The following is a 53,342-nucleotide window of genomic DNA, read 5'->3' as shown; positions in this document are numbered from 1 at the left end:
GACGAGATTCGCGAGGGCCTGTTCGTCTCGCTGCGCATTGCCGCGGGCACCGCCACCGGCGCCGTCCTGCTGGGCACGCTGGCCGCCTTCGCGCTGGAGCGTTTCCCCCGTTTCCGAGGGCGCACGGCCTTTGCTGGCATGGTCAGCGCGCCGCTGGTGATGCCCGAGGTCATCGTGGGGTTGTCGCTGCTGCTGATGCTGGTGTCGGCGCAGCGCGTGTTCGGTTTCCCGGAGCGAGGGCTCACAACCATCTGGCTCGGGCACATGCTGGTCGGCATGGCCTATGCCACGGTGGTGATCGGCGCCCGCCTGCGCGACCTCAACCCGCAGTACGAGGAGGCGGCCCAAGACCTGGGCGCGCGCCCGCTGCAGGTTTTCTTCCTCGTGACGCTGCCGATGATCGCGGAGTCGCTGCTGGCGGCCTGGCTGCTGAGCTTCACGCTCTCGCTCGACGACGTGGTGATGTCGGCCTTCCTGTCCGGGCCCGGCTCGACCACCCTGCCGCTCGTGATTTTCTCGCGCGCCCGGCTGGGGCTCGACCCGACGGTCAATGCCCTGGCCACGGTGGTGATCGTGCTGGCCGCGATCTTCGTGGTGGCCTCCAGCTACCTGATCGCCGCGCGGGAGCGGCGCCGGTACAGAGAGGGGCAGGCAGCTCTGGGCGGGGGCTAGGGCCTCGCGCCTATAATCGAGGGTTTTGCGAGCGGCGGCTGCGCCGCTTTTTTCACCCCCAATCTCCATGCCCATCTACGCCTACAAGTGCAGCGCCTGCGGCTTTGCCAAAGACGCTTTGCAGAAGATGTCCGACGCGCCCCTCACGGTGTGTCCGGCGTGCGGCGCGAGCGCGTTCGAAAAGCAGGTCACTGCCGCCGGCTTCCAGCTCAAGGGCTCGGGCTGGTACGTGACCGATTTCCGTGAGGGCGGCGGCAAGAAGTCCGAGCCCTCCACGGCGCCCGCGTCCAGCAGCGGCGGCAACTCCGCCGAGTCTTCTTCGCCCGCCGCCGCCCCGAGCCCCGCTCCGGCGCCCGCCGCACCGGCCCCCGCGCCGGCTGCGGCCAGCAGCGACTGATCGATTCCGACCGCCATGCTCGCCCTGCGCAAATGGTTGCTGTCCGGCCTGCTGGTCATCGTGCCGCTGGTCATCACGCTCGGCGTGCTGAACTGGATCATCGGCACGCTCGACCAGACGCTGTGGCTGCTGCCCGCGCAGTGGCAGACCTGGCTCAGCGACCACAAGGTGCGCGGCCTGGGCGTCCTGCTCACGCTGGCCATCCTGCTGGTGGTGGGTGCCACGGCCAGCAACTTCGTCGGCAAGCGCCTGCTCGGCTGGGGCGACGCCGTGGTGCGCCGCATCCCGGTGGTGCGCTCCATTTACTCCAGCGTCAAGCAGGTGTCGGACACGCTGTTCTCCGAGAACGGCAATGCCTTCCGCACGGCGGTGCTGGTGGAGTGGCCGCGCGAAGGCGTGTGGACCATCGCCTTCGTGACCGGCGCGCCCGGCAACGAAGTCGCTGAACACCTCGGCGAGGGGGAATTCCTCAGCGTCTACGTGCCGACCACGCCCAACCCGACGGGCGGCTACTTCGTGATGCTCAAGCGCAGCGACTGCATCGAACTGAAGATGAGCGTGGACGAAGCGCTCAAGTACATCGTCTCGATGGGGGTGGTCGTTCCAGGCGGCCCCGCCACGGTGGCGGTGAAGTCTTCCAACTCATAAAAACGAACGCGCCCATAAGGCGCCGGAACAGATTCCTATGGCCATGCGTACTCACTATTGCGGTCTCGTGACCGAAGCCCTGCTGGGCCAGACCGTCACCCTGTGCGGTTGGGTCAACCGCCGCCGCGACCACGGTGGCGTGATCTTCATCGACGTGCGCGACCGCGAAGGCTACGTGCAGGTGGTGTGCGACCCCGACCGCGCCTCGACCTTCGCCGTCGCCGAGAACCTGCGCAACGAGTTCTGCGTGCAGATCACCGGCCTGGTGCGCGCGCGCCCCGAAGGCACGACCAACGACCAGCTCAAGAGCGGCAAGATCGAAGTGCTGTGCCATGAACTGAAGGTGCTGAACCCCTCGGTCACGCCCCCGTTCCTACTGGACGACGACAACCTGTCGGAAACCACCCGCCTCACGCACCGCGTGCTCGACCTGCGCCGCCCGGCCATGCAGCGCAACATGATGCTGCGCTACAAGGTGACGATGGAAACGCGCAAGTTCCTCGACGCCAACGGCTTCATCGACATCGAGACGCCGATGCTGGGCAAGTCCACGCCCGAAGGCGCGCGCGACTACCTCGTGCCCAGCCGCGTGCACGACGGCAGCTTCTTCGCGCTGCCGCAGTCGCCGCAGCTCTTCAAGCAGCTGCTGATGGTGGCCGGCTATGACCGCTACTACCAGATCGTGAAGTGCTTCCGCGACGAAGACCTGCGCGCCGACCGTCAGCCCGAATTCACGCAGATCGACATCGAGACCTCGTTCCTCGCCGAAGAGGAAATCCGCGAGATGTTCGAAGGCATGGTCCGCACCATGTTCCGCAACGCCGCAGGCATCGACCTGCCGGTGTTCCCGACCATGTCGTACGGCGACGCGATGTTCAAGTACGGCTCGGACAAGCCCGACCTGCGCGTGAAGCTCGAGTTCACCGAACTCACCGAGCTGATGAAGCGTGTGGAATTCAAGGTGTTCTCGAACGCCGCCACCATGAAGGGCGGCCGTGTGGTCGCGCTGCGCGTGCCGGGCGGCGGCGCCGAAGGCGGCCTGTCGCGCGGTGAAATCGATGCGTACCAGGAATTCGTGAAGATCTACGGCGCCAAGGGCCTGGCCTACATCAAGGTCAACGACGCAGCCGCCGGCCGCGAAGGCCTGCAGAGCCCGATCGTGAAGAACCTCGACGACAGTTCGTTGGCCGAGATCATCGCCCGAACGGGCGCGCGCAACGGCGACATCCTGTTCTTTGGTGCCGACAAGGAAAAGGTCGTCAACGACGCCATCGGCGCGCTGCGCGTGAAGATCGGCCACAGCGCCTTCGGCAAGAAGGCCGGCTTGTTCGACGACCGCTGGGCGCCGCTCTGGGTGGTCGACTTCCCGATGTTCGAGTTCGACGAGGAAGGCCAGCGCTGGAGCGCCGTGCACCATCCGTTTACCGCACCGAAGGACGGCCATGAAGACCTCATGGACACCGCACCCGAGAAGTGCATTGCCAAGGCCTACGACATGGTGCTCAACGGCATCGAGATGGGCGGCGGCTCGGTGCGTATCCACCGCGAGGAAGTGCAGAGCAAGGTGTTCCGCGCGCTGAAGATCAGCGCGGAAGATGCGCAGCTCAAGTTCGGCTTCCTGCTCGATGCGCTGCAGTACGGCGCGCCGCCGCACGGCGGCATCGCCATCGGCCTGGACCGCCTCGTCATGCTCATGACCGGCGCCGAGTCGATCCGCGACGTGATCGCCTTCCCCAAGACCCAGCGCGCACAAGACCTGCTGACGCAGGCACCGAGCCCGGTCGACGAGAAGCAGCTGCGCGAGCTGCACATCAAGCTGCGCAATACGCCCCAGGCGGCCTGAGTACACGGCTTGGCACCGGCGGAGGTGATTGGCTAAAATGGCTAATCACTCCCCGGAGCCAGCCATGCAAGTCACCGCCACCGAAGCCAAGAACCGATTCGGCTACTACCTCGGTCAAGCCGAGCGCGAGCCGGTGCGGGTTTTAAAGAATGATCGCGTAGCAGCCGTGATCGTTTCGGCAGCACGTTTCGCTGAACTTGAAGCGCTTGAGCCGAAGAAGTCAATGGCTCAACGCAAGCGCGAGTTCAACGCGGAATACAAAGACTGGATCGCCGCGCAGAACGAGTTGGTCGAGAAGCACGGGCTTTGGTGTGAGGGCATGGTGGCGTGGCAGGATGTACCTTGAATGGCGCAGTTCGACGTCTACGAGAATCCGCGGCTCGAGGCACGCCGGACGGTCCCATACGTTCTCGACGTGCAGAGTGGGTTGCTCGATCATTTGTCTACGCGCTTGGTTATTCCCGTGTTTCGCGTCGGCGCGCGCCAGGCGCCAGTGAACTTGTGTCCGACGCTTGAAATCGCCGGCGAGACTTTGTCCCTCATGCCGCATTTGGCGGCCCCTGTGTTGGCCAGACTTCTCAAGAAACCGGTCGCCTCGCTCGCTTCTCGATCCGGTGAAGTAACGGCCGCAATGGATGCGGTGCTCAGTGGCTTCTGACGCACGCCCTTTCAAGATTCCCGAGTCGGTCCTGGTCGTGATCCACACGCCCACGCTCGACGTCTTGCTCATCCGCCGCGCCGACGCCGAGCCCGCGTTCTGGCAATCGGTGACCGGCAGCAAGGACGAAGCCGACGAGCCGCTCGCGCTCACGGCCGCGCGCGAAGTGGCCGAGGAAACCGGCATCCAGTGCGGTGACGGCACGCCGCTCGCGGCGCAGCTGGTCGACTGGGGCCTCACCAACATCTACGACATCTACCCCCGCTGGCGCGCCCGTTATGCCCCGGGCGTGACGCACAACACCGAGCACCTGTTCGGCCTCTGCGTACCCGATCGCCTGACGCCCACGCTCGATCCGCGCGAACACACCGACTGGCGCTGGCTGCCGTACCGCGAAGCGGCCGACGCCTGCTTTTCCCCATCGAACGCCGAAGCCATCCTGTTGCTGCCAGAATTTGCGCGATGAACCAGCCGGCAGCAACAGCAGTGCAGAACCTCCGGGTCGCGACCTACAACATCCACAAGGGTGTGCAGGGCATCGGGCCCGCGCGGCGGCTCGAAATCCACAACCTGGGCCATGCCATCGAGCAGCTCGACGCCGACATCGTCTGCCTGCAGGAAGTGCGCAAGATGAACCGGCAGGCCGCCACACGCTTTGCGCACTGGCCCGAGCTGCCGCAGGCCGACTTCCTCGCGCCCGAGGGCTACACCGCCGTCTACGAGACCAATGCCATCACGCGCCACGGCGAGCATGGCAACGCGCTGCTCACGCGCTGGCCGGTGCTGCGTACCAGCCACCAGGACATCTCCGACCACCGCTTCGAGCAGCGCGGGCTGCTGCACGTGGTGATCGACGTCGAGGGCCGCCGGGTGCACGCCATCGTGGTGCACCTGGGGCTCATCAGGGGCAGCCGGGTGCGGCAGGTCGCGCGCCTGCGCGAGTTCATCGACCGCGAGGTGCCGCCCGACGAGGCCGTGGTGGTCGCGGGAGACTTCAACGACTGGGGTGCTCGCATGCGCTACGCCATGAACGCCATGGGCCTGCGCGACACCAGCGACCTGCGCGGTGCGCGCACGCTCACTTACCCCTCGCGCCTGCCGGTGGCGCAGCTCGACTTTGTCTACGGGCGCAGGTTGACTCCACAGGCCTGCACGGTGCCGCGCGGGCCGATCTGGGCCCGCATGTCCGACCACCTGCCGCTGGTGGTCGATTTCGCGCTGGGCTGAGCTCGCCCCCAGGCTTCGCGCGCTGCGTGTCGCTTCTCCTACCCCTGCCGGGGGCAACACCTGCGGCCCGGCGAAGCCGGTTCCGCGGTGTTCCCCCCTCTGGAGTGCTGAAAAAGGGTTCACTGATACCATGCGCGGATGCTGAGGAAAACCGACGTCGACCCGCGCCCCGATCGAAACGACGATGACGAGGGCACGCCCGTCTCCGTGAAGATCCGCGAGCGCATTACCGCAGCGCGCAAGCGCTTCAACGCCAACGACAACATCGCCGAGTTCATCGAGCCCGGCGAGCTGGAGACCTTGCTCGACGAGGTCGAGGTCAAGATGAAGGGCGTGCTCGAAAGCCTGGTCATCGACGTGGAGAACGACCACAACACCGACAACACGGCGCGCCGCGTCGCCAAGATGTACCTGAACGAGGTGTTCAAGGGCCGCTACGTGGCGCCGCCATCGCTCACCGAGTTTCCCAACGCCGAGCACCTGAATGAGCTGATGATCGTCGGTCCGATCACCGTGCGCAGCGCCTGCTCGCACCACTTCTGTCCGATCATCGGCAAGCTGTGGATCGGCGTGATGCCCAATGAGCACACCAACGTGATCGGCCTGTCGAAGTACGCCCGCCTGGCCGAGTGGGTCATGGGCCGTCCGCAGATCCAGGAAGAAGCGGTGGTGCAGCTGGCCGACCTGATCCAGGAAAAGACGCAGCCCGACGGCCTTGCCCTCGTCATGGAAGCCGAGCATTTCTGCATGGCCTGGCGCGGCGTGAAGGAAATGGACAGCAAGATGATCAACTCCGTGATGCGCGGCGTGTTCCTGAAAGACCCGAGCCTGCGCCGCGAATTCCTTTCCCTCCTTCCCCGAAAGGGCTGAGCCATGCTGGTCCGACTTCTCTACGCCAGCCGCGCCGTCGACACCAGCCCCGAGGCCATCGAGGCGATCCTTGCGCAATCGCGCTCGCACAACACGACCTGCGGCATCACCGGCATCCTCTGCTACGGCGCGGGCACCTTCCTGCAGGCCATCGAAGGTGGCCGCATGGCCATCAGCGAGCTGTACGGCCACATCCAGCGCGACGCGCGCCACAAGGACGTGGTGCTGCTGCATTACGAAGAAATTTCTGAGCGCCGTTTCGGCGGCTGGACGATGGGGCAGGTCAACCTGTCGAAGCTCAATGCCTCGACGCTGCTGAAGTACTCCGAGAAGCCCGAGCTCAACCCCTACGCGGTGTCGGGTAAGGTTTCGCTGGCGCTGCTCGAAGAACTGATGGCCACCGCTGCCATCGTCGGGCGCCACTAACCCCGGAGTGCCACTCTCCGCATTCGCCCTGATCCTGCTCGCCGGGGTCATTCATGCCAGCTGGAACATCGCTGCCAAGAAGGCGAACGGCGATGCGCGCTTCGCGTTCCAGAGCGGCGTGTTCATGGCCCTCGTGTGGGCACCTGTCGGCATCGTGCTCGGTTGGCGTGTGGTTCCGGCCTGGGGCTTGCGCGAATGGGGCTTCGTCGCGCTGAGCGGCGTGCTGCACGTCTTCTACTACGTGATCCTGCTGCGGGGCTACCGCAAGTCCGACCTTACGGTGGTCTATCCGCTGGCGCGCGGTTCGGGCCCGCTGCTGTCGTCGCTGGTCGCGATCCTGTTTCTCGGTGAGACGATCAGCCTGGTCGGCGTGGCAGGCATCTTCGGCGTGGTGCTGGGCGTGTTCCTCGTGGCGGGTGGCCCGCGCTTGTGGCACAAGGAGCATGACGCGGCGCAGCGCGAGCGTGTGCACAAAGGCATTCGCTACGGCGTCCTGACCGGCGCCTTCATCGCGGCCTATACGGTGGCCGACAGCTATGCGGTCAAGTTCCTCGCGATGTCGCCGATCCTGCTCGACTACATGAGCAATTTCGTGCGGCTCGTGCTGCTGCTGCCCGCCGCGCTGCAGGACCGCGCGACCACCGCGCTCATGTGGCGCGCGCAATGGAAGTACGCGCTGCTGGTGGCGGCAATCAGCCCGGTGTCTTATGTGCTTGTGCTGTACGCGGTGCAGCAGGCGCCGATCTCGCACGTCGCGCCAGCGCGCGAGGTGTCGATGCTGTTCGCCGCGCTGATCGGCGGCCACCTGCTGCGCGAAGGCGACCGGCTCTTGCGACTGCTGGGCGCGCTGTTCATCGCCGCTGGCGTCGTGGCGCTCGCGATGGGCTGAGGCCATGGTGCTGTTCGGCTGCGATTTTTCCAGCGCACCGACGGCACGCAAGCCGATCGTGGTGGCTGCCGGTGAACTCGCCGATGGCAATCGTGTCGTGCTGACTGGCCTGCAGCGTTTCCCGACGCTCGAGGCATGGGGCGAATGGCTGTGCGCCACGCCGGCCTGGACTGGCGGCTTCGATTTTCCATTCAGCCTGCCGCGCGAACTCGTCGAGCATCTGGGATGGCCGGTGCAATGGAAGCAGTTGATGGCCCACTACGCCAGCCTGAGCCGCGCCGAAATCCGCGAGACCTTCGCCGCGTTCTGTGCGGCGCGTCCCGTCGGTGGCAAGTTCGCGCACCGTGCGACCGATGGGCCCGCAGGTTCCAGCCCGTCGATGAAATGGGTCAATCCGCCGGTGGCCTACATGCTTCACGCAGGCGTGCCGCGCCTGCTGGCGGCCGGTGCACGCATTCCCGGCCTGCACGCCGGCCCTGGCGCGGATCGCATTGCGCTGGAGGCCTATCCCGGCCTGCTGGCACGCGAGCTGATCGGGCGCCGCAGCTACAAGAGCGACGAGCTGCCGAAGCAGACGCCCGAACGGCTCGCCGCACGCACCGACGTGCTCGCCGCGCTCGAAGCCGGCACCACGCGCCTCTGCCTGCGGCTTGGCGTCACCGCGCCGCAGCGCGCCGAACTGCTGGCCGATGCCCGCGGCGACGACATCGACGCGGTGCTGTGCCTTCTGCAGGCGGCCTGGGCCCTGCAGCGCGCGCAAAGCCCCTGGCCCGGCCACGGCCTGCCGCGGGACTTCGATCCGCTTGAAGGATGGATCGTCACCGCCTGAGCCTCGTTGTCCTACACCGCTTCGGGCTTCCGTCGGCGTTCGCGGTGGTCGGCCGAAGCCTAGATTGAAATCGGCGGGTCGTTCCGGCCCGCACATTTCATCACCGACCAGGAAGGAAACGACATGAACAAGGACCAGTTGGCGGGCCGCGCAGAAGAAGCCAAGGGCAAGCTGAAGGAGGTGGCCGGCAAGGCTGTCGGCAGCCAAAAGCTCGAAAGCAAGGGCATTGCCGAACAGGCCGCAGGCAAGGTGCAGAAGACCTACGGCGACGTCAAGGAGCGGGCCAAGGACGCCATCAAATCGGGTGCCAACAAGCTGTGACGCCTATTTCCCGTGCGCGATCGAGCCACGGACAGGAGGATTTCCACATGAACGAACACACTACCCCCATCACCATGCCGCATTCGCGCGCGTGGCTGGCCGTGCTCGCGGCCGGCTTTGCGTTGACGCTGGCCGGCTGCGACAAATCAGACAACCGCACGGCCGGCGAGAAGCTCGACAGTGCAGTGGCCAAGACCGAGAAGGCGGCCGATACCGCGGCGGCCAAGACCGGCGAGGCCGTCAGGGATGCCAAGGCCAAGGCCGAGTCGTCCGGCACCACGGCCGAGGTGAAGGAAGGCATGGCCAATGCCAAGGAGGCTGCCAAAAACGCCGGTGCCGCGATGAGTGCGACGATGGACGATGCCGCCATCACGGCCTCCGTGTCCGCAGGCCTGGCCAAGGACCCGGACCTCAGCGCGATCAAGATCGACGTCGACACGAAGGGCGGCGCGGTGAGCCTGAAGGGCCCCGCCCCCACCGCTGCTGCCAAGGCACGCGCCGAGGAGATCGCCAAGGGTGTGCAAGGCGTGACATCGGTGAACAACCAGCTCGAAGTGAAGGGCTGATCGCCACCGTGCGCCAGGCGCAAAAAAATGTAGCCCGGTCACTGCCGGGCTTTTTCTTTGGCGAGAGCCGTCCAGGCCCCCGGCGCAATGGCTCACTGCCTCAATGGCCGAGCCAGTCCTTCAGTTCGTCGGCATGCTCTTCTTCATCGGAGAGGATGTCTTCGAGCATGCGGCGCGTGGTCGGGTCCTTGTCGCCGATCAGCGCAATCATCTGGCGGTACGACTCCACCGCGATGCGCTCCGCGATCAGATTGGCCCGCACCATCGATTGCAGGTCGGTCGATTCGTCGTAGTCCGCATGGCTGCGTTCCAGCAGGTGGGAGGGCGCGAAGTCGGGCTCGCCGCCCAGTTGCACGATGCGCTCGGCAATGCGGTCGGCGTGCGCCGATTCTTCGTTGGCATGCACCAGGAACTCGTCGGCAATCGCGGGCGAATCGACGCCGTTGGCGGTGAAGTAGTGGCGTTTGTAGCGCAGCACACAGACCAACTCGGTGGCGAGTGCGTCGTTCAGCAGCTTGACGACGTCGTCGCGCCACGGGCCATAGCTGGGCGTGACCGCGCCTTCATCCAGGCTGTTTCGGGCGGCGTCCAGGCCGCTCTGATTCAGCTGCAGGTGCTTGTGTTCGGCCGCCTTGGAGGATGGGGAAACATCGACTTTCATGGAGGGTCCTTTCGTGGGGGGCTTGTGGTCTTGCGCATCAACGTGTTGACGAGGTCGGCCACGTCGGATGTCTTCAGTACCGCTGCAAGCACGGCCGTGGTCGACAGCAGGCGCCACGGCTTCACGAGCACCAGCACCGCGCCTGTGGCCGCGGCCGCGGCCATCAGCTTGGCCGGCTCCTTGCGAGCGTAGTGTTCGAGCAGCGGGCGGGCCAGTTGGCCGACCGCGTGCGCCGGATGCCGGCGCCACCAGCGCTCCACCACGCCGCGGCCCATCGAGAGCCACACGTTGTTTCGTCCGCGCCGCGGGTTTTGCGAGAGGCGATTGCGTCGCGGCGCAGCGGCCGATGTGTCGTCGAACGCGTATTCCAATTCGTCCCCGGGCTCGCGGTCACGTTCCGCCCGGAGTTGTGTGTCGTCGTTCGCGGCGTCCGCATCGCCGTTCAGCTGCCGCACCAGCGCGCGGCGCGAGAGGACCAGGCGCTGCTGCGGGGTGAGGGGGGAACGTTCATTGCTGGTCATGGGCAGCTCCGGCGTCGCGTAAGGCCTGCAGGTCGGCGCCGAGCTGCGAGCGCAGATCGTCAAAACCGTAGCTCGGAACGGACTTCGTCGCGTACCACGTGCAGATGGCCGCTATCACCAGCGCCACGCCCGGCACGGCCACGAGCACCCAGTGAAAGCTGCCGTGCATCACGCCCAGCAGCACGGCTACGCCCGTCAGCCCAAGGGTCAGTGCACCGCAGGCCGCAGCCAGCACGCCCGCAACAATGCGGGCGACGAGCCCGCGCCCCGCTTGCGCGGATTCCTGGCGCACGAGGGCGGCGTAGTTGGCAAGGTGTTCAGCGACCAGTTCCGGATGCCCGAGCACCGTGGAGAAAATCGGATGAAGCATGGTGCCGGGATGGGTGGAGCGAAAAAAGTCGGCGGATCAGTAATCGTCCCGGCTGCGGCGGCTGGCCAACACGATGAGCGCCGTGATTGCAGCGCCGGCGGCCGCGGCCAGAAGCACCGAGCGCACCGGCTGGTCGGAGATGTAGCGCCCCGTGACGTCGGCAGCCTGTTCGAATCGGCGCTGCGCACGTGCGCTGGTGGTGGACGCGGCGTCCAGCCCGCGCTGAACGGCCTGCTGCACGCGAGCTGCCAATTGCTCGACGGCGGGTTCGGCGTCGCGTTGCAGATCGCGGACCTTTTCGCCCGCCGCATTCACCGCGTTCTGTGCATAGGCGCGGGTCGTTTCGACCGCTTCGCGTGCGGTCTGGCGCGCGTCGTCGGCGAGTTGCGAGGGAGTCTTGGTCGTCGTGTTCATGTGAAAGTCCTTTCCGGAAAAATGAAATGCGCAAGCCTGTTGATCGTAACGACGCTACTTGCGTCGTAGCAAGCCGGCAAGGAAGCTCGCAATCGCGAGGATCGCGAAGATCACGAAAAGGATCTTGGCAATGCCCACCGCACTGGCGGCGATGCCACCGAACCCGAACAGGGCCGCGATCAACGCGATGACCAGGAACACTACGGCGTAATGCAACATGCGGAACTCCTTCGAGGCTGTCCTCGTTGTGTTGTAAGCGGCGCATGCCGGACCCCGAGGAGGTACCGGATGGCACAGGAGCAACCTTAAGTGGGGCACGGCCGCAGACCTGTCAGCGGCCGGGGGCGGGGTGCGTAGGAGATGGCCGAGTCGCCCCGCGCCGATGTGTGAAGGAGTACCGCCATCCCGGCCCCTCAGGCCGGCTTGACGACGGGCAGCATGGCGCTCAGGCGCGTGCCCCTGCCCGGCGTCGACGACACCGTGAGCTTGCCGCGCGCCGCCTCCACCCGGTGCCGCATGCCTGCGAGGCCGTGCGTCGATGGCCGCATGCGATGCGTGTCGAAGCCCTTGCCGTTGTCCGCCACTTCCACGATCACGTGGTTTTCGTAGTTCTTCAGCACGATGGTGGCCTCGCTGGCCTCGGCGTATTTGCCGATGTTGGTGAGGCTCTCCTGCACCATGCGGTAGATGGTGAGTTGGCGCGACTCATCCATGGTCACCGGCTCTAGCGCCATCTCGATCTGCAGGCCCGAGCGCTCCCCGAATTCGCGCCCCAGGATCTCCAGCGACGCGACCAGCCCGAGATTGGAGAGCGACGACGGCCGCAGGTCTTCGATGATGCGGCGCTTGAGCGCGATGCCGCTGTTGAGCAGCTCGGTCAGATGCTGCAGCCGCTGGGTGGCGTCGGGCGCGTCCGTCAGCCGCGACTTCAGCCGCGCCACGTCCAGCTTGGCGGCGGTGAGCAGCGAGCCCAGTTCGTCGTGCAGCTCGCGCGCGAGGTAGCCGCGCTCGGTTTCGCGCACGTCCTGCAGGTGGGTGGCCAGTTCGGCCAGCGAGGCGGTGCGTTCGAGCACTTCGTCTTCCAGCGCATTGCGCTCGCGCTGCAGGGCCTCCTGCTGGCGCTCGCCGATGGAGCGCAGCGCATGGGTCTGGCGCAGGTACAGGAAGAAGGCGATCAGCGCAGCCAGCGCCACGAAGGCGGTGCCGATGCGCGCCAGCCGAAGCGAGCGCAGCACCTGCTGCTGGCTCCGCTGCAGGGTGTTGTTGCTGGACTTCACCAGTTCGCCCGCTGTCGTGCGGATGGCATCCATCTCCTCGCGGCCGACATCGGTGGTGATGACGAATTTCCAGGCGTCGTCCTTGCCGTCCTGGCGCAGCCGCACGCTCATGTCCATCTCGGCCACCTTGCGCAGCACGTGCTTCGACAGCTCGGCCAGCTGGGTGAGTTCGGCCGGTCTGGCGGCGTACAGCCGGCGCAGCGTGGCGAGATGGCCGTCGACCTGCTTGACCGCGTCGTCGTAGGGCTTTCGGTAGCTGGCCTCGCCGGTCAGCAGGTACCCTCGCTGGCCGGTTTCGGCATCCAGCATGTTCTGCAGGATCTGGTTCAGCGTGCCGCGCACCTGCTGCGCCTCGTCGATGTCGGCCAGGGCTCGGCTCGACTGCCGGTAGCCGGCCTCGTTGATGCCGACAAGAGCCAGCGCAGCCAGCGCTGCGAGCAGCAGGCTCACGGCCATTCGTGGAGGGGCTAGCCAGTGCATGAAACTTTCAAGGCAGCTTGACGCGCAAGTTCGTGAATAATTGATAACAATCAGGGACCGGTATGTTGCGACCCGCCTGCCCGCAACACAACGACGAAAGTAACAGATGATCAAAATCGGAATTGTGGACGACCACGCCATCGTGCGATCGGGCCTCCGGCAGTTCTTCTCCGAGCACGTGGACCTGCGCGTGGCGGGTGAGGCAGCCAGCGGGCGCGAGGCCATCGAACTGGTGCGCACCACGGAGCTCGACGTGCTGGTCATGGACCTTTCGATGCCGGGTCAAAGCGGCATCGACGCGCTTGCCATGATCCGCGCCAAGGCGCCGGACGTGGGCATCCTGATCCTCAGCGGCTATCCCGAAGAGCACTACGCGATGAACCTGATCCGCCAGGGCGCGAGCGGCTACCTGAACAAGGAGTGCGATCCCATCGAGATCGTCAACGCCATCCGCACCATCTCGCTGGGCCGGCGCTATATCACGCCCGCCGTGGCCGAACTGCTGGCCCGCCAGCTCGACCGCAAGGACGACGCCGCGCCGCACGAGCAGCTCTCGGAGCGCGAATTCCAGGTGTTCCTGAAGCTCGCCAAGGGCGAGACCGCCGGCGACATCGCCAAGACGCTGTCGCTGTCGGTGAAGACCGTGAGCACCTACCGCACGCGCCTGATGGAGAAGATGAACCTCTCCTCCAACAGCGACCTCACGTACTACGCGCTGAAGAACAAGCTGATCGACTGAGATCGGCTGGCGAGCGGGGAAGGGGCCCCATGCGGCGGCTCCTTCTTCAACCTGTGCCGGACGAGGAATACAGCGCCTTGGCCTGCCCGATGCAGAAGTCGACCAGCGCGTCGATTTCGTTCGATTTGTCGAACACCGCATCGACCCCGAACTCGGCGCAGCGCCGCCGGATGTCGGGCGTCGCATAGTTGCTGAGAACCACCACCTTCTGCACGGGCCTGCGCGACTGGCAAGCCTGGAGCACCCCCAGTCCGCTCCCTTGCTTGAGAAAGAGGTCGACGATGACGAGGTCCCACTCGCCGTCGTGGCCGAGCAGCCACGCGCGGGCGCCGCTTTCGGTCTCGGCAAAGCCGACCACCGTGGTGCAGGTGAGTTCTTCCAGCGTACCAATGAGGTTTTCACGGATCGTGAGGTTGTCTTCGACGACGTAGGTCTGCAATCTGGAATCCATGCCGAACCGCGCTTCCTCTGAGGTTGGCAGGCGCACTCGCGGCGCCTAGCTGTACCAACGCCTGCATATCGAGTTTGCGGCGCTTCTGTCGCCCGATCATGCAAGCTTCGGCGGGCGGCTGTTGTAGGCGGGTTCCGACGCGTAGACCCGGCCAAGTCTGCAACGCACCTTCGTAGGCGACGCCTCACGGTTTTTGCGGCCCGCCGCCGACCCGGACGACGCGATGCCCGGAGTGACAATGACCCATGGCAACGATGATCCTTCGCAACCGGCCCCTCTGGCAGAAGCTGCTCGCATTCGTCGTGCTGCTGTTCGCAGCGCTGGTCATCGTGCTCGTCTTCTTTCCGTGGGACATGCTGCGCGGACCGGTCAACCGCTATGTCAGCGAGCAAACGGGGCGCAAGTTCGAGATCACGCGACGGCTCGACGTGGGTCTTGGCTGGGGGCAGGCAACGGTCAAGCTCGACGGCATCGAGTTCGCCAACCCCTCTTGGGCGCGCGACCCCTACTTGGTCAAGGCGGACCGCGCCGAGTTCGACATCCGCGTCTGGCCGCTGATCGCCAGCAAGGTCGTCATTCCGCGGCTGTTGCTGTTCTCGCCGACGCTCGGGTTGCAGATGGAGCCGGACGGGCGCCGAACCTGGGCGCTCGGCAAGGACACCTCCGACCCCGGCACGGTGCCTGACATCGGCCTCATCCAGGTCGATACCGGCGTGGTCGACTTCCTTGCCAAGCACCTGGGCGTCGACCTGCATGCCGACCTGAGCTATGACAGCAGCCGCGGCGAAATGCCGCTCAATTACCGCATCAAGGGCCGATACAAGGGCCAGCCGCTGACGGCCAGCGGACGCACCGGCAACGTGCTGCAGATCAACGCCGCGGGGGCACCGCCGTTCCCGATGGAAATCAATGCGGCCGCCGGCCAGACCCAGTTGAAGGCTGCGGGCACCGTGGCCGGGTTGTCGGGGCTCGACGGCATCGACGCGAAGTTCGAGATCAAGGGCCAGACACTGGGCGCCCTGTACCCACTGCTGGGCATCGCGCTGCCGCAGACCTCGCCCTATGCCCTGAGCGGCAAGCTGGGCAAGCGCGGCAAGCTGTGGGAAGCCACCGGCCTCAAAGGCAGGCTGGGGCTGTCCGACATCGCCGGCGACATGCGCTTCGACCAGGCCGGCCAGCTGCCGTACCTGGCGGGCGAACTGCGTTCGCGCGTGATGGACATGGACGACCTCGGCCCGCTGATCGGCCTGCAGCCCACGGCGCGCACTGCCAACGCCGTGGAAGGCGTCGCCCCGCCCCCGACCATCACGCAGGTCAGGCGCCCGGGCGGCAAGGTGCTACCCGCGGCCCCGCTCGACTTCGAGCGCGTGCGCGCGATGAACGCCGACGTAAAGTACACGGCGGACCGCATCCGCAACGTACGCGACATGCCGCTCGAGCGCGGCAGCGTGCAGGTCAAGCTGGCCAACGGCGTGCTCACGCTCGATCCGCTCGACCTCGGCATGGCTGGCGGCAGGCTCGCCGGCGCGATCCGCATCGATGCCTCGAAGAACCCCGCGGATATCCGCGCCTCGCTCGACGTGCGGGCGATGAAGCTCGCTCGCCTGTTCCCCAAGCTCGAAACCACCGGCAACAGCGTGGGGCGGCTGGACGGGCGCATCAACCTGTCGGGCTCGGGCAGCACCGTGGCCAACTGGCTCGGGGGCGTGTCGGGCGACGTGGCGGTCATGTCGGGGCGCGGCCAGTTTGGCAACCTGCTGCCGGTGTTCGCGACGCTGGTGGGCGGCGACATCATCAAGTTCGTGCTGCGCGGCGACCGCAACGTCGAATTGCGTTGCGCGGCATTGGCCTTCGACGTGAACAAGGGGCTGATGACGGGGCGCACGATGATGGTGGACACGACCAACGCCGTTTTCACCGCCACCGGCCAGGCCAACCTAGCAACCGAGGGGTTGGACTTCGTGGTCCACCCGGAGCCCAAGAGCAAGAACATCCTGTCGATCCGCACGCCGCTGGTGTTGAATGGCACCTTCGGAGCGCCGAAGGGCGGCCTGCAGGTGGGGCCGCTGGCGGAACGGGGTCTGGCCGCGCTGGCGCTGGGCGCTGTCAATCCACTGCTGGCGCTGGCCGCGACCATCGAAAGCGGCCCTGGCGAGGATTCAGATTGCAAGAGTGTGCTGGCCCAGGCGAACACCCCCGCGGCTGGGGCGCCCGCCAAGGGTGCCGCCCGCGCGAAGGGCGCAAAGCAGCCCTAGGCGGGAAGGGCGGGGCGCTGCGCGCAGACGCTGCAGTGCGGGTCGCGCGCCACGCGCAGCGTGTCGAAAGAGGTGCTGCGCCCGTCGAACATCAGCAGCCTGCCCGCCAGCGACGGGCCGATGCCGGCCAGCAGCTTCAGCGCTTCGCTGGCCTGCAGCGTGCCGATGGTCCCGACCACGGGGCCGAACACACCCAGCACGGCGCAGCGCGTTTCCTCGAAGGCCGCATCGGGCGGGAACAGGCAGGCGTAGCAGGGCGAGGCAGCGTCGCGGGTGTCGTAGACGCTCAACTGCCCGTCGAAGCGGATCGCCGCACCGGCCACCAGCGGCTTGCCATGGGCCACGCAGGCGCGGTTGACGGCATGCCGCGTGGCGAAGTTGTCGCAGCAGTCGACGACCACGTCGGCTTCGGCGACCAGGCGCGACAGCAGCGCCTCGTCTGCGCGCAGGGCGTGGGTTTCGATGGCGATGTCGGGGTTGATGTCGCGCATGGCCCGTGCGGCTGATTCGACCTTGGCGAGGCCGACGCGCGCGTGGGTGTGAGCGACCTGGCGCTGGAGATTGGTGAGATCGACTTCGTCGTCGTCGACCAGCGCGATGTGGCCGACGCCTGCTGCCGCAAGGTACAGGGCAACCGGCGAGCCCAGCCCGCCGACGCCTATGACAAGAACTCGCCCGGCACTGACGCGCGTCTGCCCGTCGATGCCGAACTCCTCCAGAAGGATGTGGCGCGAGTAGCGCAGCAGATCGCTATCTTCCATGCGCCGCCCGGCTCAGTTCTCTTTCTTTTCTTCCTTGTTGTCGATGATGACCTGCGTCTTGCTCACGAGCACCGGCTGGCCCTTCAGGCGGTTGAGCGCCTGCACCAGCGGGAAGTCCTTGTCGGTGCCGAATTCAGGCACCTTGCGGTCCTGCGGTGGCTTCTTGGCTTCTTCCTCGAGGCGCTTGCGGGCTTCGTCGCGGGCCTTTTCGCGTTCCGGGTCCTTGACTTCGGGGCCCTGGCCGCTCGCCAGGTGCTTCTCGAGGTCGGCTTCGCGCATGCGCAGGGCGGCAAACGGGCTGCCTTCGGCGCTTTCGTCGATCAGCACGTTGGGCACGATGCCCTTGGCCTGGATCGAGGTGCCGCTCGGCGTGTAGTAGCGCGCCGTGGTGATCTTCAGGCCGGTGTCGGGGCCCAGTGGGCGCACCGTCTGCACGGAGCCCTTGCCGAAGGTCTGGCTGCCCATGACGGTCGCGCGCTTGTGATCCTGCAGCGCGCCGGCCACGATTTCGCTGGCCGAGGCCGAGCCTTCGTTCACCAGCACCACCAGCGGCACGGTCTTGAGCGCGGCCGGCAGGCTGCGCAGCGGGTCGCTGCCGGAGCGGCGCTGGTAGAACTCCGGCGCCGCCTTGTAGACCGACTTGCTTTCGGCCAACTGGCCGTCGGTGGTGACCACCGTGACGTTCTCGGGCAGGAAGGCCGACGACACCGCCACCGCCGCGTCGAGCAGGCCGCCCGGGTCGTTGCGCAGGTCGAGCACCAGGCCCTTGAGGTTCGGGTCTTCCTTGTACATCTCGTCGATCTTCTTCACGAAGTCGTCGACGGTGCGTTCCTGGAACTGCGAAAGGCGGATCCAGCCGTAGCCGGGCTCCATGATCTTGCCGCGGACCGATTGCGTGCGGATTTCCTCGCGCGTGATCGTGACCGGGAAGGTGCGGCTCTCGTCCTTGCGGAAGATGGTCAGCAGCACCTTGGTGTTGGCTTCGCCGCGCATGCGCTTGACCGCCTCGTTCAGCGACAGGCCGCGCACGGCGGTGTCGTCGATCTTGGTGATCAGGTCATTGGGCTTCAGGCCCGCGCGGAAGGCCGGGGAGCCTTCGATGGGCGAAACGACCTTGATCAGGCCGTCTTCCTGCGAAATCTCGATGCCCACGCCGACGAAGCGGCCGGTGGTGCCTTCGCGGAATTCCTTGAAGGACTTCTTGTCGAAGTACTGGGAATGCGGGTCGAGGCCCGCGACCATGCCCGAAATGGCGTCGGAGATGAGCTTTTTCTCATCGACCGGCTCGACGTAGTCGCTCTTGACCATGCCGAAGACGGCAGCAAGCTGCTGCAGTTCCTCGAGCGGCAGCGGCGCAAGCGATCCGCGTGCGACGGTCTGCAACGAGACGGTGGTCAGGACGCCGGCAACGGCGCCGGCGGCGACCCAGCCGGTGATCTTCAGTTTCTGGCCCATCATGAGTGGTTGTCCTTGTCGGCGGCTGTCAAACCAATATACACAGCTTGGAAGCAAATTGCCTGCCGGGGTTCCACGTAGGGCCCGGCAGAATGGGGTTTCTTCAGCCTTTGCCCTGCGAGGCCACCGCGGCGGCGGCCTTTTCGGCGGCTGCGGCATCGCCGAGGTAGTAGTGGCGCATGGGCTTGAGGTCGTCGTCGAGCTCGTAGACCAGCGGGATGCCGTTCGGGATGTTCAGGCCGACGATGCCGTCGTCCGAGATGCCGTCGAGGTATTTCACCAGGGCCCGGATCGAGTTGCCGTGGGCCGCGACGACCAGGCGGCGCCCCGTGCGGATGGCCGGCGCCATCGATTCGTTCCAGAACGGCAGCACGCGCGCCACCGTGTCCTTCAGGCACTCGGTCAGCGGGATCTGCTCGGGCGACAGCTTGGCGTAGCGCACGTCGCTGCGCTCGCTGCGCGGGTCGTCGGCTTCCAGCGGCGGGGGTGGCGTGTTGTAGCTGCGGCGCCAGACCAGCACCTGCTCGTCGCCGTACTTCTTGGCGGTTTCGGCCTTGTTCAGGCCCTGCAGGCCGCCATAGTGGCGCTCGTTCAGCCGCCAGGAATGCACCACGGGCAGCCAGGTGCGGTCGAGTTCGTCGAGCGTGTGCCACAGGGTGCGGGTGGCGCGCTTGAGCACGCTCGTGTAGGCGACGTCGAAGTCGTAACCTTCTGCCTTGAGCAGCCGGCCGGCCTGCTTGGCCTGCTCAACGCCGGTTTCCGTCAGGTCGACGTCGGTCCATCCGGTGAAGCGGTTTTCGAGATTCCAGGTCGATTCGCCGTGACGGATCAATACCAGTTTATGCATGTGGGAGGCCTTTGGCTGCGCTTGCGAAACCTCGCATTCTAAAATCCCCGGTTTGCCATTCAAGGAACCCCCGTGAAATTGATCGAATTCGTCACCGCGAACTGGATGCTGATCCTGATCGCGCTCAGCTCCGGCGCCATGCTGGCCTGGCCGCTGGTACGGGGCGCGGGCGGCGGAACGCTCACGGCCCAGGGCGCCGTGCAGCTCATCAACCGCGAGCGCGCGGTGCTGGTCGACGTGCGCGAGCCGGAAGAATTCGCCACCGGCCACATGATCGGCGCCAAGAACGTGCCCCTGAACCAGCTCGAGGAAAAGCTGACGGGTGCGGTCAAGAACAAGACCGTGCCGCTGCTGCTGGTATGCGCCACCGGCACCCGTGCCCAGCGTGCCGTGGCCATGGCCAGGAAGCTGGGCTACGAGCAGGCCCAAGCCGTGGCCGGCGGACTCAAAGCCTGGAAAGACGCTAACCTGCCGGTTGAAAAAGCCTGAGGCTTCCCAAGGTAGAGAGCATGCAAGCCGTCAAGATGTACACCACCGCCGTCTGCCCATACTGCATTCGTGCGAAGCAGATCCTGAAGTCCAAGGGGGTCGAGCAGATCGAGGAGATCCGCATCGACACCGACCCGCAGGCCCGCAACACCATGATGGAGATCACCCAGCGACGCACGGTGCCGCAGATCTTCATCGGCGAGACGCATGTCGGCGGCTGCGACGACCTGGTGGCCCTCGACGGCCGCGGTGGTCTCTTGCCCCTGCTGCAAGGCGCCTGAAACACAAAGCAACCGGCGCCACGGAAGTGCTCCGGCCGTCGGGCGATAATCGCCCGCTCATTCATCTGCAGCCCGCTGCGGGAACCTCTCCCCGGCGGGCATTGTTTTGATCCTCGAAAGTTCAGCCATGGCCGACCAGCAAGCCCAAGATCCCGTGTTCCAGATCCAGCGCGTCTACCTCAAGGACCTGTCGCTCGAACAACCCAATTCGCCCGCGATCCTGCTGGAACAGGAACAGCCCACGGTCGACATCCAGCTCGGCGTGGACGCCCAGCCCGTGACCGACGGCATCTTCGAGATCACCGTGTCGGCCACCGTGCAGACCAAGATCGGCGACAAGACCGTGTTCCTGGTCGAGGCCAAGCAGGCCGGCATCTTCGAGATCCGCAACCTTCCGGAAGACCAGATGGGCGCGATCCTGGGCATCGCCTGCCCGCAGATCGTCTACCCGTACCTGCGCGGCAATGTGGCCGACGTGATCCAGCGCGGCGGTTTCCCGCCCGTGCACCTCGCCGAGATCAACTTCCAGGCGATGTACGAACAGCAGCAGGCGCAGGCCGCCGGCCAAGCCGCGCCGACCCTCGCGCAGTAAACCGGCACAAACGCCGCCAACGCCGATGAAGATCTGCGTTCATGGCGCCGGTGCCTGGGGCACGGCCGTCGCCGTCAACGCGGCGGCCCGCCACGAGGTCACGCTCTGGGCGCGCGATGCCGCCCAGGCCGACGCCATGTCGGCTGCGCGCGAAAACACCCGCTACCTGCCTGGGCTGGCCCTGCCGGCCTCGCTCGCCGTGCGCGCGGGCGACATCGTCCAGGCGCAGGCCGGCGCCGACCTCGTCATCGTGGCCACGCCCATGGCCGCCCTGCGCGAACAGCTCGTCGCACTGCGCGGCACCACCGCAGCGGTGGCGTGGCTGTGCAAGGGCGTCGAGCCCGCGCTCGACACCTCACCCGCATCCTTCGGCCTGCTGGCCCACGAAATATGGGCGCAAGTTGCTCCTGATTTGAGAGCGGGCGTGCTCAGCGGCCCGAGCTTTGCGCAGGAAGTCGCCGAAGGCCGGCCGACCGCGCTGGTGGCTGCCAGCCCGCATGCCGCCGTGCGCGACACGCTGGTCGACGCCTTCCACGGACCCGCGCTGCGCGTCTACGCCAACGAGGACATCGTGGGCGTGGAAGTGGGCGGCGCGGTCAAGAACGTGCTGGCCATCGCCACCGGGCTGTGCGACGGCCTTGCACTGGGGCTCAACGCCCGCGCGGCGCTGATCACCCGCGGCCTCGCCGAAATGACGCGCTTCGGCCTGGCACTGGGCGCCCGCGCCGAGACCTTCATGGGCCTCTCGGGCCTGGGCGACCTCGTGCTGACCTCCACCGGCGACCTGTCGCGCAACCGCAAGGTCGGCCTGCTGCTGGCCCAGGGTCGCACGCTGGCGCAAGCCGTCGATTCGCTGGGCCATGTGGCCGAAGGCGTGTATTGCGCACGCACCGTGGTGCAGCGCGCGCGCGGCCTCGGTGTCGAGATGCCGATCGCCGAAGGCGTGGTCGCCTTGCTCGACGGCCGGGTGGGCCCGCAGGAGGCCGTCGCCTCTCTGGTCGGCCGCGACCCGGTGCCGGAATCCGTCCAGCCCGGTGCTGCGGCTTCCCCTCGTCAATCCTCCTAAAAAACGCAGAGACAAAGAGCCATGAGCCTTCGCTTTGATTTTTCAGCGTCGGCCGTGGCCGCGCTGGCCCTGTCCGATGCCGCCCGCGCATTGCAGGAAGACGTTGCCGACGGCGACCTCACCGCGTCGCTGGTCGACCCCGTCCGCACTGCCCGCGCCCGCGTGCTGGCGCGCGAAGCTGCCGTCGTGTGCGGCGCGCCCTGGGTCGAGGCCACGCTGCGGCAGCTCGACCCCGGCGTGCGCATCCACTGGCTCTGCGCCGAAGGCGAGCGTTGCGCGGCCGACCAGCCCGTGCTCGAGATCGAAGGCGCCGCCCGTGCGCTGCTGACGGCCGAGCGCACCGCGCTCAACTTCCTGCAGCTGCTGAGCGCGGTCGCCACCAAGACCGCCTTGTATGCCGACGCCGTGCGCGGCACGCGCGCCCGCATCGTCGACACCCGCAAGACGATTCCGGGCCTGCGCCTCGCGCAGAAATACGCGGTGCGCACCGGCGGCGGCCTGAACCACCGCATCGGCCTGTACGACGCGGTGCTCATCAAGGAAAACCACATCGCCGCAGCAGGCGGCGTGGCGGCCGCGCTGCGCGCCGTGGCACCGGTGGCTGCACAGGCCGCCTTCGTCGAAGTCGAGGTCGAAACGCTGGCCCAACTGCATGAGGCGCTGGAAGCCGGCGCGCGCATGGTGCTGCTCGACAACATGGACCTGCCCACGCTGCGCGAGGCCGTGCGCATCAACGACGAAGCGGGCGAAGGCCGCAAGGCCGTGCTGGAGATATCCGGCGGCGTCACGCTGGACGGTCTGCGCGCCCTGGCCGAGACCGGTGTCGACCGCATCTCGGTGGGCGCGTTGACCAAGGATGTCAAAGCCATCGACTACTCGATGCGTTTCCAGGAAGGCTGATCCGCCCATGTCGTCTCCGGTCATCGACATCGACTACGAACAGCCCGCGCCGCAGGGCTCGGTCTGCGACACGCGCCACGCCTGGGCCCGCGTGCCGGCCGAGCCTTCACCCCACGAGCGCATCGCGCTGAAGGAGCACATCCGCCGCCTGCTGCGCGAACGCAACGCGGTGATGGTGTCGCACTTCTACGTGCATCCCGACCTGCAGGACTTGGCCGAGGAAACCGGCGGCATCGTGAGCGATTCGCTCGAAATGGCACGCTTCGGCCGCGACCATGCCGCGCAGACGCTGGTGGTGTCCGGCGTGCGCTTCATGGGCGAGACCTCGAAGATCCTGTCGCCCGAGAAGCGCGTGCTGATGCCCGACCTCGACGCGAACTGCTCGCTCGACCTGGGCTGCCCGGTCGACGAATTCAGCGCCTTCTGCGACCAGCACCCCGAGCGCACCGTGGTTGTCTACGCCAACACCAGCGCGGCCGTGAAGGCGCGCGCCGACTGGCTCGTCACCTCGAGTTGCGCGCTCGACGTGGTGAGCGCCCTGCACGCGGCGGGGCAGAAGATCCTCTGGGGCCCCGACCGCCACTTGGGCGACTACATCCAGCGCCAGACCGGCGCGGACATGGTCAGCTGGAACGGCGCCTGCATCGTGCATGACGAATTCAAGGCGCTGGAGCTCGAACTGCTCATGAAGGAGCACCCGAAGGCGAAGGTGCTGGTGCACCCCGAGTCGCCGTCGGACGTGATCGCGCTGGCGGATGCGGTGGGTTCCACCTCGGCCATCCTGAACGCGGCGCAGCGCATGGACGCCAGCGAATTCATCGTCGCCACCGACACCGGCATGCTGCACAAGCTGCGCACGCTGAACCCCGGCAAGACCTTCATCGAAGCACCCACGGCCGGCAACGGCGGCACCTGCAAGAGCTGCGCGCACTGCCCTTGGATGGCGATGAACGGGCTGGTGGAGCTGGCGAATGCGTTGGAGACGGGGGCGGGCGAGATCCACGTCGATCCGAAGTTGGGTCTGCGGGCGCGGGTGCCGATCGATCGGATGTTGGCGTTTACGGCCGGGCTGAAGAACGGGCAGGCACCGGGCAGCTTGGTTACCGGCATCGGCGCGGCTTGACGTGTTGTTCCCTCTCCCTCTGGGAGAGGGAGCAAAACCTAGAAGTCCACCGTGCAGCTGTCACCCATCGCCTCGCGCCACACCCGCACACGGGCCAGCGACGGCCGCAGGTCCGGCAGCGCATCCGCGATGAACACGCACAGGTTTTCCAGCGTCGGCGGATGCAGCCCCGGCACGTCGTCCAGCAGGTGATGGTCGAGTTGCTCGCGCACGTCTTCCAGCCGGCGGCGCAGCAGCCCCAGGTCGATCACCATCCCTGTCACGGGATCGCGTTCCCCCGCGAGCCAGACCTCCGCGTGGTACGTGTGGCCGTGGATACGGCGGCTGCCTTCGATTTCGATCTCGCGCTTCAGCGTGTGGGCGGCGTCGAAGAAAAAGCGTTGGCTGATGGTGAAGCGCATCGTCAAAAGAAACTCGGGGAAAAAGGCCGCCGCCTCAGCGGATGCCGGTGATCTTGTGCGTCTGAACGCTGAGCCGCCACACGGGCTGCTTCATGCATTCGGCAATGCAAAGCTCAGTGTTCGCGACCCGGTCGGGCCCGTCCATCGGCTGCAGGAAGCGGTGCGTGAACTCGCCCGCGTGCGCCATCGTGTCCAGGTCGAATTCCGTCTGCGGCCACACCAGCTTCAGCTCCTGCCCGCGCTGCTGCACCCACGGCGCACCGGCCTTGGGGCTGATGCACAGCCAGTCGATGCCCTCGGGTGCCTCGACGGTGCCGTTGCTCTCGACCGCGATGCGGAAGCGCCGCGCGTGCAGCGCATCGACCAGCGCCGTATCGACCTGCAGCAGCGGCTCGCCGCCGGTCAGCACCACGAGGCGATGCTCGGCGTCGTTCGCCGGCCATTGCGCGGCGATGGTGTCGGCGAGCTGGTCGACATGCTTGAACTTGCCGCCCAGCGTGCCGTCGGTGCCCACGAAGTCGGTGTCGCAGAAACGGCAGATGGCCGAGGCTCGATCTTCCTCGCGGCCCGTCCACAGGTTGCAGCCCGCAAAGCGGCAGAACACGGCCGGCGTGCCGGCCTGGCCACCTTCGCCCTGCAGGGTGTAGAAGATTTCCTTGACGCTGTAGGTCATAAGGCGGAGGGAGCCTCGATCTCCAGGTTGTCGATCAGTCGCGTGGTGCCCAGGCGCGCAGCGGCCAGCGCCACGAGCGGCTCACCGACGGCCGGTGCCTGCAGGTCGGCGCGGCGCCGCAGCACCAGATAGTCCGGCTGCCAGCCGCGCTGCGCGAGCGTTTGCATGGCCCGCGCCTCGATTGCGGCCAGGTCGCGCTCGCCCGCGCGCACCGCCTCGGCCATGGCCTGCAGCGTCTTCGACAGCTGCACCGCCTCCGCGCGCTCGTCCTTGCTCAGGTAGCCGTTGCGCGACGACAGTGCGAGCCCGTCGTCGGCGCGGAAGGTCTCGCCGCCCTCGATCTCGATGGGCAGCGCGAACTGCCGCACCATGTGGCGGATCATCATCAGTTGCTGGTAGTCCTTCTTGCCGAACACGGCCACCCGCGGCTGCACGCAGGTGAAGAGCTTCATCACCACCGTGCACACGCCGATGAAGAAACCGGGGCGGAAGTGCCCTTCGAGGATGTCGGCCAGCGCCGGGTCGGGGTGCACCTTGCAGGTCTGCGGCTCGGGGTAGAGCGCTTTTTCGTCGGGCGCGAACAGCACGTCGCAGCCGGCGGCGCTCAGCTTCTCGCAGTCGCTGTCCCAGGTGCGCGGATAGGTGTCGAAGTCTTCGTGCGGCAGGAACTGCAGGCGGTTCACGAAGATGCTCGCCACCGTCACGTCGCCCAGCGGTTTCGCCTGCTTCACCAGGGCCAGGTGGCCATCGTGCAGGTTGCCCATGGTGGGAACGAAGGCGGGGCGCTTGAAGGCGGCGAGGTGGTCGCGCAGTTCGGCGATGGTGTGTGCGATGTACATGATCGGTTCCTTACCAGGCGTGAAGTCGGTCGTCGGGGAAGCTGCCGTCCTTGACGGCCTGCACGTAGGCCTTGAGCGCGGGCAGCACGCCCGGCGCATCGGCCATGAAGTTGCGCACGAACTTCGGCATCTTGCCGAGGTTGATGCCCAGCATGTCGTGCAACACCAGCACCTGCCCGGCGGTGGCCTTGCCGGCGCCGATGCCGATGGTGGCGCAATGCGTCAGCTCGGCCGTGAGCTCGGCGGCCAGCGCGGCCGGCACCATTTCCAGCACCAGCATCGCGGCGCCTGCGTCCTGCAGCGCATGGGCCTGCTGCTTGAGCAGTGCGCCGGCGGCGTCGCCCTTGCCCTGCACGCGGTAGCCGCCCAGCGCATGCACGGTCTGCGGCGTCAGGCCCAGGTGCGCGCACACCGGAATGCCGCGCTCGACCAGGAAGCGAACGGTCTCGGTCGTCCAGCCGCCGCCTTCGAGCTTGACCATGTGCGCGCCGGCCTGCATCAGCACTGTGGCGCTGCGCAGCGCCTGTTCGCGCGACTCTTGATAGCTGCCGAAAGGCAGGTCGGCAATCAGCCAGGCCGTGCCCTGCACGCGGTGCAGGCCGCGCGAGACGCTGTCGGTGTGATAGCGCATGGTGTCCAGGCTCACGCCCACCGTGCTGTTCAGGCCCTGGCAGACCATGCCGAGCGAATCGCCGACCAGCAGGCAGTCGATGCCCGCCGCATCGGCCATGGCCGCGAAGGTGGCGTCGTAGGCCGTGAGCATCGCGATCTTCTCGCCGCGCGCATGCATGTCGGCCAGGCGCGGCAGGCTCACGGGCTTGCGCGAGGCGAGCGGGGAGGCCGGCGGCAGCGTGCCGTAGGGCGAGGACGGTGGCGCCTCGGGTGTGGGGGGTGTGGTGTTCGACATGGTTGGGTTTCTCCCTGCGGGCGTCGGTGGCCGGGCATCCTTGAGTGAAGAAGACAACGAAGCGGGTGGGTCGATCAGTCGGCCGGCGGCACCAGCACCGTCGGCGCGGTGGGCTCGGCGAGCGAAGGATAGTCGCGGCTGAAATGCAGGCCCCGGCTCTCGTGGCGGGCCTGCGCGGAACGCACGATCAGCTCGGCCACCTGCACCAGGTTGCGCAGTTCGAGCAGGTCGCGCGTGACGTGGAAGTTCGCGTAGAACTCCTGGATCTCGGCCTGCAGCAGCGCGATGCGATGGCTCGCGCGCTCCAGGCGCTTGTTGGTGCGCACGATGCCGACGTAGTCCCACATGAAGCGTCGCAGTTCGTCCCAGTTGTGCGAGATGACCACGGCTTCGTCGGCATCGGTGACGCGGCTCTCGTCCCAGGCGGGCAGCTCGGCGCGTTCGCGCGCCGGAGCCGCGGCAATGGCGCCGGCCGCGGCGCGCGCGAACACCATGCACTCGACCAGCGAGTTGCTGGCCAGCCGGTTGGCGCCGTGCAGGCCGGTGCAGGCGGTCTCGCCGATGGCGTAGAGGCCCGGCACGTCGGTGCGCCCGCTCAGGTCGCCGAGCACGCCGCCGCAGGTGTAGTGCGCGGCCGGCACTACCGGAATCGGTTCGCGCGTGATGTCGATGCCCAGCTCCAGGCAGCGCGCCAGGATGTTGGGGAAGTGTTCCTTCAGGAACGCGGCCGGCTGGTGCGAGATGTCGAGGTACACGCAGTCCAGGCCGTGCTTCTTCATCTCGAAGTCGATGGCGCGGGCCACCACGTCGCGCGGCGCAAGTTCGGCGCGCTCGTCGTGCCTGGGCATGAAGCGTGTGCCGTCGGGCAATTTGAGCAGCCCGCCTTCGCCGCGCACCGCCTCGCTGATCAGGAACGACTTGGCATGCGGGTGGTACAGGCAGGTCGGGTGGAACTGGATGAACTCCATGTTCGACACCCGGCAGCCCGCGCGCCACGCGGCGGCAATGCCATCGCCGGTGGCCGTGTCGGGGTTGGTCGTGTACAGGTAGACCTTGCCCGCGCCGCCCGTGGCCAGGATGGTGCTGGGCGCGCGAAAGGCCAGCACTTCATCGGTCTCGCCATCCAGCGCGTAGAGGCCCACGCAGGCCGGGTCTGCCAGTCCGATCTTGGGCCCTGTGATCAGGTCGACCAGCGTGTGGTGCTCGAACAGCGTGATGTTCGGCGTGCGGCGCACGCGCTCGATCAGCACCTGCTGCACGGCCGCGCCGGTGGCGTCGGTCACGTGAACGATGCGGCGCTGGCTGTGGCCGCCTTCGCGCGTCAGGTGCAGGTCGCCGCCTTCTTCTGAAAACGGCACGCCCAGTTCGCGCAGCCAGCCGATGGCCTCGGGTGCATGCTCGACGACGAAGCGCGTGGCCCCGGGGTCGCACAGGCCGGCGCCGGCGACCAGCGTGTCCTCGACGTGTGCGTCGAAGCTGTCGCCAGCGGCCAGCACCGCCGCGATGCCGCCCTGCGCCCAGGCGCTGGAGCCGTCGTTCAGCGCGCGCTTGGTCAGCACGGCCACGCGGTGCGTGGGGGCCAGGTGCAGCGCGGCCGAGAGGCCGGCCAGACCGCTGCCGACGATGAGGACGTCGAAGTCGCGCACTGCGGAAGTCACGGGTGTATCAACCGGTTGGGTCAGGCGGGCGAATAGGCCAATCTGACGTAAATAGGGGCGAAGGCTTCCGCCTGCGTGATGTCGATCAGCGTCTCCTTCGCGAGCTCGAGCATCGCGATGAAGGTGACGATCAGCACCGGCGTGCCGCGCGACACGTCGAACAGCTTTTCGAACTCCACGAAGCGCTGCCCCTGCAGGTGGCGCAGCACGATGCTCATGTGCTCGCGCACGTTGAGCTCCTCGCGCGAGATCTTGTGGTGCTGCACGAGCTTGGCGCGCTTCATGATGTCGGCCCACGCGTCGCGCAGCTCGACCACGTCCACGTCGGGGAAGCGCGGCTTCAGCGACTGCTCGATATAGACCTGCGCCTTCCAGAAGTCGCGGCCGTAGGTCGGCATGGCGCTGATGGCGGCGGCCTGCAGCTTGGTCTGCTCGTACTCCATCAGGCGGCGCACGAGTTCGGCGCGCGGGTCTTCGGCCTCTTCGCCATCGGCCACCTTCTTCGGCGGCAGCAGCATGCGCGACTTGATCTCGATCAGCATCGCGGCCATCAGCAAATACTCGGCCGCGAGTTCGAGGTTGGTCTGGCGAATTTCGTCGACGTAGCTCAGGTACTGGCGCGTGAGCCCCGCCATCGGGATGTCGAGGATGTTGAAGTTCTGCTTGCGGATCAGGTAGAGCAGCAAGTCCAGCGGGCCTTCGAAGGCCTCCAGGAACACCTGCAGCGCCTCGGGCGGGATGTACAGGTCCTTCGGCATCGCGAACAGCGGCTCGCCATAGAGCCTCGCGAGCGCGACCTGGTCGACCACGTCGGGCATGGCGACCATGAGCGTGCCGTTGTCGTCGTCGCCGTTCATTCGTCTGTTGCTATCATTTCGGTAGCGACTGGCGCAATGCGGGCGGGTGTTTGCTGCCAATTCGGCATCAGCGAATTACTTGGCCTGGGTCTGGTAGACGTACGGCTGCATCGGCACGCGGGCTTCGCTGTACTCCTCGAGCAGGCTGCGGTCGAGGTGCTTGTCCCAGAGCAGGGCACGGCCGGCGCGCTGTTCGGCCTCCAGCGTCGGCTTCTTTTCCTTCATCTCCTCGATGAAGTTCGTGATCTCGGAGGTGTAGTGGGGGCGGTTGAAGATGGACATAGACTGGACCTTTATGGCGCGAATTTTACCGGGGACGGCATGAAGCAACGGCAAGGGTGGCGGATCGGCATGGCAACAGGGCTTCTGGCAGCGGTGATCGGGCTCGCGGCATGCGACCCGAAGAACATCAGCGAGCTCGAAGAGGGCGTCTCCACCGAGGCCGACGTGCGCGCCCGGTTCGGCGAGCCCGAGAACATCTGGGACGCGCCGAACGGCCGCGTCCTCGAGTACAACCGCCAGCCGCAGGGCCAGAAGAACTACCTGATCACCATCGGCGCCGACGGCAAGATGAGCGCGCTGCGCCAGGTGCTCACGCCCGAGAACTTCGCCAAGGTGCAGCCCGGGATGATGATGGAAGACCTGCGCAAGCTGCTCGGCAAGCCCGCCAAGGTCACTCCCTATGCGCTCAAGCGCGAGACCGAATGGGAATGGCGCTGGGTGCAGCCGCCGAACTCGGCCATGGTCTTCACCGCCACGCTGAACGACGACCAGCGCGTGGTGCGCAGCGGCTCCTTGCCCGACCGCGGCACCGAAGCGCCGTAGCCTTCAGGCGCCGTGGCCCGCGCCGGGCCGGCCGGTCGTCAGTTCCTCGGCGAACCCGGAGCGCTCCAGCACCTCGAGCGGCTGCGGCTGCAGCGACTCGATGCGCAGCAGCCCGTCGCGCGCCAATACCGCCCGGTGCAACTGCCGCAGCGCATCGACGCCCGTGGCATCGATGTAGATCAGGTGCGTGGCGTCCAGCACCAGCGTCATGCCGCGCGGCGCGCGCTCGGCGGCGTTCACCGTCTCGTCCAGCTTCGCGGCCGCACCGAAGAACATCGCGCCGTAGAGGCGGTAGGTGATCACCGGCGGCTGCAGCGTTACCAGCTCGACGCCGAACAGCCCGCTCATGCGCCGGATGAAGAGGGCGCAGGCCAGCACGATGCCCGCCTGCACCGCCACCGTCAGGTCGAACACCACGGTGAGGAAGAAAGTGCCGAGCATCAGCAGCCGGTAGTGCCGGCTGAAATGCCGCAGCTGGGTGGGCGTGAACTCGCGCCATTCGCCCATGTTCAGGCCCACGAACACCAGGATGCCTGCCAGCACCGCGAGCGGTACGTGGCGCGCCAGCGGCGCGGCCAGCAACACCACGACGAGCAGCGTGAGCGCATGCACGATGCCCGCGATCGGCGAGGTGCCGCCCGAGCGGATGTTCGTCACGGTGCGCGCAATGGTGCCGGTCGCCGGCATGCCGCCGAAGAACGGCGTGACGACGTTCGCGATGCCCTGCGCCATCAGCTCCTGGTTGGGGTCGTGGCGCGGCTGGCCGCTGAGCTGGTCCGACACACGCGCGCACAGCAGCGACTCGATGGCGCCGAGCAGCGCGATGGTCAGCGTGGGCGTCACGAGCTGCTTGACCGTTTCCCACGAGAAATCGGGCAGCGCGAAGCCCGGCACGCCTTCGGGAATGCCGCCGAAGCGCGTGCCGATGGTTTCGACCGGCAACGCGAAACCCCATGACACCAGCGTGAGCGTGACCAGCGCCACGATGGGCCCTGGCATGCGCGCACCCACCTGCACGGCGCGCGTGCGCGCCACCCGGCCCGCGATGCGCAGCACCACTGTGCCTACCTTCGAGTCGCCGCTCAGCAGCAGCGGCCACAGCAGCAGCCCGCCCAAGCACGCCAACCCGAGCGCGAAGGCATAGGGGTTGAAGGTACCGATCTGCAGCGCCATCGCGTGGAGCTGCGAGAACACGTCGGCCGGCATCTTTGCCACCGTCAGCCCGAGCAGGTCTTTCAATTGCGACAGCAGGATCAGCACCGCGATGCCGTTGGTGAAACCCACCACGATCGACAGCGGCACGAAGCGCACCAGCCGCCCGAGCCCGAACAGCCCCGCCATGAACAACAGCACGCCTGCGCAGGCGGTCGAGATCAGCAGGTTCGCCACGCCGTAGCGCTCGACGATGCCGTAGACGATCACGATGAACGCCCCCGCCGGCCCGCCGATCTGCACCGCCGAGCCGCCCAGCAGCGAGATCAGGAAGCCCGCGATGATCGCCGTCCAGATGCCCGCCTCGGGCTTCAGCCCCGAGGCGATGGCGAAGGCCATGGCCAGAGGCAGCGCCACGATGCCGACGGTCGCACCGGCGCCCAGGTCCTTGAGGAAGCGCTCCCGGTTGTAGTCCGCCAGCGCGTTGAGGAGGCGGGGGCGAAAACGCGTGATGTTCAGCGGTGACTGCATGTGGCGCCCATTGTGACCCCCGCGCCTCTTGCCGGGCTTGTCGCGCCGCCGTTCAGTCGCTGTCGGGAATCACCGCATCGGCCGCGGCGCCGACGGCCTTGCCGGTGATGCGCGCGGTGCCGATGGCCGCGTCGGCTGCAAGGCCCACCGCGCCGGCGCCCACGCTCACTGCGGTGCTCGCCACCGACACCACGGCGCAGCCGCTCAACAGGGCGGAAAGCGGGAGAAGCAGAAGGGCGCGATGCAGCAGCGTGGCCATGGCGATGTCCTTTGCGATCAGCGAACCCGCATGCCCGGCGTTGCGCCCGGCCACGGTTCCAGCACGTGGATGCCCGGATGGGCCTTCTCGTCGCCGTGGCTCGCGGCCAGCACCATGCCTTCGCTGATGCCGAACTTCATCTTGCGCGGCGCGAGGTTGGCGACCAGCACCGTGAGCTTGCCCACGAGCTGCTCGGGCTGGTAGGCCGAGGCGATGCCGCTGAACACGTTGCGCGTCTTTCCCTCGCCCGCGTCGAGCGTCAGGCGCAGCAGCTTGGTCGAGCCTTCGACCTTCTCGCAGGCCACGATCTTCGCGATGCGCAGGTCGATCTTCGCGAAGTCGTCGATGGTGATGGTGGGCGCGATGGCTTCACCGCCCGGCAGTGCGCCTTCCGAGGAGGCGGCGGCGGCCGGTGCGGGTTCGGGCGCGTCGAACAGCTTGTCGACCACCTTGGCGTCGGCGCGCTGCATCAAGTGCTTGTACTCGCCGATGGCGTGGCCCGCCGGCAGCGACTGCGCGGCGTCCGTCCAGATCAGCGGCGAGATCTTCAGGAAGGCTTCGACGTTCACAGCGAGCGCCGGCAGCACCGGCTTCAGGTACAGCGTGAGCAGGCGGAAAGCCTCGATGCAGACCGTGCACACGTCGTGCAGCCGTGCCTCGGCGCCTTCCTTCTTGGCCAGCTCCCAGGGCTTGTTCTGGTCGACGTACTCGTTCACCTTGTCGGCCAGCGCCATCACCTCGCGCAGGGCGCGGGCGTAGTCGCGGCCGTCGTACAGCGAATGCAGTTGCGAAGCTGCGTCGCGCAGTGCAAACAGCAGTGCGTCGCCATCGGCCGACACTTCGCCCAGCTGGCCGCCGAAGCGCTTGCCGATGAAGCCGGCCGCGCGGCTCGCGATGTTGATGTACTTGCCCACGAGGTCGCTGTTGACGCGCGCGACGAAGTCCTCGGGGTTGAAGTCGATGTCCTCGTTGCGGCCGTTGAGCTTGGCCGCGATGTAGTAGCGCAGCCATTCGGGGTCCAGGCCGATCGACAGGTACTTGAGCGGGTCGATGCCGGTGCCGCGGCTCTTGCTCATCTTCTCGCCGCTCACCGTGAGGTGGCCGTGCACGTACACGGCGTCGGGCGCCTTGCGGCCGCTGAAGTGCAGCATCGCGGGCCAGAACAGCGTGTGGAAGGTGATGATGTCCTTGCCGATGAAGTGCACCTGCTCGAGGTCGGGGTCGGCCATGTACTCGGTGTACGAGATGCCGTCGCCGCCGAGCTCGATGCAGCGCTTGTCGAGAAGGTTCTTGAGCGATGCCAGGTAGCCCACGGGCGCGTCCAGCCACACGTAGAAGTACTTGCCCGGCGCATCGGGGATCTCGATGCCGAAGTAGGGCGCGTCGCGGCTGATGTCCCAGTCGCCGAGTCCGCCCTTGCCTTCGTCGTCCTTGTAGAGCCACTCGCGGATCTTGTTCTGCACTTCGCTCTGCACGTGGCCGGCAGCGGCAGTCCATTCCTTCAGGTAGGCCTCGCAGCGCGGGTCCGACAGTTTGAAGAAGAAGTGGTCGGAGCTGCGCAGCTCGGGCTTGGCGCCCGACAGTGCCGAGTAGGGGTTGATCAACTCGGTGGGCGCGTAAACGGCGCCGCACACCTCGCAGTTGTCGCCGTACTGGTCCTTCGAATGGCAGTTGGGGCACTCGCCCTTGATGAAGCGGTCGGCCAGGAACATGCCTTTTTCGGGGTCGTAGAACTGCTCGACGCTCTTGGTCTCGATGAGACCGTTGGCGCGCAGGTCGCGGTAGATGTCCTGCGCGAGCTGGTGGTTCTCGGGCGCGTCGGTCGAGTGCCAGTTGTCGAACGAGATGAAGTAGCCGTCGAGGTAGGGCTTGCGGCCCGCGGCGATCTCGGCCACGAAGGCCTGCGGCGTCACGCCGGCCTTGTCGGCGGCAATGGTGATGGCTGCGCCGTGTGCGTCGTCGGCGCAGACGAAGTTGACCTCGGCGCCGTTCATTCGCTGGTTCCGCACCCAGATGTCGGCCTGGATGTATTCCATCATGTGGCCGATGTGGAACTTGCCGTTGGCATAGGGCAGGGCGGTGGTGACGAAGAGCTTGCGCGGGGCGGACATCAGAGGGGCGCTTTCGGGAGTGGCGGGCTGGCGGAACCGGACATTTTAGGTGGCGGCGTCCGTCCCCGGGTTTGGTGGACGTATGCTTCGGCCCCCGATACAGAAAGCGAGACGCAGCCGATGACCACCCCTTCCATTCCCGCAACTCTGATTCCCGGCGATGGCATCGGCCCCGAAATCGTCGACGCCACGCTGGCCGCGCTCGATGCGCTGAAGGCTCCCTTCACGTGGGACACCCAGATCGCCGGCCTCGGCGGCGTCAAGGCTTCGGGCGATCCGCTGCCGCAGGCCACGCTCGACAGCATCCGCCGCACCCGCCTTGCCCTGAAGGGCCCGCTGGAGACGCCTTCGGGCGGCGGCTACCGCTCGTCGAACGTGCGGCTGCGCGAGGAGTTCCAGCTGTACGCCAACCTGCGCCCGGCGCGCACCATCATTCCCGGCGGCCGCTTCGACAAGATCGACCTCGTGGTCGTGCGCGAGAACCTCGAAGGCCTCTACATCGGCCATGAGCACTACGTGCCCATCGACGGCGACCCGCACGCCGTGGCCATGGCCACCGGCATCAACACCCGCCAGGGCAGCCGCCGCCTGCTCGAATACGCCTTCGACACCGCCGTGGCAACGGGCCGCAAGAAGGTCACGATCGTGCACAAGGCCAACATCATGAAGGCGCTCACGGGCATCTTCCTGGAGACCGGCCTCGACCTCTACGAGAAGAAGTACAAGGGCAAGTTCGAGCTCGACACGGTCATCATCGACGCCTGCGCGATGAAGCTGGTGCTCAATCCCTGGCAGTTCGACATGCTGGTCACCACCAACCTGTTCGGCGACATCCTGTCCGACCTCGTGGCGGGCCTGGTCGGCGGCCTGGGCATGGCGCCCGGCGCCAACATCGGCACCGACGCGGCCATCTTCGAGGCCGTGCACGGCTCCGCGCCCGACATCGCCGGCAAGGGCATCGCCAACCCGACCGCGCTGCTGCTGGCCGCCGCGCTGATGCTCGACCACGTGAAGCTGCCCGAGCTGGCCACGCGCCTGCGCAAGGCCATCGACGAGACGCTGAACATCGACAAGGTGCGCACGGGCGACCTGGGCGGTACGGCGGGCACGGCGGCGTTCACGACGGCGCTGGTCAGCCGCATCAACGGCGCTTGAGCGGCGCAGGGCTCGCAGGCGCTGTATGAAACGGCTTCTGCTGCTCCTGGCGGCCCTGCTGTTTGCAGGCCTCGCGGCGGCCGACCCGGGCTTCACCGTGGTGAAGGTCGACCTGCGCACCGAGCGGCTCGAGCTGTTCCTGCGCGACGACGCGGGCGTGCCGTTCAAGCGCTTCGACCGGCTCGATGCCTGGCTGAAGGAGCGCCACCGGCAACTGGACTTCGCGGTGAACGCCGGCATGTACCACGAGGACTTTTCCCCGGTCGGCCTGCTGGTGCGCGACGGCCGCGAAGAAGCGCCGCTCAACCTGGCCGAAGGAGTAGGCAACTTCTTCCTCAAGCCCAACGGCGTGTTCTTCGTCTCGCACGCGGGGCCGCGCGTGGTCGAGTCGTCGGAATATCCGGCGCTGGCCAAGGGCGTGCGCCTCGCGACGCAGTCGGGTCCGCTGCTGCTGCGCCATGGGGTCGTGCACCCCGCCTTCATTCCCCATTCCGATTCGCGCAAGATCCGCAACGGCGTCGGCGTGATCGGCCACACGGCCATCTTCGTCATCAGCGAAAAGCCGGTGAATTTCCACGAGTTCGCGCTCTACTTCCGCGACGTGCTCCACTGTCGCGATGCGCTGTACCTCGACGGCACGGTCTCGGCCCTGCATTCGGCAACGCTGCACCGGAGCGACTTCGTGCGGGAGCTGGGGCCTATCCTCGGCATTGCGTCGCCTTGAGTGCGGTTGCCGCCCTCGCGTTTTCACCATTGATCCTTGCCTGAGCCATGTCCACCCCATCGCTGCCCGTCCTGTCCCTCCTCGAAACTCGCGTGCTCGGCGTGCTCGCCGAAAAGCAGCGCACCGTGCCCGACAGCTACCCGCTCACGCTCAACTCGCTGGTGTCGGGCTGCAACCAGAAGACCAGCCGCAACCCAGTGCTCGAACTCGCCGAGTCGCAGGTGCAGGCCGCCATCGACAGCCTGAAGGGCTACAGCCTCGTCGCGGAAACCAGCGGCGGGCGCGCCTTCCGCTACGAGCACAACGTCGATCGCGTGCTGCGCATCCCGTCGCAGTCGGTCATCCTGCTCACCGTGCTGATGCTGCGCGGACCGCAGACGGCGGGCGAGCTGCGCATTGCCTGCGACCGCATGCACAACTTCGCCGATATCTCGTCGGTCGAAGGCTTTCTCGAAGAACTCGCGGAGCGTCCTGCCGGTGCGCTGGTGGTGAAGCTGGCACGCCTTCCCGGCGCACGGGAAAGCCGCTGGGCGCATTTGCTGAGCGGTGCGCCGGCGGAAGAGGTGGCGGGGCCGGCGTCCGATGCGTCATATGCCGGGCACGATGTGTCGCTCGGCGAGGTCGCGGCCCTGAAGGCCAACGTGGCGCGGCTCGAGGCCGAGCTTGCATCGCTGAAGGTGCTGGTGGGACGGGTGTGTTCGGAGCTGGGGATTTCCGACGCGGGCTGAACATGTCCGCGCACAGGACGGATGGCGGTACTCAGCTCGTGGTGACCGCATCCCACCCGAAGAACCTAAGCACCTCCTCGCGCTGCCGCATCGCATCCGCCCGCCCGAGCGCCATCAGCTCGCGCGTGTACGCCGACTCGAACAGCAGGTAGCTCGCGAGCGCGCCGCCCTTCACGTCGGCCGCGACCTTCGAGCCGCCCAGCAGGTGCCGCACCGCGCCGGGCAGGGCGTCGACGTGGCGCGCCGCGATCACGTCGAGGCGTTCTGACGGCGAGATCACCAGCAGGTCGAGCGGTCGCAGCGTGCTCGCCGCACGGGCCTCTTCGGGAACCAGCCCCAACGTGTGGTTGATGCGGCGCAGCCGCTCGATGTCCACGGCCAGCGCGTCGAGAAAGATGCTCGACAGCGCATGGCCCGCGATCTGCGCCATCGTCGGATAGCCGCTGTGGGTGTTGGGCGCATCGGTGTCGCGCGGCTCGTGCATGCGGCCTGCGCCGATCACCACGATGCGCTGCGCACCGAGGTGGATCGCCGCCGCGATGGGCGCCGACTGGCGCATCGACCCGTCGCCGAAGTATTCGGTATGGCCCTGCATCGGCAGGGCCGTGGCCGGAAACACGAACGGAATGGCCGACGACGCCAGCAGGTGCGTGTGCGTGATGCGGTCGCGCACCGACAGGCGCTGCGAGCGCACCCACGGCTCCATCGGCACGGCGGCCTCGAAGAAGGTGACGTGCTCGCCCGAGCTGTAGCTCGATGCGGTCACGGCCAGTGCCTGCAGGTGGCCGTCCTTCATGAGCTGCGGCAGCCGCTCGAGCGGCACCATGCGCTGCAGAAGCTCGGCCAGCGGCGCGTTGTCGAGCAGCGACTTCGGCTTGATGCGCATCCAGTTGGCCGCGAAGCGCCCGAACCCGAGCAGCATGCGCCAGCGCGTGCCGCTGCCGATCACCGAGAGCGAATCGGCGCGGTACACCTGCTCGGCGCGGAACCGGCTCCAGACCTCGGCGATGCGCGCCACCGCGTGGTCGAAGTCGTCGGCGCCGCAGGCCAGTGCGGCCGCGTTGATGGCGCCGGCCGAGGTGCCGGTGATGACGTGAAAGGGGTTGCCGATTCCGGTGGCCGCCGGTCCCGCCGCGCGGCGGATTTCGGCAATGGCTTCGAGTACGCCGACCTGGTAGGCGGCCCGGGCGCCACCCCCGGTGAGCAGGAGGCCGGTGGCGGGGCTTGTCTCTGTCATTTTGTCGTTGCCATGAGCCATTGAAAGAAGACCTGGATTCCCCGTTTTCTCGCGGAATACCGCGGAACCGGCTTTACCGGGGCGCTGGTGTTGCCCCCGGTAGGGGGCGGGAGAAGCGACACGAAGTGCGCGAAGCCTGGGGGCGAGCCACTAGACTACCGGCCATTCAGGAGTTTGATCAATGGCACTCACCCCAGAAGGGCTCATGGACGCGCTCAAGGCCGTCGCGGACCCTAACACCGGCAAGGAATTCGCGGCGAGCCGGTCGCTCAAGAACCTGCAGATAGCGGAGGGCGACGTCTCGTTCGACCTCGAACTCGGCTATCCGGCGAAGAGCCAGCACGCGGCCATCCGCAAGGCGCTGGTGGCGGCTGCCAAGGCGGTGCCGGGCGTGGAGAACGTGTCGGTCAACATCGTCACCAAGGTCATCAGCCATGCGGTGCAGCGCGGCGTGCAGCTGATGCCCAACGTCAAGAACATCATCGCGGTGGCTTCGGGCAAGGGCGGCGTGGGCAAGAGCACCACGGCCGCCAACCTGGCGCTTGCGCTGGCCTCCGAGGGCGCCACGGTCGGCCTGCTCGACGCCGACATCTACGGCCCGAGCCAGCCCATGATGATGGGCATCGAAGGCCGCCCCGAAAGCGCCGACGGCAAGACCATGGAGCCCATGGAGCGCCACGGTGTGCAGGTGATGTCCATCGGCTTCTTGGTCGACCCCGACCAGGCCATGGTCTGGCGCGGCCCGATGGCCACGCAGGCGCTGGAGCAGCTGCTGCGCCAGACCAACTGGAAAGACCTCGACTACCTGATCGTCGACATGCCCCCGGGCACCGGCGACATCCAGCTCACGCTGAGCCAGCGCGTACCGATGACCGGCGCGGTGATCGTCACCACGCCGCAGGACATCGCGCTGCTCGACGCGAAGAAGGGCATCAAGATGTTCGAGAAGGTCGGCGTGCCGATCCTCGGCATCGTCGAGAACATGGCGGTGCACATCTGCTCGAACTGCGGCCATGCGGAGCACATCTTCGGCGCGGACGGCGGCAGGAAGATGGCGGCCGAGTACCAGATGGAATACCTCGGCGCGCTGCCGCTGGACATCAAGATCCGCCTGCAGGCCGACAGCGGCGCGCCTACGGTGGTGTCCGATCCGGAAGGCGACGTGGCCGGCATCTACAAGGCGGTTGCACGCCGCGTGGCCGTGGGCATCGCCGAGAAGGCGAAGGATTTTTCCTCCAAGTTTCCGACGATCTCGATCAGCAAGAACACCTGAGGGATGAAGCCGTGCATTTCGAGTCGTCGGGAGGTGCGTTGTTCGGGGCGCGATCACGCCGACGGGGTACCTTGCTCCGCGAATGCCCTTCGCCCTTCGGGCTCCCCCTTTATTTCGCTGCGCAAGGCACCCCATCGGCGTGATCGATCAGAGCAGTCGTCCTCGTGCGCAGGGCGTCGGGTGACTCACGCAGCGAAATAAAGGAGGAGCGAAGCGGGGGACATTCGCGGAGGGAGTTACCCGATGGCCTGCGCACGCACCCCGGACAAGAGCCTCAGAAACACAAGCACCCCACGACACAATACGCGCCGGAGCCGCAGGCATGAACCTGCTCGCCTCGATGCGCTATCTGGTGGCGCTCAACGAGCACAAGCACTTCGGCCGTGCCGCGCAGGCCTGCCACATCACGCAGCCGGCGCTGTCGAACGCGCTGCGTGCGCTCGAAACCGAGTTCGGCGTGGTCATCGTCAAGCGCGCGCGCGTCTATGTCGGCCTCACACACGAAGGCGAGCGCGTGCTGGCCACGGCGCAGCGCATGCTGCGCGACAACGAAGTGCTGCTGCAGGAGCTGCGCAGCGACGTGGACAACCCGCGCGGGCGCCTGCGCATGGCCGCGGTGCCCACCGCCATTCCGATGCTCTCGCGCTTCGCCGCCATGCTGAACCAGCGGCATCCGGGCATCCTGCCGGTCGTGCTGTCGATGAGCTCGCAGGAACTGGAGACGGGGCTCGAAAGCCTGTCGATCGACCTCGCGCTCGGCTACACGGAGCGCATGCACCTGCCGGGCATCAAGCTCACGGCCTGGCCGCAGAGCGTCGAGCACTACTTCCTGCTGCGGCGCGCCGAAACGCCCTCGGTGAACGAACTGCGCATCGGCCAGCCCATCACCTGGGCCGAGGCCGGCAAGCTGCCGCTGTGCCTGCTCACGACCGACATGCACAACCGCGCCATCATGGACCAGGCGCTGCGCGAGGCGGGAGTGCCGGTGGCACCCGCCATCGAGACCAACTCCGTGCTTGCGCTCGCGCTGGCCGTGAGCGCGGGCACGGTCAGCAGCGTGCTGCCCGGCGCCATGGTCGCGGCCGTGCGCAGCCACCGCGAGCTGGAGGCGCTGCCGCTGGTGGCGCCCGAAGTGCTCACGCCGATTGGCTTCATGACGCAGGACGGCGTGCGCTCCTCGCGCGCGCTCGAAGCCGCGCTCGCCTTCCTGCAAACCCCCGAGTGGCGTGAGCAGGTGCGCCTGCACAGCGGGACGCTCGGCGACTGAGCACGGGCCGGGCATTTAGTTATTGAATCGGCCGATGCGCCGAACGAATTTGACGGAACGTGAAACGTTCTGACACACTCCGCGGCCCGGATCAAACACAAGAGTTACAAATCCGGCCAACTAGGAGAAATATGGCAGGCTCAACTGCAGGCGTTCTCGATGGAGATCGCATCGTTGGAGGAGGGGCGCAACCGCAACCCGGCTTCCTGGAAAAAGAACGCATCATCGCGGGGCCCGGCTTCAACCGCTGGCTGGTACCCCCGGCCGCACTGGCCATTCACCTGTGCATCGGCATGGCCTATGGCTTCTCGGTGTTCTGGCTGCCGCTGTCGAAGGCGCTCGGCATTGCGGGGACCGGCGCCCAGGCCTGCGCCAGGGACATGAGCTTCTTCGCCGAGCTGTTCGCCACGAACTGCGACTGGCGCGTGGCCACGCTCGGCTGGATGTACACGCTGTTCTTCGTCTTCCTCGGCTGCTCGGCGGCCCTGTGGGGCGGCTGGCTCGAGCGCGCCGGTCCTCGCAAGGCCGGCGTGGTGTCGGCGCTGTGCTGGTGCGGCGGCATGCTGCTGTCGGCACTGGGCATCCACCTGCACCAGTTCTGGCTGATGATCCTCGGCTCGGGCGTGATCGGCGGCATCGGCCTGGGGCTGGGCTACATCTCGCCGGTGAGCACGCTGATCAAGTGGTTCCCCGATCGCCGCGGCATGGCGACCGGCATGGCCATCATGGGCTTCGGCGGCGGCGCGATGATCGGCTCGCCGCTGGCGGTCGACCTCATGAAGCGCTTCAGCACCGCCACCGACGTGGGCGTGATGCAGACCTTCGTCGTGATGGCGCTCGGCTACTTCGTCTTCATGATGGCCGGCGCGCTGGGCTACCGCGTGCCGCCTTCGGGCTGGAAGCCCGAAGGCTGGACGCCGCCCCCGGCGCAGACCAGCAACGCCATGATCACGCAGCGCCACGTGCACGTGAAGAAGGTCTGGGGCATTCCGCAGTTCTGGCTCGTGTGGCTGGTGCTGTGCATGAACGTGAGCGCCGGCATCGGCGTGATCGGCATGGCCTCGCCGATGCTGCAGGAAGTGTTCGGCGGCGGGCTGATCGACCTGCCAGCCAAGTACGGCCAGCTCGACAAGACGCAACTCGCGGCCATCGCGGTGGTGGCGGGCGGCTTCACGGCGCTGCTGTCGCTGTTCAACATCGGCGGGCGCTTCGTGTGGGCCAGCCTGTCGGACAAGCTGGGCCGCAAACTCACCTACACGGTGTTCTTCGTGCTCGGCGGCATCCTGTACGCGAGCATTCCCTCGTCGGCCGGCGCGGGCAGCAAGCTGCTGTTCGTGGGCGCCTGCTGCGTGATCGTGTCGATGTACGGCGGCGGCTTCGCCACGGTGCCGGCCTACCTCGCCGACCTGTTCGGCACGCAGTTCGTGGGCGCCATCCATGGCCGCCTGCTCACCGCGTGGGCCACGGCCGGCATCCTCGGCCCGGTGGTGGTGAACTACATGCGCGAGTACCAGCTGGGCCTGGGCCTGCCGCGCGAGCAGGTCTACAACCAGACCATGTACATCCTCGTGGGCATGCTGGTGATCGGCTTCATCGCCAACCTGCTGGTGCGCCCGGTGGCCGAAAAGCACTTCATGACCGACGCCGAACTGGCCGTGGAGAAGAAGCTGGCGCACGAAAAAGCCTCTGCGGCCGAAGTGGGCAGCGGCTCTGGCCGCGCCGACACGGTGAGCCCTGCGGTTGTGGCGCTGGCGTGGGTGGCAGTGGGTATTCCGCTGGCCTGGGGCGTCTACAAAACGCTCGTGAGCGCGGCGAAGTTCTTCCACTAGGAACGCTTCCCCGTGGCTTCGCGAAGGGGGCCGAGCCTTGCAGCATGGTTTACCCTTCGCGCCAGATGAAATCCAAAGTCCAGTTCCGTCTGCGCGTCTACCGGGACGACGCCATCGCCATCGGCCCCGGCAAGATCGCCGTGCTCGAAGCGGTGGCCGAGACCGGTTCGATCTCGGCGGCGGCCCGCCTGCTGGGCATGTCGTACCGCAGGGCCTGGATGCTGATCGACGAGATGAACCAGGCACTGGTCTCGCCCGCCGTGAACACCGCGGCCGGCGGCTCGCGCGGCGGCGGCACTGCGCTCACGCCGGTGGGCGAGGAAGTCGTCAGGCATTACCGCGCCATCGAAAACGCGGCGAAGCTGGCCACGGCTGCGGACATCCGTGCGCTGACGCGGCTGCTGGTCCCGTAACGTTATATCGATCGGTATATGGGGCAGCTCACGCCGTGCATCTTCGCGGTGAGGCAGCGTTCGTCGTGCAACAATTCCGCCGTATCCCAATGAATACGACGAACGCCCTCATCGCCTCGACCGACTGGTCGCCCCTGGCACTGTCGCTCAAGGTCGCCGCGGTCGCGACCGTGCTGGCGCTGATTGCGGGCGTGGCGCTGGGCTGGGTGTTCGCGCGCAAGAAATTCTTTGGTCGCACCGTGCTCGAGGCCGTGTTCATGCTGCCGCTGGTGTTGCCACCCACGGTGATCGGCTACGCCATCCTCGTGGCGGCCGGGCGCCGCAGCCCGCTGGGCGCGTGGCTGCGCGAGCACCTCGACTACACCATCATCTTCAGTTGGCACGGTGCCGTGGTGGCATCGGCCGTGGTGGCGCTGCCGCTGGTGCTCAAGTCGGCCAGCGCGGCATTCTCGGGTGTGGACCGTTCGCTCGAAGCCGCGGCCAGCACGCTGCGGCAGTCGCCGTTCTCGGTTTTCGTGCGCGTCACGCTGCCGCTGGCGTGGCCCGGCATCCTGGCCGGCACGCTGCTCGCGTTCGCACGCGCCATGGGTGAGTTCGGCGCATCGCTGATGGTGGCCGGCTCCATTCCCAAGCAGACCCAGACGCTGTCGATGGCCATCTACGACGCTGTGCAGGCCGGTCACGACGACCTCGCGCTGCTGCTGGTCGTTGTGACCTCGCTGCTGTCGATCACCGTGCTGGTGCTGTCGAGCCGCTTCTTCTCGCTTCGCTGATTTCGTCTCCATCATTCCGGAGTTGTCCATGCGCCCGTTCCACCTTCTGTCGCTGGCTCTCGCACTCGCCCTGCCGCTGGCTGCCGGCGCGCAGCAGATCACCGTGTCCGCCGCCGCGAGCCTGACCGACGCGTTCAAGGAAATCGGCCCGAGGTTCGAGGCTGCCAGGCCCGGGGCCGTGGTGCGCTTCAATTTCGCCGCCTCGGGCGTGCTGCTGCAGCAGATCGTCCAGGGCGCGCCGGTCGACGTGTTCGCCAGCGCCGACCAGGAAACGATGAATCGCGGCGCCGAGCAGAAGGCCATCGATGTCGCCACGCGCAAGGACTTCGTCACCAACAGCCTCGTGCTCATCGAGCCCGCCAAGGAGGGCGTGGGCGTCAAGACGCTGCAAGACCTGGGCGGCGCGAGTGTCAAGAAGATCGCCATCGGCAAGGTCGCCACCGTGCCGGTCGGCCGCTACACCAGGCAGGTGCTCGACAGCGCCAAGCTCTGGACCACGCTCGAACCCAAGTTCGTGCAGGCCGACAGCGTGCGCCAGGTGCTCGACTACGTGAGCCGCGGTGAGGTCGAGGCTGGTTTCGTCTACCGCACCGATGCGGCGGTGGCCGGCGACAAGGTGAAGATCGCCTTCACGCCCACCGGCCACGCGCCTGTGACGTACCCTATCGCTGTGGTTTCGGAGAGCAAACAGAAAGCGCTGGCCGGCGACTTCATCGCCTTTCTTTCGACGCCCGCCGCGCAGGAAGTGCTCGCGCGCTATGGGTTCGGGAAGCCGTGACTCCTGAGATGAGATCCTGTTGTTTGCTCCGCGAATGTCCCCCGCTTCGCTCCTCCTTTATTTCGCTGCGCAAGGCACCCCGCCGTCGTGATCGTTCAGAGCACTTGTCGATCGGCCGCGAATCAGCAGCGTGCCCTCGTGCACAGGGCATCGGGTGCTCCCCGCAGCGAAATAAAGGAGGAGCGAAGCGGGGGACATTCGCGGAGGGGAGTACCCGGTGGCCTGCGCACGCACCCCGAAACCAACCGCGCGTCACGCCCCAGAACGCCGGAGCAGCAAGGATGATCGATGTCGACCTGAAGCTCACGGTAGCCGACGGCCGCCGACGCTTCGATCTGGCCGTGCGTTTCGCGACCGACGTGCCTTTCGCCGCGCTCTACGGCCCCTCGGGTGCAGGCAAGTCTCTGACCCTGCAGGCCATTGCCGGCCTGCTGCATCCCAGCGCCGGCCATGTGCGGCTCGACGGCCGCACGCTGTACGACGCGGCCCAGGGCATCGACGTGCCTGCTTCGGCGCGGCGCATCGGCTACCTGTTCCAGCACTACGCACTGTTCCCGCACCTGAGCGTGCGCGAGAACGTGGGCTTCGGGCTGACCGCATGGCATCGTCGCAAGCCGGCTGCGAAAGACGCCGAGCGCGTGCAGGCCCTGCTCGAAAGCTTCGGCCTCGCCGCACTGGCCGACAGCCGGCCGCAGAACCTCTCGGGCGGGCAGCAGCAGCGCGTGGCCCTCGCGCGCGCGCTGGCCTGCGAGCCGCAGGTGCTGCTGCTCGACGAACCTTTCGCCGCGCTCAACCCCATGCTGCGCGCCGAGTTGCGCAATGAGCTTGCGCTGGTGCGCAGGCAATGGGGCATTCCGGTGCTGATGATCACGCACGACATCGAGGACGTGCTCGCGCTGGCTGACGTGGCCTTTGTCTACAAGGATGGGCAGGTGGTGCGCGAGATCGACCTGCACACGGCTGAAAGCCGCGACTTCGCGCTGCGCGAGATTGCCGGCGTGCAGGCCGTCGAGGAGACGCCCTTGCGTAGCAAGCTGCGCGGCCTGTTGACGCAGGACACACGAGGGGTTTGAGATCTCCTTCATTTCCTTTTTGAATCGCCGCATGTCCCGATTCAATTTGACGCTCTGAAGGCCCACGGCGAACACTCGCTGCCATGAGCAGTGAGCAGAAGATCGAGTTTTACAAGGGCCCCGCGGGCGGTTGGGGCGCATTGCGCAGCGTGACCAATGCGCTGCTGCGGCAGGACATTCCCATCAAGGGCGCGAAGACGCTGCTCTCGGCCAACCAGCCCGACGGTTTCGACTGCCCCGGCTGTGCCTGGCCCGACCGAAACCACGCCTCCACGTTCGAGTTCTGCGAGAACGGCGTCAAGGCCGTGGCCGCCGAAGCCACCGCGCGGCGTGCCGGCCCGGAACTCTTTGCAAAGCACACCGTGGCGCAACTGGCCGAGCAGAGCGATTTCTGGCTCGAAGACCAGGGCCGCCTCACGCACCCCATGGCCTACGACGCGGCCAGCGACAAGTACGTGCCCATCGAATGGGACGACGCGTTCGCGCGCATCGCGAAGCACCTGAACGCGCTGCCCGACCCGAACCAGGCCATCTTCTACACCTCGGGCCGCGCGAGCAACGAGGCCGCCTTTCTCTATCAGCTGTTCGTGCGCGAGTACGGCACCAACAATTTTCCCGACTGCTCGAACATGTGCCACGAGCCCAGCGGCAGCGGCATGCGCCCGCAGTTCGGCGTGGGCAAGGGCACGGTCACGCTCGATGACTTCGAGAAGGCCGACGCGATCTTCATCTTCGGCCAGAACCCCGGCACCAACCATCCGCGCATGCTCGGCGAGCTGCGCGCGGCCTCGAAGCGCGGCGCTCGCATCGTGAGCTTCAACCCGCTGCGTGAGCGCGGGCTGGAGCGTTTTGCCGATCCGCAAGACAAGCTGGAGATGGCGACCATGGGCTCCACCCCCATCAGCACGCACTACTTCCAGCTGCGCGTGGGCGGCGACTTCGCAGCCGTCAAGGGGATGATGAAGCACGTCATCGAGCGCGAGGACGAAGCCGTGGTGCGCGGCGAGCCTCCGATGCTCGACCATGAATTCATCGCGGCCCACACCACTGGCTTCGAGGCGCTGGCGGCCGACCTGCGTGCCGAGTCGTGGGACATCCTGGTACAGGAGTCGGGCCTGAGCGAGGCGCAAATCCGCGCCGCGGCCGACGTGTACCTGGGCGCCAGGCGGGTCATCGCCTGCTGGGGCATGGGCATCACGCAGCACCAGCATTCGGTGGCCACCATCCAGATGATCGGCAACTGGCTCATGCTGTGCGGCCACATGGGGCGCGAAGGCGCGGGCGCCTGTCCGGTGCGCGGCCACAGCAACGTGCAGGGCGACCGCACCATGGGCATCTGGGAAAAGCCGCCTGCCGCGCTGCTTGATCGGCTGCAGCAGGTGTTCGGTTTCGAGCCGCCGCGCCGCAATGGCGTCGACACGGTCGAGGCCATACAGCTCATGCTCGAGGGCAAGGGCAAGGTGTTCTTCGCGCTCGGCGGCAACTTCGCGGCGGCCACGCCCGACACCTACCAGACCTGGAAGGGCCTGCAGAAGTGCGACCTCACAGTGCACGTGACCACCAAGCTCAACCGCAGCCACGTGATCCACGGGCGCGAGGCGCTGATCCTGCCGTGCCTGGGGCGCACCGAGATCGACATGCAGGCCGGCGGCCCTCAGGGCGTGACGGTGGAAGACTCGATGAGCATGGTGCACATCTCGATGGGCATCAATCCGCCCGCGTCGGAGCAGCTGCTGTCCGAACCCGCCATCGTGGCGCGGCTCGCGGCCGCCACCCTCGGCGCACGCAGCAAGACGCCGTGGCTGTCGCTGATCGAAGACTACGCGCGCATCCGCGACAAGATCGAAGCCGTGTTCGACGACTTCAAGGATTTCAACGCGCGTGTCGCGCGCCCCGGGGGCTTCCGCCTGCGCAACACCGCGAGCGAGCGCGTGTGGAACACCGCGTCGAAGAAGGCCGTGTTCTTCACGCACGCCGTGCCGCTGGACACCCATTCGCACCGCGCCCGCGCGCGCTTCGCGAAGAAGGGCGACACCATCGTCTTCACTCTGCTGACCACGCGTTCGCACGACCAGTACAACACCACCATCTACGGCATGGACGACCGCTACCGCGGCGTGTTCGGCCAGCGCCGCGTGGTCTTCATCAACGCCGAGGACATCCGGGCGCTGGGCATGAAGGATGGCGACTGGGTCGATCTGCAGACGGTGTGGAACGACGGCCAGGAGCGCCGTGCCGACCGCTTCAGGCTGGTCGCCTACGACATCCCGCGCGGCAACCTCGCGGCGTACTACCCCGAGACGAACCCACTGGTGCCGCTGTCGTCGGTGGCCGAGAACGCGGGTACGCCGACTTCCAAGTCCATTCCCGTGGTGCTGGTGCCGCACGAACTGCCGATCCAGAAGCTGGCGGAGGACGAGGCCGCTGCGGAGGTGGTCGAATGAGCGCATTGCTCGAAGACAGCCTGTCCGTGGCGATCCTGCGCATGCTCGCGCAGGCGCCGGACGACACGGGCGTCTCGCTGCCGCGCCTGGGCAAGCGGCTCGGGCAGGGCGCGAGCGTGCTGATGCGCAGGCTCACGCTGATGGGCGATGCGGCCATTGGCGGCGTGCGCGGCCCCGGCTGGGTGCGGGTGGTGCAGCACGACGACCGCTGGGTGGCACACCTCCAGGCGCCCGGACGGGCCCAGGTGCAAACGCTGCCGCCCCTTGCGGACGAAAACCGCGACTGAGCAGACAATGGCAGGCCCGCCCGGAGCCACCATGTCGAAGCCAGACCTCGCCGATCCCGAAGACACCCTGCCGCCGCTCTCGCGGCATGCCGTGCATGTCTTCGGCGAGCGCGGCATTGCGTCCGAAGGCGTGGTGCGCGACGACACGCTGGCGGCCGAAGTGCCGGTGGCGCTGGTGTTCAACGGCGTCTCGCACGCGGTGATGATGGCCACCCCGCAAGACCTCGAAGCCTTCGCGCTCGGCTTCGCGCTGAGCGAAGGCATTCTCGACACCGCCACCGATTGCCGCGGCATCGAGGTGCGCACGGTCGATGCCACCGAAGCGGGCCTGCCCGAAGGCATGCCCGGCATCGAGGTGCAGCTCGAGATTTCCACGCGCAGCTTCGAGCGCCTGAAAGACCGTCGCCGCAGCCTCGCGGGCCGCACCGGCTGCGGCGTGTGCGGCGTCGAGAGCTTCGCGGGGCTCGACCTCACGCCGCAGCGCGTGCCGCAGCGCGACTGGATCGAGCGCATCGATCTGGCCACCGTGCTGCGCGCCTTCGCCGCCATGCCGCCGCGCCAGGTCCTCAACGCCGAAGCTGGCGCGATCCACGCCGCCGCATGGGCCACGGTCGATGGCGAACTCACCGACCTGATGGAAGACGTCGGCCGCCACAACGCGCTCGACAAGCTGCTCGGCGAGCTCGCGCTGGCGGGCCGTCTCGAAGAGCCGGGCTTCGTGCTGATGTCCAGCCGCGGCAGCCACGAACTGGTGCGCAAATGCGCGCGCCTCGGCATTGCGGCGATGGCGACCATCTCGGCACCGACCTCGATGGGCGTGCACATGGCCGAGCTCAGCGGCCTGCGTTTCTGGGGACTGTGCCGCGCGCCGCGCGGTGTGCTCTATGCCGATGGACTCGCGGGTTCGCCGAGCGCCAGCACTGCATCGGCCACCGCCTCGATACCCTGATCCGACAGGTCGGGCGCCGCCACGCTCTGGCGCTGCGCCCAGGCGCGGAAGTGCAGCTCCTGCGACTTCTGGTAGTGCGGGTCGTAGTGCAGCGCCATCAGTTCCGCGAACAGGTGCGGCAGGTCGGCCTCGTGCGCCCATTGCTGCCAGCGCGCCACCGTCTCCTTGCCCTGCAGTTCCTTCAGCACGCCGAGCTTGCCGGCCAGCGCGTTGCGGTCGTCGCCCAGGTAGGCGTAGTCGCGCAGCAGGTAGGCCAGCCGCGCCTCGGGCGTGGCGGACACCTCGATGCACGGCGCCGCGCGCATCCGGGCCACCAGCGACAACGGCAGCGACAGCCGCCCGATGCGGATGCTCTCGCCCTCGACGTACAGCGGGCGTGACAGGTCGATGGTTTCGAGCACGGCCGCGATGCGCGTCTCGAAATGCTTTTGCGAGGGCTGCGGCACGCCCGGCAGCGAACCCAGCAGCGAGCCCTTGTGGCTGGCGAAATCTTCGAGGTCGAGCACCTGCGCACCGCGCGCGGCCAGCGCATGCAGCACGCGGGTCTTGGCGCTGCCGGTGGCGCCGCAGATCACGCGCAGGTCGAGCTTGGGCGTCAGCGAATCGATCTGCGTGATCACATGCCGGCGAAAGCTCTTGTAGCCGCCCGCGAGTTGCTGCGCATCCCAGCCGACGAGACGAAGCCAGGTGACCATCGAGCCGCTGCGCATGCCGCCGCGCCAGCAGTAGACCAGCGGTTTCCAGTTCTCGGGCCGGTCGGCCAGCGTGTCGCGCAGGTGCCTGGCGATGTTGGCAGCGACCATCGCGCCGCCGATGCGCCGCGCCTCGAAGGCTCCGGTCTGCACATAGACCGTGCCAACGATGTGGCGCTCCTCGTCGTCGAGCACGGGGCAGTTGATGGCGCCGGGAATGTGGTCGAGCGCGAACTCGGCCGGCGAGCGGGCGTCGATCAGCGTGTCGAAGGCGTGGCGGTCGGCGACTCGTACGGGCTGGCGGTGACTCATGGCTGGAACCTCATGGCGTCGATTGTCGGTCTTGCTTGTTCAGGGCACGTGCACAGGGCACCGGGTACTCCCCTCCGCGAATGTCCCCTGCTTCGCTCCTCCTTTATTTCGCTGCGGGGAGCACCCGGTGCCCTGTGCACGATGGACGCCGCCGTTGTGCTGGCCGATCAACCAGTGCTCTGATCGATCGCGCCGATGGGGTGCCTTGCGCAGCGAAATAAAGGAGGAGCGAAGCGGGGGACATTCGCGGAGCAAGGCACCCCGTCGGCGTGATCGCACCTCTGAGGCCGGGAGCGCATCAAGCGTAAGCAGGCCCCAGCCCCTTGCGCAACCGAGCGCTGGCAAAGTCGACAAAGGTGACCAGCACGAACATCGCGATCAGCACCGTCATCGCTTGCTGCTGCTGGAAGATCGACAGGTGGAAGTACAGCAGCTGCCCCAGCCCGCCACCGCCCACGAAGCCCAGCACGGCCGCCATGCGGATGTTCATCTCCCAGCGGTAGAGCGTGTAGGCGACCCATTGCGGCAGCACGATGGGCAGGCTGGCGTAACTGAAGGCGGTGACCGCGTTGGCGCCCGAGAGCGTCAGCGCGTGCTCGGGCTCGCGCGGGGCGTTTTCCAATGCCTCGGCGAACAGGCGGCCCAGCACGCCGGTGGTATGCAGCGACAGGGCCAGCGCGCCTGCGAACGGGCCGATGCCGGCAGCCAGCACCATCAGCGCGGCCCACACGAGTTCGGGCACGCTGCGCAGGAAGTTCAGGACGAAGCGCGCCACGTGGCGTGGCAGCCAGCCGGTGCGGCCCGATGCAGGCAGCGCAAGCACTGCACCCGCAACGGCCGCCAGCACCGTGCCGAGGGCCGAAACGGCCAGCGTCTGCAAGGCACCGTTGCCTACCTTGGCGAGGAAGTCCGGCGAGAGGTCAGGCGGGAAGAACTCGGCGATGAACTTGCCCATGAGCCGAAGCGACTCCGACGAGCCGAGCGCGCGGTAGTCGATGCCCAGGTAGACGAAGCTCGCGGCCACCGCTGCGCCGATCAGCAGCAGCGCGATGCGGCAGCGCCAGCACGGCGGCGGGCGCGGGGGCAGCGGCGTGGTCATGCCAGCAGCCTCCGCAGTGCATTGCTCAGCAGGTCTGCCAGCAGCACCAGCGCGAGGAACACCAGCAGGATGCTGCTGGCCTCGCCGCCGTTGAGCATCTTCATCGACTGGTCCATCAGCTGGCCGAGGCCGCCGGCGCCGACGAAGCCCATCACCACCGAGGCGCGCACCGCGCATTCCCATCGGTAGACGGTGTACGAAGCCAGTTCCTGCGCCGTGTTCGGCAGCAGGCCGTAGCACAGCGCCGTGACCCGGCCGCTGCCGCTTTCGAGCAGGGCGCGCGCGGGGCGCGTGTCGGTCGATTCGAGGATCTCGGCGTAGACCTTGCCCAGCATGCCGCCGTAGGTGATGGCCAGCGCCAGCACGCCCGAGGCGGGGCCGAGCCCGAGCGCGCGCACGAACAGCAGCGCCCAGACGATCTCCGGAATGGCGCGCAGCACCATCAGTAGCCAGCGCGCGGCCTGCCGCACGATGCCCGCCTGCACGCGGCCGGGCCCGGGGCCGATGCGCGAGATGGACAGTGCGCGCGTTGTCACGAAGCCGAGCGGCGCGCCGATCAGCAGCGCCAGTGCGGTGCCGGCCGTGGCCATGGCCAGCGTTTCGAGCGTGGCCTTGAAGAGCATCGCGAGGAATGCAGGCGAGCCCTCGGGCGGAAAGAAGCCCGCCAGGAAACCGCCGATGACGGCGAGGTTGCCGCTGCCGAACAGCGCCCACGGCTTGAACTCCGACAGCGCCAGCATCGGCCACGCGATGGCGAGCGCGGCGATCCACCCGGCCAGCCGGCGTGCCGCATGCGGGTCGCGCTGCGCGATGGCGTTCGAGCTCAAGGGCAGTCCGGCCGGTGGAAGGCCGCCTCCATCGCAGCGCCCGCCGGCAGCGGCCGCTGCGTGGCGATGCCGCCTTCGCTCGCATACAGCGCGTCGAGCATCGCAGCCGTGACTTCCGCGGCAGGCAGGTCGAACGTCACCTGCCCGTTGCGCATGCCGACGATGCGCGGGAACCAGCGCAGCGCCAGGTCCACCGCATGCAGCGAGGCCACCAGCGTGGCGCCTGTCGATCCGCTTTGCGCAACGAGCTGGCCGACGGCGGCATCGGCCAGCGTGGGGTCGAGCGCGGATACGGGCTCGTCGGCCAGCAGCAGGGCGGGGCGCTGGTACAGGGCGCGCGCGATGCCGACGCGCTGCAGCTGGCCGCCCGAGAGGCGGTCGCAGCGGTCGAACAGGCGGTCTTCCATGGCCAGCCGCGACAGCGCTTCGTGCGCGCCGGCGATGTCCGACGGATAGAACAGCGAGCCCAGCGCGCGCAATGAGGACCATTCGCCGAGCCGGCCCGCAAGCACGGCGGTGACCACGCGCAGGCGTGGCGCGATCGGTGGCGCCTGGTGCACGGTGCCGATGCGGGCGCGCAGCTTCTTCAGTGCTGCGGCCGGCAACTGCCAGGGCTGTGCGCCCAATGCCTGCACTGCGCCCTCCGTGGGCCGCAGCGCAGCGCCGAGCACGCGCAGCAGCGTGGTCTTGCCGGCGCCCGAAGGGCCGATGACGGCGATGCGTTCGCCGTCCTGCGCGGCGAGCGTCACTCTGGCCAGCGCGCGCTGTCCGCTGGCGTGGACCACGCCGATGGCATCGAGGGAGAAGCTCACGCTGCGGGGCTTTCGGGGGGCGACTCCCCCTGGTTCCACATCACTTGATCAAACCCGCCGACTTCCCCGCCGTCTCGATCCCGTCGTAGTTCGACGACTTGGTCGGGATGAACTTGCTCGCACGCTGCAGCGCCATGATTTCCTTGTGCGCGGGGTTCGCCGGATCGAGCTTCAGGAACGCGTCGGTCAGCTTCTTCTGCAGCGTGGCGTCCATGCCCGGGCGCACCGTCCAGTTGTAGTCGTAGTAGGTCGGCGTGGTCGCCAGCACGCGCACCTTGGCGGCATTGGGGTTCTTCGATTCGACCAGCTTGTCCCACACCGAGGCATTGAGCACGCCCGCTTCGGCGCGCGATGCGGCCACGAAGGCCACCGTGGCGTCGTGCGCGCCCGAGAACGCGACCGTCTTGAAATCCTTCTCGGGGTTGATGC

At 67.4% G+C, this 53,342-nt stretch carries 62 protein-coding genes (2 of these 62 only partly in view); 36 read left to right on the top strand and 26 right to left on the bottom strand.

The annotated features are described in order from the left end of the window. The 14 genes from ASC92_RS07460 to ASC92_RS07395 all read left to right on the top strand — a co-directional run. Nucleotides 1-672 carry the 3' portion of an ABC transporter permease gene (locus tag ASC92_RS07460; RefSeq protein WP_056512601.1) on the top strand. Its footprint begins 171 nt before the window's first position, so 672 of the gene's 843 nt are visible here — the last part of the coding sequence; its start codon lies beyond the left edge, outside the window; it ends in the stop codon at nucleotides 670-672. A gap of 67 nt (nucleotides 673-739) precedes the next feature. Next, nucleotides 740-1,069 carry an FmdB family zinc ribbon protein gene (locus ASC92_RS07455; protein WP_056512598.1) on the top strand — a complete coding sequence of 110 codons (330 nt, stop codon included), beginning with the start codon at nucleotides 740-742 and terminating at the stop codon, nucleotides 1,067-1,069. Nucleotides 1,070-1,084: 15 nt separating this feature from the next. Continuing rightward, the gene (locus ASC92_RS07450; protein ID WP_056512595.1) at nucleotides 1,085-1,717 is read left to right on the top strand and encodes a DUF502 domain-containing protein; all 633 of its coding nucleotides are present in this window, start codon (nucleotides 1,085-1,087) and stop codon (nucleotides 1,715-1,717) included. A 37-nt stretch (nucleotides 1,718-1,754) separates the two neighbouring features. After that, nucleotides 1,755-3,560, top strand: a complete 1,806-nt coding sequence (gene aspS, locus ASC92_RS07445; protein WP_056512592.1) for an aspartate--tRNA ligase — start codon at nucleotides 1,755-1,757, stop codon at nucleotides 3,558-3,560. Between the two features lie 64 nt (nucleotides 3,561-3,624). Continuing rightward, nucleotides 3,625-3,906, top strand: coding sequence for a type II toxin-antitoxin system Phd/YefM family antitoxin (locus ASC92_RS27925; RefSeq protein WP_082519515.1), 282 nt, complete (start codon nucleotides 3,625-3,627; stop codon nucleotides 3,904-3,906). Beyond that, the gene (locus tag ASC92_RS07435) at nucleotides 3,907-4,218 is read left to right on the top strand and encodes a CcdB family protein (protein ID WP_056512590.1); all 312 of its coding nucleotides are present in this window, start codon (nucleotides 3,907-3,909) and stop codon (nucleotides 4,216-4,218) included. Then, a complete protein-coding gene (gene nudB, locus ASC92_RS07430) occupies nucleotides 4,208-4,684 on the top strand; it encodes a dihydroneopterin triphosphate diphosphatase (protein ID WP_082519514.1) in 477 nt (158 codons plus the stop codon). The genes ASC92_RS07435 and nudB overlap by 11 nt, the downstream gene beginning before the upstream one ends. Then, a complete protein-coding gene (locus tag ASC92_RS07425) occupies nucleotides 4,681-5,445 on the top strand; it encodes an endonuclease/exonuclease/phosphatase family protein (protein ID WP_056512584.1) in 765 nt (254 codons plus the stop codon). The genes nudB and ASC92_RS07425 overlap by 4 nt, the downstream gene beginning before the upstream one ends. A gap of 138 nt (nucleotides 5,446-5,583) precedes the next feature. After that, entirely contained in the window at nucleotides 5,584-6,315 is a 732-nt protein-coding gene (gene folE / locus ASC92_RS07420) for a GTP cyclohydrolase I (protein WP_007837141.1), read from the top strand. Between the two features lie 3 nt (nucleotides 6,316-6,318). Continuing rightward, nucleotides 6,319-6,741: a BLUF domain-containing protein gene (locus tag ASC92_RS07415; protein WP_056512581.1), complete on the top strand. Its 423-nt coding sequence runs from the start codon at nucleotides 6,319-6,321 to the stop codon at nucleotides 6,739-6,741. A 7-nt stretch (nucleotides 6,742-6,748) separates the two neighbouring features. Continuing rightward, nucleotides 6,749-7,630: a DMT family transporter gene (locus tag ASC92_RS07410; RefSeq protein WP_056512576.1), complete on the top strand. Its 882-nt coding sequence runs from the start codon at nucleotides 6,749-6,751 to the stop codon at nucleotides 7,628-7,630. 4 nt (nucleotides 7,631-7,634) lie between these two features. Continuing rightward, nucleotides 7,635-8,459, top strand: coding sequence for a DUF429 domain-containing protein (locus tag ASC92_RS07405; protein ID WP_056512574.1), 825 nt, complete (start codon nucleotides 7,635-7,637; stop codon nucleotides 8,457-8,459). A gap of 123 nt (nucleotides 8,460-8,582) precedes the next feature. After that, nucleotides 8,583-8,780: a CsbD family protein gene (locus ASC92_RS07400; protein WP_056512570.1), complete on the top strand. Its 198-nt coding sequence runs from the start codon at nucleotides 8,583-8,585 to the stop codon at nucleotides 8,778-8,780. A 47-nt stretch (nucleotides 8,781-8,827) separates the two neighbouring features. Next, entirely contained in the window at nucleotides 8,828-9,346 is a 519-nt protein-coding gene (locus tag ASC92_RS07395) for a BON domain-containing protein (protein ID WP_056512567.1), read from the top strand. A 100-nt stretch (nucleotides 9,347-9,446) separates the two neighbouring features. Here ASC92_RS07395 and ASC92_RS07390 read toward each other — a convergent pair whose 3' ends face one another. The 6 genes from ASC92_RS07390 to ASC92_RS07370 all read right to left on the bottom strand — a co-directional run bounded on the left by ASC92_RS07390 (nucleotide 9,447) and on the right by ASC92_RS07370 (nucleotide 13,069). Then, a complete protein-coding gene (locus tag ASC92_RS07390) occupies nucleotides 9,447-10,007 on the bottom strand; it encodes a ferritin-like domain-containing protein (protein ID WP_056512564.1) in 561 nt (186 codons plus the stop codon). Then, entirely contained in the window at nucleotides 10,004-10,528 is a 525-nt protein-coding gene (locus ASC92_RS07385) for a hypothetical protein (RefSeq protein ID WP_056512561.1), read from the bottom strand. Before ASC92_RS07385 ends, ASC92_RS07390 begins: the two co-directional genes overlap by 4 nt. Then, on the bottom strand, nucleotides 10,515-10,898 hold the full coding sequence (locus ASC92_RS07380) for a phage holin family protein (protein WP_056512558.1): 384 nt from the start codon (nucleotides 10,896-10,898) through the stop codon (nucleotides 10,515-10,517). Before ASC92_RS07380 ends, ASC92_RS07385 begins: the two co-directional genes overlap by 14 nt. Nucleotides 10,899-10,934: 36 nt before the next feature. Continuing rightward, on the bottom strand, nucleotides 10,935-11,312 hold the full coding sequence (locus tag ASC92_RS07375; RefSeq protein ID WP_056512554.1) for a hypothetical protein: 378 nt from the start codon (nucleotides 11,310-11,312) through the stop codon (nucleotides 10,935-10,937). A 54-nt stretch (nucleotides 11,313-11,366) separates the two neighbouring features. After that, the gene (locus ASC92_RS27920) at nucleotides 11,367-11,531 is read right to left on the bottom strand and encodes a DUF1328 domain-containing protein (protein WP_007837165.1); all 165 of its coding nucleotides are present in this window, start codon (nucleotides 11,529-11,531) and stop codon (nucleotides 11,367-11,369) included. Between the two features lie 194 nt (nucleotides 11,532-11,725). Further along, complete coding sequence (locus ASC92_RS07370; protein ID WP_414820398.1) at nucleotides 11,726-13,069, bottom strand: CHASE3 domain-containing protein; 1,344 nt, start codon at nucleotides 13,067-13,069, stop codon at nucleotides 11,726-11,728. Between the two features lie 106 nt (nucleotides 13,070-13,175). On the opposite strand from ASC92_RS07370, the gene ASC92_RS07365 reads away from it, so the two are divergent. Further along, nucleotides 13,176-13,808 carry a response regulator transcription factor gene (locus ASC92_RS07365; RefSeq protein WP_007837167.1) on the top strand — a complete coding sequence of 211 codons (633 nt, stop codon included), beginning with the start codon at nucleotides 13,176-13,178 and terminating at the stop codon, nucleotides 13,806-13,808. Between the two features lie 46 nt (nucleotides 13,809-13,854). Here ASC92_RS07365 and ASC92_RS07360 read toward each other — a convergent pair whose 3' ends face one another. Further along, on the bottom strand, nucleotides 13,855-14,259 hold the full coding sequence (locus tag ASC92_RS07360; protein WP_056512546.1) for a response regulator: 405 nt from the start codon (nucleotides 14,257-14,259) through the stop codon (nucleotides 13,855-13,857). 245 nt (nucleotides 14,260-14,504) lie between these two features. On the opposite strand from ASC92_RS07360, the gene ASC92_RS07355 reads away from it, so the two are divergent. Then, a complete protein-coding gene (locus ASC92_RS07355; protein ID WP_056512543.1) occupies nucleotides 14,505-16,514 on the top strand; it encodes an AsmA family protein in 2,010 nt (669 codons plus the stop codon). Here ASC92_RS07355 and ASC92_RS07350 read toward each other — a convergent pair. From ASC92_RS07350 to gpmA, 3 genes are all read right to left on the bottom strand, one after another. Then, nucleotides 16,511-17,275, bottom strand: coding sequence for a HesA/MoeB/ThiF family protein (locus tag ASC92_RS07350; RefSeq protein WP_056512539.1), 765 nt, complete (start codon nucleotides 17,273-17,275; stop codon nucleotides 16,511-16,513). The two genes, ASC92_RS07355 and ASC92_RS07350, sit on opposite strands and share 4 nt — an antisense overlap. A gap of 12 nt (nucleotides 17,276-17,287) precedes the next feature. Continuing rightward, entirely contained in the window at nucleotides 17,288-18,730 is a 1,443-nt protein-coding gene (locus tag ASC92_RS07345; RefSeq protein WP_056512855.1) for a S41 family peptidase, read from the bottom strand. A gap of 103 nt (nucleotides 18,731-18,833) precedes the next feature. Beyond that, nucleotides 18,834-19,577 (bottom strand): 2,3-diphosphoglycerate-dependent phosphoglycerate mutase, encoded by a 744-nt coding sequence (gene gpmA, locus ASC92_RS07340; protein WP_056512536.1) that lies wholly within the window; start codon nucleotides 19,575-19,577, stop codon nucleotides 18,834-18,836. 72 nt (nucleotides 19,578-19,649) lie between these two features. Here gpmA and ASC92_RS07335 point away from each other — a divergent pair, with 72 nt between their 5' ends. From ASC92_RS07335 to nadA, 6 genes are all read left to right on the top strand, one after another. Beyond that, the gene (locus ASC92_RS07335; protein ID WP_007837177.1) at nucleotides 19,650-20,066 is read left to right on the top strand and encodes a rhodanese-like domain-containing protein; all 417 of its coding nucleotides are present in this window, start codon (nucleotides 19,650-19,652) and stop codon (nucleotides 20,064-20,066) included. A 20-nt stretch (nucleotides 20,067-20,086) separates the two neighbouring features. Beyond that, on the top strand, nucleotides 20,087-20,347 hold the full coding sequence (gene grxC, locus ASC92_RS07330) for a glutaredoxin 3 (RefSeq protein WP_056512532.1): 261 nt from the start codon (nucleotides 20,087-20,089) through the stop codon (nucleotides 20,345-20,347). Nucleotides 20,348-20,474: 127 nt separating this feature from the next. Next, on the top strand, nucleotides 20,475-20,939 hold the full coding sequence (secB, locus tag ASC92_RS07325; RefSeq protein ID WP_007837580.1) for a protein-export chaperone SecB: 465 nt from the start codon (nucleotides 20,475-20,477) through the stop codon (nucleotides 20,937-20,939). A gap of 25 nt (nucleotides 20,940-20,964) precedes the next feature. Next, on the top strand, nucleotides 20,965-22,005 hold the full coding sequence (locus ASC92_RS07320) for an NAD(P)H-dependent glycerol-3-phosphate dehydrogenase (RefSeq protein ID WP_056512529.1): 1,041 nt from the start codon (nucleotides 20,965-20,967) through the stop codon (nucleotides 22,003-22,005). A 21-nt stretch (nucleotides 22,006-22,026) separates the two neighbouring features. Continuing rightward, nucleotides 22,027-22,905: a carboxylating nicotinate-nucleotide diphosphorylase gene (nadC, locus tag ASC92_RS07315; protein ID WP_056512526.1), complete on the top strand. Its 879-nt coding sequence runs from the start codon at nucleotides 22,027-22,029 to the stop codon at nucleotides 22,903-22,905. A gap of 7 nt (nucleotides 22,906-22,912) precedes the next feature. After that, nucleotides 22,913-24,028, top strand: a complete 1,116-nt coding sequence (gene nadA, locus ASC92_RS07310; RefSeq protein WP_056512524.1) for a quinolinate synthase NadA — start codon at nucleotides 22,913-22,915, stop codon at nucleotides 24,026-24,028. 38 nt (nucleotides 24,029-24,066) lie between these two features. Here the strand turns inward: nadA and ASC92_RS07305 are convergent, their stop codons facing one another. From ASC92_RS07305 to ASC92_RS07275, 7 genes are all read right to left on the bottom strand, one after another. Then, nucleotides 24,067-24,429, bottom strand: a complete 363-nt coding sequence (locus ASC92_RS07305) for a 6-carboxytetrahydropterin synthase (protein WP_056512854.1) — start codon at nucleotides 24,427-24,429, stop codon at nucleotides 24,067-24,069. 34 nt (nucleotides 24,430-24,463) lie between these two features. After that, on the bottom strand, nucleotides 24,464-25,102 hold the full coding sequence (gene queE, locus ASC92_RS07300) for a 7-carboxy-7-deazaguanine synthase (protein ID WP_056512521.1): 639 nt from the start codon (nucleotides 25,100-25,102) through the stop codon (nucleotides 24,464-24,466). Beyond that, complete coding sequence (panC, locus tag ASC92_RS07295) at nucleotides 25,099-25,941, bottom strand: pantoate--beta-alanine ligase (protein ID WP_056512520.1); 843 nt, start codon at nucleotides 25,939-25,941, stop codon at nucleotides 25,099-25,101. Before panC ends, queE begins: the two co-directional genes overlap by 4 nt. A 10-nt stretch (nucleotides 25,942-25,951) precedes the next feature. Beyond that, nucleotides 25,952-26,848, bottom strand: a complete 897-nt coding sequence (panB, locus tag ASC92_RS07290) for a 3-methyl-2-oxobutanoate hydroxymethyltransferase (RefSeq protein WP_056512516.1) — start codon at nucleotides 26,846-26,848, stop codon at nucleotides 25,952-25,954. Between the two features lie 74 nt (nucleotides 26,849-26,922). Continuing rightward, nucleotides 26,923-28,494: an L-aspartate oxidase gene (gene nadB, locus ASC92_RS07285; RefSeq protein ID WP_200935950.1), complete on the bottom strand. Its 1,572-nt coding sequence runs from the start codon at nucleotides 28,492-28,494 to the stop codon at nucleotides 26,923-26,925. A gap of 32 nt (nucleotides 28,495-28,526) precedes the next feature. Beyond that, the gene (locus ASC92_RS07280) at nucleotides 28,527-29,363 is read right to left on the bottom strand and encodes a segregation and condensation protein A (protein WP_056512510.1); all 837 of its coding nucleotides are present in this window, start codon (nucleotides 29,361-29,363) and stop codon (nucleotides 28,527-28,529) included. Nucleotides 29,364-29,438: 75 nt separating this feature from the next. After that, nucleotides 29,439-29,645, bottom strand: coding sequence for a DUF3460 family protein (locus ASC92_RS07275; RefSeq protein ID WP_056512507.1), 207 nt, complete (start codon nucleotides 29,643-29,645; stop codon nucleotides 29,439-29,441). A 69-nt stretch (nucleotides 29,646-29,714) separates the two neighbouring features. Here ASC92_RS07275 and ASC92_RS07270 point away from each other — a divergent pair, with 69 nt between their 5' ends. Then, nucleotides 29,715-30,188 (top strand): hypothetical protein, encoded by a 474-nt coding sequence (locus ASC92_RS07270; RefSeq protein WP_056512503.1) that lies wholly within the window; start codon nucleotides 29,715-29,717, stop codon nucleotides 30,186-30,188. A gap of 3 nt (nucleotides 30,189-30,191) precedes the next feature. On the opposite strand, the gene ASC92_RS07265 is transcribed toward ASC92_RS07270, so the two are convergent. Genes ASC92_RS07265 through metG form a run of 3 tightly spaced genes read right to left on the bottom strand, consistent with a single transcriptional unit; the run spans nucleotide 30,192 to nucleotide 34,241 of the window. Beyond that, a complete protein-coding gene (locus tag ASC92_RS07265; RefSeq protein WP_056512500.1) occupies nucleotides 30,192-31,871 on the bottom strand; it encodes a SulP family inorganic anion transporter in 1,680 nt (559 codons plus the stop codon). A gap of 52 nt (nucleotides 31,872-31,923) precedes the next feature. Then, nucleotides 31,924-32,130 (bottom strand): hypothetical protein, encoded by a 207-nt coding sequence (locus ASC92_RS07260; protein WP_082519519.1) that lies wholly within the window; start codon nucleotides 32,128-32,130, stop codon nucleotides 31,924-31,926. 17 nt (nucleotides 32,131-32,147) lie between these two features. Further along, nucleotides 32,148-34,241, bottom strand: a complete 2,094-nt coding sequence (gene metG, locus ASC92_RS07255) for a methionine--tRNA ligase (RefSeq protein WP_056512497.1) — start codon at nucleotides 34,239-34,241, stop codon at nucleotides 32,148-32,150. Nucleotides 34,242-34,361: 120 nt separating this feature from the next. On the opposite strand from metG, the gene ASC92_RS07250 reads away from it, so the two are divergent. From ASC92_RS07250 to ASC92_RS07240, 3 genes are read left to right on the top strand one after another with little or no spacing between them, the layout of a single operon-like run. After that, nucleotides 34,362-35,396, top strand: coding sequence for an isocitrate/isopropylmalate dehydrogenase family protein (locus tag ASC92_RS07250; protein ID WP_056512495.1), 1,035 nt, complete (start codon nucleotides 34,362-34,364; stop codon nucleotides 35,394-35,396). A gap of 25 nt (nucleotides 35,397-35,421) precedes the next feature. Further along, on the top strand, nucleotides 35,422-36,120 hold the full coding sequence (locus ASC92_RS07245; protein WP_056512492.1) for a phosphodiester glycosidase family protein: 699 nt from the start codon (nucleotides 35,422-35,424) through the stop codon (nucleotides 36,118-36,120). Nucleotides 36,121-36,167: 47 nt separating this feature from the next. Next, nucleotides 36,168-36,848, top strand: a complete 681-nt coding sequence (locus ASC92_RS07240; RefSeq protein ID WP_056512489.1) for a YceH family protein — start codon at nucleotides 36,168-36,170, stop codon at nucleotides 36,846-36,848. Between the two features lie 31 nt (nucleotides 36,849-36,879). On the opposite strand, the gene ASC92_RS07235 is transcribed toward ASC92_RS07240, so the two are convergent. Next, nucleotides 36,880-38,085 (bottom strand): patatin-like phospholipase family protein, encoded by a 1,206-nt coding sequence (locus ASC92_RS07235; protein ID WP_056512486.1) that lies wholly within the window; start codon nucleotides 38,083-38,085, stop codon nucleotides 36,880-36,882. A gap of 181 nt (nucleotides 38,086-38,266) precedes the next feature. On the opposite strand from ASC92_RS07235, the gene apbC reads away from it, so the two are divergent. The 10 genes from apbC to fdhD all read left to right on the top strand — a co-directional run bounded on the left by apbC (nucleotide 38,267) and on the right by fdhD (nucleotide 49,171). Then, on the top strand, nucleotides 38,267-39,358 hold the full coding sequence (gene apbC, locus ASC92_RS07230) for an iron-sulfur cluster carrier protein ApbC (RefSeq protein ID WP_056512482.1): 1,092 nt from the start codon (nucleotides 38,267-38,269) through the stop codon (nucleotides 39,356-39,358). Between the two features lie 322 nt (nucleotides 39,359-39,680). Beyond that, nucleotides 39,681-40,625 (top strand): LysR substrate-binding domain-containing protein, encoded by a 945-nt coding sequence (locus ASC92_RS07225; protein WP_056512480.1) that lies wholly within the window; start codon nucleotides 39,681-39,683, stop codon nucleotides 40,623-40,625. A gap of 131 nt (nucleotides 40,626-40,756) precedes the next feature. Further along, nucleotides 40,757-42,454 (top strand): OFA family MFS transporter, encoded by a 1,698-nt coding sequence (locus ASC92_RS07220; protein WP_056512478.1) that lies wholly within the window; start codon nucleotides 40,757-40,759, stop codon nucleotides 42,452-42,454. A 65-nt stretch (nucleotides 42,455-42,519) separates the two neighbouring features. Further along, the gene (locus tag ASC92_RS07215; protein ID WP_056512846.1) at nucleotides 42,520-42,867 is read left to right on the top strand and encodes a winged helix-turn-helix domain-containing protein; all 348 of its coding nucleotides are present in this window, start codon (nucleotides 42,520-42,522) and stop codon (nucleotides 42,865-42,867) included. A gap of 89 nt (nucleotides 42,868-42,956) precedes the next feature. Then, nucleotides 42,957-43,640: a molybdate ABC transporter permease subunit gene (modB, locus tag ASC92_RS07210; protein WP_056512475.1), complete on the top strand. Its 684-nt coding sequence runs from the start codon at nucleotides 42,957-42,959 to the stop codon at nucleotides 43,638-43,640. 28 nt (nucleotides 43,641-43,668) lie between these two features. After that, a complete protein-coding gene (modA, locus tag ASC92_RS07205) occupies nucleotides 43,669-44,418 on the top strand; it encodes a molybdate ABC transporter substrate-binding protein (RefSeq protein ID WP_056512472.1) in 750 nt (249 codons plus the stop codon). A gap of 281 nt (nucleotides 44,419-44,699) precedes the next feature. Continuing rightward, nucleotides 44,700-45,491, top strand: a complete 792-nt coding sequence (locus ASC92_RS07200; RefSeq protein WP_056512470.1) for an ABC transporter ATP-binding protein — start codon at nucleotides 44,700-44,702, stop codon at nucleotides 45,489-45,491. Nucleotides 45,492-45,574: 83 nt separating this feature from the next. After that, nucleotides 45,575-47,935, top strand: coding sequence for an FdhF/YdeP family oxidoreductase (locus ASC92_RS07195; protein WP_056512466.1), 2,361 nt, complete (start codon nucleotides 45,575-45,577; stop codon nucleotides 47,933-47,935). Then, nucleotides 47,932-48,222: a hypothetical protein gene (locus ASC92_RS07190; protein WP_056512464.1), complete on the top strand. Its 291-nt coding sequence runs from the start codon at nucleotides 47,932-47,934 to the stop codon at nucleotides 48,220-48,222. Before ASC92_RS07195 ends, ASC92_RS07190 begins: the two co-directional genes overlap by 4 nt. Before the next feature lie 31 nt (nucleotides 48,223-48,253). Then, nucleotides 48,254-49,171 (top strand): formate dehydrogenase accessory sulfurtransferase FdhD, encoded by a 918-nt coding sequence (gene fdhD / locus ASC92_RS07185; protein WP_157609002.1) that lies wholly within the window; start codon nucleotides 48,254-48,256, stop codon nucleotides 49,169-49,171. Here fdhD and mnmH read toward each other — a convergent pair. The 5 genes from mnmH to ASC92_RS07160 form a co-directional block, all read right to left on the bottom strand. After that, nucleotides 49,105-50,175 carry a tRNA 2-selenouridine(34) synthase MnmH gene (gene mnmH, locus ASC92_RS07180; RefSeq protein WP_056512460.1) on the bottom strand — a complete coding sequence of 357 codons (1,071 nt, stop codon included), beginning with the start codon at nucleotides 50,173-50,175 and terminating at the stop codon, nucleotides 49,105-49,107. The two genes, fdhD and mnmH, sit on opposite strands and share 67 nt — an antisense overlap. Before the next feature lie 298 nt (nucleotides 50,176-50,473). Beyond that, nucleotides 50,474-51,274, bottom strand: coding sequence for a phosphonate ABC transporter, permease protein PhnE (phnE, locus tag ASC92_RS07175; RefSeq protein WP_056512457.1), 801 nt, complete (start codon nucleotides 51,272-51,274; stop codon nucleotides 50,474-50,476). Then, nucleotides 51,271-52,101 carry a PhnE/PtxC family ABC transporter permease gene (locus ASC92_RS07170; protein WP_056512456.1) on the bottom strand — a complete coding sequence of 277 codons (831 nt, stop codon included), beginning with the start codon at nucleotides 52,099-52,101 and terminating at the stop codon, nucleotides 51,271-51,273. Before ASC92_RS07170 ends, phnE begins: the two co-directional genes overlap by 4 nt. Beyond that, complete coding sequence (locus ASC92_RS07165; RefSeq protein WP_056512452.1) at nucleotides 52,098-52,913, bottom strand: phosphonate ABC transporter ATP-binding protein; 816 nt, start codon at nucleotides 52,911-52,913, stop codon at nucleotides 52,098-52,100. Before ASC92_RS07165 ends, ASC92_RS07170 begins: the two co-directional genes overlap by 4 nt. 40 nt (nucleotides 52,914-52,953) lie before the next feature. Further along, nucleotides 52,954-53,342, bottom strand: partial view of a putative selenate ABC transporter substrate-binding protein gene (locus ASC92_RS07160; RefSeq protein WP_056512450.1) — the 3' portion only. Its footprint extends 472 nt past the window's final position; 389 of the gene's 861 nt are visible here — the last part of the coding sequence; its start codon lies beyond the right edge, outside the window — the gene reads right to left on this strand; its stop codon occupies nucleotides 52,954-52,956.

The organism is Variovorax sp. Root411 (assembly GCF_001425205.1).
In the GTDB taxonomy this organism is placed as follows: domain Bacteria; phylum Pseudomonadota; class Gammaproteobacteria; order Burkholderiales; family Burkholderiaceae_C; genus Variovorax.
This window is presented reverse-complemented; position numbering and strand designations above follow the sequence as displayed.

Excerpts from the sequence above, each read along its gene's own strand:
- ASC92_RS07455 (WP_056512598.1), top strand. The coding sequence starts at position 740 with ATGCCCATCTACGCCTACAAGTGCAGCGCCTGCGGCTTTGCCAAAGAC.
- ASC92_RS07450 (WP_056512595.1), top strand. The coding sequence starts at position 1,085 with ATGCTCGCCCTGCGCAAATGGTTGCTGTCCGGCCTGCTGGTCATCGTG.
- aspS (WP_056512592.1), top strand. The coding sequence starts at position 1,755 with ATGGCCATGCGTACTCACTATTGCGGTCTCGTGACCGAAGCCCTGCTG.
- ASC92_RS27925 (WP_082519515.1), top strand. The coding sequence starts at position 3,625 with ATGCAAGTCACCGCCACCGAAGCCAAGAACCGATTCGGCTACTACCTC.
- ASC92_RS07435 (WP_056512590.1), top strand. The coding sequence starts at position 3,907 with ATGGCGCAGTTCGACGTCTACGAGAATCCGCGGCTCGAGGCACGCCGG.
- ASC92_RS07425 (WP_056512584.1), top strand. The coding sequence starts at position 4,681 with ATGAACCAGCCGGCAGCAACAGCAGTGCAGAACCTCCGGGTCGCGACC.
- folE (WP_007837141.1), top strand. The coding sequence starts at position 5,584 with ATGCTGAGGAAAACCGACGTCGACCCGCGCCCCGATCGAAACGACGAT.
- ASC92_RS07415 (WP_056512581.1), top strand. The coding sequence starts at position 6,319 with ATGCTGGTCCGACTTCTCTACGCCAGCCGCGCCGTCGACACCAGCCCC.
- ASC92_RS07405 (WP_056512574.1), top strand. The coding sequence starts at position 7,635 with ATGGTGCTGTTCGGCTGCGATTTTTCCAGCGCACCGACGGCACGCAAG.
- ASC92_RS07400 (WP_056512570.1), top strand. The coding sequence starts at position 8,583 with ATGAACAAGGACCAGTTGGCGGGCCGCGCAGAAGAAGCCAAGGGCAAG.
- ASC92_RS07395 (WP_056512567.1), top strand. The coding sequence starts at position 8,828 with ATGAACGAACACACTACCCCCATCACCATGCCGCATTCGCGCGCGTGG.
- ASC92_RS07390 (WP_056512564.1), bottom strand. The coding sequence starts at position 10,007 with ATGAAAGTCGATGTTTCCCCATCCTCCAAGGCGGCCGAACACAAGCAC.
- ASC92_RS07385 (WP_056512561.1), bottom strand. The coding sequence starts at position 10,528 with ATGACCAGCAATGAACGTTCCCCCCTCACCCCGCAGCAGCGCCTGGTC.
- ASC92_RS07380 (WP_056512558.1), bottom strand. The coding sequence starts at position 10,898 with ATGCTTCATCCGATTTTCTCCACGGTGCTCGGGCATCCGGAACTGGTC.
- ASC92_RS07375 (WP_056512554.1), bottom strand. The coding sequence starts at position 11,312 with ATGAACACGACGACCAAGACTCCCTCGCAACTCGCCGACGACGCGCGC.
- ASC92_RS27920 (WP_007837165.1), bottom strand. The coding sequence starts at position 11,531 with ATGTTGCATTACGCCGTAGTGTTCCTGGTCATCGCGTTGATCGCGGCC.
- ASC92_RS07370 (WP_414820398.1), bottom strand. The coding sequence starts at position 13,069 with ATGCACTGGCTAGCCCCTCCACGAATGGCCGTGAGCCTGCTGCTCGCA.
- ASC92_RS07365 (WP_007837167.1), top strand. The coding sequence starts at position 13,176 with ATGATCAAAATCGGAATTGTGGACGACCACGCCATCGTGCGATCGGGC.
- ASC92_RS07360 (WP_056512546.1), bottom strand. The coding sequence starts at position 14,259 with ATGGATTCCAGATTGCAGACCTACGTCGTCGAAGACAACCTCACGATC.
- ASC92_RS07355 (WP_056512543.1), top strand. The coding sequence starts at position 14,505 with ATGGCAACGATGATCCTTCGCAACCGGCCCCTCTGGCAGAAGCTGCTC.
- ASC92_RS07350 (WP_056512539.1), bottom strand. The coding sequence starts at position 17,275 with ATGGAAGATAGCGATCTGCTGCGCTACTCGCGCCACATCCTTCTGGAG.
- ASC92_RS07345 (WP_056512855.1), bottom strand. The coding sequence starts at position 18,730 with ATGGGCCAGAAACTGAAGATCACCGGCTGGGTCGCCGCCGGCGCCGTT.
- gpmA (WP_056512536.1), bottom strand. The coding sequence starts at position 19,577 with ATGCATAAACTGGTATTGATCCGTCACGGCGAATCGACCTGGAATCTC.
- grxC (WP_056512532.1), top strand. The coding sequence starts at position 20,087 with ATGCAAGCCGTCAAGATGTACACCACCGCCGTCTGCCCATACTGCATT.
- secB (WP_007837580.1), top strand. The coding sequence starts at position 20,475 with ATGGCCGACCAGCAAGCCCAAGATCCCGTGTTCCAGATCCAGCGCGTC.
- ASC92_RS07320 (WP_056512529.1), top strand. The coding sequence starts at position 20,965 with ATGAAGATCTGCGTTCATGGCGCCGGTGCCTGGGGCACGGCCGTCGCC.
- nadC (WP_056512526.1), top strand. The coding sequence starts at position 22,027 with ATGAGCCTTCGCTTTGATTTTTCAGCGTCGGCCGTGGCCGCGCTGGCC.
- nadA (WP_056512524.1), top strand. The coding sequence starts at position 22,913 with ATGTCGTCTCCGGTCATCGACATCGACTACGAACAGCCCGCGCCGCAG.
- ASC92_RS07305 (WP_056512854.1), bottom strand. The coding sequence starts at position 24,429 with ATGCGCTTCACCATCAGCCAACGCTTTTTCTTCGACGCCGCCCACACG.
- queE (WP_056512521.1), bottom strand. The coding sequence starts at position 25,102 with ATGACCTACAGCGTCAAGGAAATCTTCTACACCCTGCAGGGCGAAGGT.
- panC (WP_056512520.1), bottom strand. The coding sequence starts at position 25,941 with ATGTACATCGCACACACCATCGCCGAACTGCGCGACCACCTCGCCGCC.
- panB (WP_056512516.1), bottom strand. The coding sequence starts at position 26,848 with ATGTCGAACACCACACCCCCCACACCCGAGGCGCCACCGTCCTCGCCC.
- ASC92_RS07280 (WP_056512510.1), bottom strand. The coding sequence starts at position 29,363 with ATGAACGGCGACGACGACAACGGCACGCTCATGGTCGCCATGCCCGAC.
- ASC92_RS07275 (WP_056512507.1), bottom strand. The coding sequence starts at position 29,645 with ATGTCCATCTTCAACCGCCCCCACTACACCTCCGAGATCACGAACTTC.
- ASC92_RS07270 (WP_056512503.1), top strand. The coding sequence starts at position 29,715 with ATGGCAACAGGGCTTCTGGCAGCGGTGATCGGGCTCGCGGCATGCGAC.
- ASC92_RS07265 (WP_056512500.1), bottom strand. The coding sequence starts at position 31,871 with ATGCAGTCACCGCTGAACATCACGCGTTTTCGCCCCCGCCTCCTCAAC.
- ASC92_RS07260 (WP_082519519.1), bottom strand. The coding sequence starts at position 32,130 with ATGGCCACGCTGCTGCATCGCGCCCTTCTGCTTCTCCCGCTTTCCGCC.
- metG (WP_056512497.1), bottom strand. The coding sequence starts at position 34,241 with ATGTCCGCCCCGCGCAAGCTCTTCGTCACCACCGCCCTGCCCTATGCC.
- ASC92_RS07250 (WP_056512495.1), top strand. The coding sequence starts at position 34,362 with ATGACCACCCCTTCCATTCCCGCAACTCTGATTCCCGGCGATGGCATC.
- ASC92_RS07245 (WP_056512492.1), top strand. The coding sequence starts at position 35,422 with ATGAAACGGCTTCTGCTGCTCCTGGCGGCCCTGCTGTTTGCAGGCCTC.
- ASC92_RS07240 (WP_056512489.1), top strand. The coding sequence starts at position 36,168 with ATGTCCACCCCATCGCTGCCCGTCCTGTCCCTCCTCGAAACTCGCGTG.
- ASC92_RS07235 (WP_056512486.1), bottom strand. The coding sequence starts at position 38,085 with ATGACAGAGACAAGCCCCGCCACCGGCCTCCTGCTCACCGGGGGTGGC.
- apbC (WP_056512482.1), top strand. The coding sequence starts at position 38,267 with ATGGCACTCACCCCAGAAGGGCTCATGGACGCGCTCAAGGCCGTCGCG.
- ASC92_RS07225 (WP_056512480.1), top strand. The coding sequence starts at position 39,681 with ATGAACCTGCTCGCCTCGATGCGCTATCTGGTGGCGCTCAACGAGCAC.
- ASC92_RS07220 (WP_056512478.1), top strand. The coding sequence starts at position 40,757 with ATGGCAGGCTCAACTGCAGGCGTTCTCGATGGAGATCGCATCGTTGGA.
- ASC92_RS07215 (WP_056512846.1), top strand. The coding sequence starts at position 42,520 with ATGAAATCCAAAGTCCAGTTCCGTCTGCGCGTCTACCGGGACGACGCC.
- modB (WP_056512475.1), top strand. The coding sequence starts at position 42,957 with ATGAATACGACGAACGCCCTCATCGCCTCGACCGACTGGTCGCCCCTG.
- modA (WP_056512472.1), top strand. The coding sequence starts at position 43,669 with ATGCGCCCGTTCCACCTTCTGTCGCTGGCTCTCGCACTCGCCCTGCCG.
- ASC92_RS07200 (WP_056512470.1), top strand. The coding sequence starts at position 44,700 with ATGATCGATGTCGACCTGAAGCTCACGGTAGCCGACGGCCGCCGACGC.
- ASC92_RS07195 (WP_056512466.1), top strand. The coding sequence starts at position 45,575 with ATGAGCAGTGAGCAGAAGATCGAGTTTTACAAGGGCCCCGCGGGCGGT.
- ASC92_RS07190 (WP_056512464.1), top strand. The coding sequence starts at position 47,932 with ATGAGCGCATTGCTCGAAGACAGCCTGTCCGTGGCGATCCTGCGCATG.
- fdhD (WP_157609002.1), top strand. The coding sequence starts at position 48,254 with ATGTCGAAGCCAGACCTCGCCGATCCCGAAGACACCCTGCCGCCGCTC.
- mnmH (WP_056512460.1), bottom strand. The coding sequence starts at position 50,175 with ATGAGTCACCGCCAGCCCGTACGAGTCGCCGACCGCCACGCCTTCGAC.
- phnE (WP_056512457.1), bottom strand. The coding sequence starts at position 51,274 with ATGACCACGCCGCTGCCCCCGCGCCCGCCGCCGTGCTGGCGCTGCCGC.